The organism is Photorhabdus hindustanensis, assembly GCF_002968995.1.
In the GTDB taxonomy this organism is placed as follows: Bacteria; Pseudomonadota; Gammaproteobacteria; order Enterobacterales; family Enterobacteriaceae; genus Photorhabdus; species Photorhabdus akhurstii.
Genome location: NZ_PUWT01000053.1, coordinates 1 through 55,682, shown reverse-complemented (window position 1 = coordinate 55,682; position 55,682 = coordinate 1). Strand labels below are relative to the sequence as shown.

57 protein-coding genes and 3 pseudogenes are annotated in these 55,682 nt (G+C 42.7%); 33 read left to right on the top strand and 27 right to left on the bottom strand.

Annotated elements, in window-relative coordinates; translation table 11 throughout:
* The 3 genes from C6H66_RS18410 to C6H66_RS18400 all read left to right on the top strand — a co-directional run.
* Positions 1–205, top strand: a 205-nt coding sequence (locus C6H66_RS18410; RefSeq protein WP_146111068.1) for a zinc ribbon domain-containing protein, incomplete at its 5' end; no start/stop codon positions are given.
* A gap of 83 nt (positions 206–288) precedes the next feature.
* Positions 289–531, top strand: a complete 243-nt coding sequence (locus C6H66_RS18405; RefSeq protein ID WP_082300809.1) for a type II toxin-antitoxin system RelE/ParE family toxin — start codon at positions 289–291, stop codon at positions 529–531.
* Positions 532–533: 2 nt separating this feature from the next.
* Positions 534–827 carry a helix-turn-helix domain-containing protein gene (locus tag C6H66_RS18400; RefSeq protein WP_088776123.1) on the top strand — a complete coding sequence of 98 codons (294 nt, stop codon included), beginning with the start codon at positions 534–536 and terminating at the stop codon, positions 825–827.
* Positions 828–951: 124 nt separating this feature from the next.
* Here the strand turns inward: C6H66_RS18400 and abiEi are convergent, their stop codons facing one another.
* The 7 genes from abiEi to C6H66_RS18360 form a co-directional block, all read right to left on the bottom strand.
* Positions 952–1,509 (bottom strand): type IV toxin-antitoxin system AbiEi family antitoxin, encoded by a 558-nt coding sequence (gene abiEi, locus C6H66_RS18395; protein ID WP_046395241.1) that lies wholly within the window; start codon positions 1,507–1,509, stop codon positions 952–954.
* Between the two features lie 260 nt (positions 1,510–1,769).
* A complete protein-coding gene (locus C6H66_RS18390; protein ID WP_248000729.1) occupies positions 1,770–2,435 on the bottom strand; it encodes a Fic family protein in 666 nt (221 codons plus the stop codon).
* A gap of 349 nt (positions 2,436–2,784) precedes the next feature.
* Entirely contained in the window at positions 2,785–3,060 is a 276-nt protein-coding gene (locus C6H66_RS18380; protein WP_105396335.1) for a hypothetical protein, read from the bottom strand.
* Between the two features lie 12 nt (positions 3,061–3,072).
* Positions 3,073–3,990, bottom strand: a complete 918-nt coding sequence (locus C6H66_RS18375) for an aminoglycoside phosphotransferase family protein (RefSeq protein WP_181150240.1) — start codon at positions 3,988–3,990, stop codon at positions 3,073–3,075.
* A gap of 103 nt (positions 3,991–4,093) precedes the next feature.
* Positions 4,094–5,005 (bottom strand): recombination-associated protein RdgC, encoded by a 912-nt coding sequence (gene rdgC, locus C6H66_RS18370; RefSeq protein ID WP_105396333.1) that lies wholly within the window; start codon positions 5,003–5,005, stop codon positions 4,094–4,096.
* A 216-nt stretch (positions 5,006–5,221) separates the two neighbouring features.
* The gene (locus C6H66_RS18365) at positions 5,222–6,478 is read right to left on the bottom strand and encodes an aldehyde dehydrogenase family protein (RefSeq protein ID WP_219847625.1); all 1,257 of its coding nucleotides are present in this window, start codon (positions 6,476–6,478) and stop codon (positions 5,222–5,224) included.
* Entirely contained in the window at positions 6,450–8,117 is a 1,668-nt protein-coding gene (locus C6H66_RS18360) for a hypothetical protein (RefSeq protein ID WP_105396331.1), read from the bottom strand. Before C6H66_RS18360 ends, C6H66_RS18365 begins: the two co-directional genes overlap by 29 nt.
* Positions 8,118–9,781: 1,664 nt before the next feature.
* Here C6H66_RS18360 and C6H66_RS18355 point away from each other — a divergent pair.
* The 20 genes and pseudogenes from C6H66_RS18355 to C6H66_RS18255 all read left to right on the top strand — a co-directional run bounded on the left by C6H66_RS18355 (position 9,782) and on the right by C6H66_RS18255 (position 40,362).
* Positions 9,782–11,737: a bifunctional 2',3'-cyclic-nucleotide 2'-phosphodiesterase/3'-nucleotidase gene (locus C6H66_RS18355; protein WP_105396330.1), complete on the top strand. Its 1,956-nt coding sequence runs from the start codon at positions 9,782–9,784 to the stop codon at positions 11,735–11,737.
* Between the two features lie 87 nt (positions 11,738–11,824).
* Positions 11,825–12,604 carry a ribonuclease T2 family protein gene (locus C6H66_RS18350; RefSeq protein ID WP_105396329.1) on the top strand — a complete coding sequence of 260 codons (780 nt, stop codon included), beginning with the start codon at positions 11,825–11,827 and terminating at the stop codon, positions 12,602–12,604.
* 196 nt (positions 12,605–12,800) lie between these two features.
* Entirely contained in the window at positions 12,801–13,052 is a 252-nt protein-coding gene (locus C6H66_RS18345) for a helix-turn-helix domain-containing protein (RefSeq protein ID WP_046395246.1), read from the top strand.
* 3 nt (positions 13,053–13,055) lie between these two features.
* The gene (locus tag C6H66_RS18340; RefSeq protein ID WP_105396328.1) at positions 13,056–14,354 is read left to right on the top strand and encodes a type II toxin-antitoxin system HipA family toxin; all 1,299 of its coding nucleotides are present in this window, start codon (positions 13,056–13,058) and stop codon (positions 14,352–14,354) included.
* 619 nt (positions 14,355–14,973) lie between these two features.
* Positions 14,974–15,579: a DUF1062 domain-containing protein gene (locus C6H66_RS18330; protein ID WP_036808733.1), complete on the top strand. Its 606-nt coding sequence runs from the start codon at positions 14,974–14,976 to the stop codon at positions 15,577–15,579.
* Between the two features lie 49 nt (positions 15,580–15,628).
* Positions 15,629–17,143, top strand: coding sequence for an MFS transporter (locus C6H66_RS18325; RefSeq protein ID WP_105396339.1), 1,515 nt, complete (start codon positions 15,629–15,631; stop codon positions 17,141–17,143).
* Positions 17,144–17,633: 490 nt separating this feature from the next.
* A pseudogene (locus tag C6H66_RS18320) lies at positions 17,634–18,258 on the top strand (contractile injection system protein, VgrG/Pvc8 family); the annotation flags it as partial.
* Positions 18,259–18,304: 46 nt separating this feature from the next.
* Complete coding sequence (locus C6H66_RS18315) at positions 18,305–19,126, top strand: hypothetical protein (protein WP_248000728.1); 822 nt, start codon at positions 18,305–18,307, stop codon at positions 19,124–19,126.
* A gap of 34 nt (positions 19,127–19,160) precedes the next feature.
* A pseudogene (locus C6H66_RS18310) lies at positions 19,161–19,610 on the top strand (type VI immunity family protein); the annotation flags it as partial.
* Between the two features lie 367 nt (positions 19,611–19,977).
* Positions 19,978–21,348 carry a condensation domain-containing protein gene (locus C6H66_RS18305; RefSeq protein WP_105396326.1) on the top strand — a complete coding sequence of 457 codons (1,371 nt, stop codon included), beginning with the start codon at positions 19,978–19,980 and terminating at the stop codon, positions 21,346–21,348.
* Between the two features lie 141 nt (positions 21,349–21,489).
* Positions 21,490–23,085 carry a beta-ketoacyl reductase gene (locus C6H66_RS18300; protein WP_046395740.1) on the top strand — a complete coding sequence of 532 codons (1,596 nt, stop codon included), beginning with the start codon at positions 21,490–21,492 and terminating at the stop codon, positions 23,083–23,085.
* Positions 23,086–23,199: 114 nt separating this feature from the next.
* On the top strand, positions 23,200–26,526 hold the full coding sequence (locus C6H66_RS18295) for a non-ribosomal peptide synthetase (protein ID WP_105396325.1): 3,327 nt from the start codon (positions 23,200–23,202) through the stop codon (positions 26,524–26,526).
* On the top strand, positions 26,519–30,610 hold the full coding sequence (locus tag C6H66_RS18290) for an SDR family NAD(P)-dependent oxidoreductase (RefSeq protein ID WP_105396324.1): 4,092 nt from the start codon (positions 26,519–26,521) through the stop codon (positions 30,608–30,610). The genes C6H66_RS18295 and C6H66_RS18290 overlap by 8 nt, the downstream gene beginning before the upstream one ends.
* Positions 30,611–30,701: 91 nt before the next feature.
* A complete protein-coding gene (locus C6H66_RS18285; protein ID WP_248000727.1) occupies positions 30,702–32,399 on the top strand; it encodes a beta-ketoacyl synthase N-terminal-like domain-containing protein in 1,698 nt (565 codons plus the stop codon).
* Between the two features lie 50 nt (positions 32,400–32,449).
* On the top strand, positions 32,450–34,219 hold the full coding sequence (locus tag C6H66_RS18280; RefSeq protein ID WP_105396323.1) for an aminotransferase class III-fold pyridoxal phosphate-dependent enzyme: 1,770 nt from the start codon (positions 32,450–32,452) through the stop codon (positions 34,217–34,219).
* 129 nt (positions 34,220–34,348) lie between these two features.
* Positions 34,349–34,834, top strand: a complete 486-nt coding sequence (locus C6H66_RS18275; RefSeq protein WP_046395736.1) for a hypothetical protein — start codon at positions 34,349–34,351, stop codon at positions 34,832–34,834.
* Between the two features lie 98 nt (positions 34,835–34,932).
* Complete coding sequence (locus C6H66_RS18270; RefSeq protein ID WP_105396337.1) at positions 34,933–35,802, top strand: beta/alpha barrel domain-containing protein; 870 nt, start codon at positions 34,933–34,935, stop codon at positions 35,800–35,802.
* A gap of 17 nt (positions 35,803–35,819) precedes the next feature.
* Positions 35,820–36,569: a creatininase family protein gene (locus C6H66_RS18265; RefSeq protein ID WP_046395734.1), complete on the top strand. Its 750-nt coding sequence runs from the start codon at positions 35,820–35,822 to the stop codon at positions 36,567–36,569.
* Positions 36,570–38,327: 1,758 nt separating this feature from the next.
* A pseudogene (locus tag C6H66_RS18260) lies at positions 38,328–38,879 on the top strand (Rpn family recombination-promoting nuclease/putative transposase); the annotation flags it as partial.
* Between the two features lie 217 nt (positions 38,880–39,096).
* Complete coding sequence (locus C6H66_RS18255) at positions 39,097–40,362, top strand: tyrosine-type recombinase/integrase (RefSeq protein ID WP_105396322.1); 1,266 nt, start codon at positions 39,097–39,099, stop codon at positions 40,360–40,362.
* A 135-nt stretch (positions 40,363–40,497) separates the two neighbouring features.
* Here the strand turns inward: C6H66_RS18255 and C6H66_RS18245 are convergent, their stop codons facing one another.
* The 18 genes from C6H66_RS18245 to C6H66_RS18160 form a co-directional block, all read right to left on the bottom strand.
* A complete protein-coding gene (locus C6H66_RS18245) occupies positions 40,498–40,821 on the bottom strand; it encodes a hypothetical protein (protein WP_105396320.1) in 324 nt (107 codons plus the stop codon).
* Positions 40,818–41,051: a hypothetical protein gene (locus C6H66_RS18240; protein WP_105396319.1), complete on the bottom strand. Its 234-nt coding sequence runs from the start codon at positions 41,049–41,051 to the stop codon at positions 40,818–40,820. The genes C6H66_RS18245 and C6H66_RS18240 overlap by 4 nt, the downstream gene beginning before the upstream one ends.
* Complete coding sequence (locus C6H66_RS18235; RefSeq protein WP_248000726.1) at positions 41,014–41,262, bottom strand: hypothetical protein; 249 nt, start codon at positions 41,260–41,262, stop codon at positions 41,014–41,016. The genes C6H66_RS18240 and C6H66_RS18235 overlap by 38 nt, the downstream gene beginning before the upstream one ends.
* A gap of 2 nt (positions 41,263–41,264) precedes the next feature.
* Positions 41,265–41,825 (bottom strand): beta clamp domain-containing protein, encoded by a 561-nt coding sequence (locus C6H66_RS18230; RefSeq protein WP_105396318.1) that lies wholly within the window; start codon positions 41,823–41,825, stop codon positions 41,265–41,267.
* A 110-nt stretch (positions 41,826–41,935) separates the two neighbouring features.
* The gene (locus tag C6H66_RS18225) at positions 41,936–42,535 is read right to left on the bottom strand and encodes a hypothetical protein (RefSeq protein WP_105396317.1); all 600 of its coding nucleotides are present in this window, start codon (positions 42,533–42,535) and stop codon (positions 41,936–41,938) included.
* On the bottom strand, positions 42,535–43,275 hold the full coding sequence (locus tag C6H66_RS18220; RefSeq protein ID WP_181150238.1) for a Rha family transcriptional regulator: 741 nt from the start codon (positions 43,273–43,275) through the stop codon (positions 42,535–42,537). Before C6H66_RS18220 ends, C6H66_RS18225 begins: the two co-directional genes overlap by 1 nt.
* Positions 43,276–43,277: 2 nt before the next feature.
* Positions 43,278–43,565: an ANR family transcriptional regulator gene (locus C6H66_RS18215; RefSeq protein WP_105396315.1), complete on the bottom strand. Its 288-nt coding sequence runs from the start codon at positions 43,563–43,565 to the stop codon at positions 43,278–43,280.
* A gap of 13 nt (positions 43,566–43,578) precedes the next feature.
* Positions 43,579–43,944, bottom strand: a complete 366-nt coding sequence (locus C6H66_RS18210; RefSeq protein ID WP_105396314.1) for a hypothetical protein — start codon at positions 43,942–43,944, stop codon at positions 43,579–43,581.
* A gap of 89 nt (positions 43,945–44,033) precedes the next feature.
* A complete protein-coding gene (locus C6H66_RS18205) occupies positions 44,034–44,435 on the bottom strand; it encodes a hypothetical protein (protein WP_105396313.1) in 402 nt (133 codons plus the stop codon).
* Positions 44,436–44,438: 3 nt separating this feature from the next.
* Entirely contained in the window at positions 44,439–44,870 is a 432-nt protein-coding gene (locus tag C6H66_RS18200; RefSeq protein ID WP_105396312.1) for a hypothetical protein, read from the bottom strand.
* 22 nt (positions 44,871–44,892) lie between these two features.
* Positions 44,893–45,039 (bottom strand): hypothetical protein, encoded by a 147-nt coding sequence (locus tag C6H66_RS26075; RefSeq protein WP_181150237.1) that lies wholly within the window; start codon positions 45,037–45,039, stop codon positions 44,893–44,895.
* 30 nt (positions 45,040–45,069) lie between these two features.
* A complete protein-coding gene (locus C6H66_RS18195) occupies positions 45,070–45,261 on the bottom strand; it encodes a hypothetical protein (RefSeq protein ID WP_105396311.1) in 192 nt (63 codons plus the stop codon).
* A 15-nt stretch (positions 45,262–45,276) separates the two neighbouring features.
* A complete protein-coding gene (locus C6H66_RS18190) occupies positions 45,277–45,711 on the bottom strand; it encodes a hypothetical protein (RefSeq protein ID WP_105396310.1) in 435 nt (144 codons plus the stop codon).
* Complete coding sequence (locus C6H66_RS18185) at positions 45,712–46,122, bottom strand: hypothetical protein (protein WP_105396309.1); 411 nt, start codon at positions 46,120–46,122, stop codon at positions 45,712–45,714.
* Positions 46,122–46,316, bottom strand: coding sequence for a hypothetical protein (locus C6H66_RS18180; RefSeq protein WP_105396308.1), 195 nt, complete (start codon positions 46,314–46,316; stop codon positions 46,122–46,124). The genes C6H66_RS18185 and C6H66_RS18180 overlap by 1 nt, the downstream gene beginning before the upstream one ends.
* On the bottom strand, positions 46,313–46,510 hold the full coding sequence (locus C6H66_RS18175; RefSeq protein WP_105396307.1) for a hypothetical protein: 198 nt from the start codon (positions 46,508–46,510) through the stop codon (positions 46,313–46,315). Before C6H66_RS18175 ends, C6H66_RS18180 begins: the two co-directional genes overlap by 4 nt.
* Positions 46,511–46,785: 275 nt before the next feature.
* The gene (locus C6H66_RS18165) at positions 46,786–46,989 is read right to left on the bottom strand and encodes a hypothetical protein (RefSeq protein ID WP_036807197.1); all 204 of its coding nucleotides are present in this window, start codon (positions 46,987–46,989) and stop codon (positions 46,786–46,788) included.
* A 402-nt stretch (positions 46,990–47,391) separates the two neighbouring features.
* Positions 47,392–47,994, bottom strand: a complete 603-nt coding sequence (locus C6H66_RS18160; RefSeq protein WP_105396305.1) for a helix-turn-helix domain-containing protein — start codon at positions 47,992–47,994, stop codon at positions 47,392–47,394.
* A 126-nt stretch (positions 47,995–48,120) separates the two neighbouring features.
* Here C6H66_RS18160 and C6H66_RS18155 point away from each other — a divergent pair, with 126 nt between their 5' ends.
* From C6H66_RS18155 to C6H66_RS18130, 6 genes are all read left to right on the top strand, one after another.
* Positions 48,121–48,360, top strand: a complete 240-nt coding sequence (locus C6H66_RS18155) for a helix-turn-helix domain-containing protein (protein ID WP_105396304.1) — start codon at positions 48,121–48,123, stop codon at positions 48,358–48,360.
* Positions 48,350–48,643: a hypothetical protein gene (locus C6H66_RS18150; RefSeq protein ID WP_425600145.1), complete on the top strand. Its 294-nt coding sequence runs from the start codon at positions 48,350–48,352 to the stop codon at positions 48,641–48,643. The genes C6H66_RS18155 and C6H66_RS18150 overlap by 11 nt, the downstream gene beginning before the upstream one ends.
* Positions 48,644–48,896: 253 nt before the next feature.
* Positions 48,897–49,196: a hypothetical protein gene (locus C6H66_RS18145; protein ID WP_105396303.1), complete on the top strand. Its 300-nt coding sequence runs from the start codon at positions 48,897–48,899 to the stop codon at positions 49,194–49,196.
* Positions 49,197–49,199: 3 nt separating this feature from the next.
* Positions 49,200–50,744, top strand: coding sequence for a DEAD/DEAH box helicase (locus C6H66_RS18140; protein WP_105396302.1), 1,545 nt, complete (start codon positions 49,200–49,202; stop codon positions 50,742–50,744).
* Positions 50,744–51,718 (top strand): DUF7146 domain-containing protein, encoded by a 975-nt coding sequence (locus C6H66_RS18135; RefSeq protein ID WP_105396301.1) that lies wholly within the window; start codon positions 50,744–50,746, stop codon positions 51,716–51,718. Before C6H66_RS18140 ends, C6H66_RS18135 begins: the two co-directional genes overlap by 1 nt.
* Complete coding sequence (locus C6H66_RS18130; protein WP_105396300.1) at positions 51,718–52,482, top strand: antitermination protein Q; 765 nt, start codon at positions 51,718–51,720, stop codon at positions 52,480–52,482. The genes C6H66_RS18135 and C6H66_RS18130 overlap by 1 nt, the downstream gene beginning before the upstream one ends.
* 178 nt (positions 52,483–52,660) lie before the next feature.
* Here the strand turns inward: C6H66_RS18130 and C6H66_RS18125 are convergent, their stop codons facing one another.
* Both C6H66_RS18125 and C6H66_RS18120 read right to left on the bottom strand, forming a co-directional pair.
* Positions 52,661–53,020 carry a helix-turn-helix domain-containing protein gene (locus C6H66_RS18125; RefSeq protein ID WP_046396441.1) on the bottom strand — a complete coding sequence of 120 codons (360 nt, stop codon included), beginning with the start codon at positions 53,018–53,020 and terminating at the stop codon, positions 52,661–52,663.
* 65 nt (positions 53,021–53,085) lie between these two features.
* On the bottom strand, positions 53,086–53,346 hold the full coding sequence (locus tag C6H66_RS18120; RefSeq protein ID WP_105396299.1) for a type II toxin-antitoxin system RelE family toxin: 261 nt from the start codon (positions 53,344–53,346) through the stop codon (positions 53,086–53,088).
* A 323-nt stretch (positions 53,347–53,669) separates the two neighbouring features.
* Here C6H66_RS18120 and C6H66_RS18115 point away from each other — a divergent pair, with 323 nt between their 5' ends.
* The 4 genes from C6H66_RS18115 to C6H66_RS27315 form a co-directional block, all read left to right on the top strand.
* Positions 53,670–54,710 carry a hypothetical protein gene (locus tag C6H66_RS18115; RefSeq protein WP_105396298.1) on the top strand — a complete coding sequence of 347 codons (1,041 nt, stop codon included), beginning with the start codon at positions 53,670–53,672 and terminating at the stop codon, positions 54,708–54,710.
* Positions 54,710–55,219, top strand: coding sequence for a hypothetical protein (locus tag C6H66_RS18110; protein WP_105396297.1), 510 nt, complete (start codon positions 54,710–54,712; stop codon positions 55,217–55,219). Before C6H66_RS18115 ends, C6H66_RS18110 begins: the two co-directional genes overlap by 1 nt.
* Before the next feature lie 71 nt (positions 55,220–55,290).
* Positions 55,291–55,467, top strand: coding sequence for a hypothetical protein (locus tag C6H66_RS26070; protein WP_181150236.1), 177 nt, complete (start codon positions 55,291–55,293; stop codon positions 55,465–55,467).
* Between the two features lie 109 nt (positions 55,468–55,576).
* A partial coding sequence (locus C6H66_RS27315; protein ID WP_181150235.1) for a phage holin family protein occupies positions 55,577–55,682 on the top strand: 106 nt, incomplete at its 3' end.

Below are 55,682 nucleotides of genomic sequence, written 5' to 3'. Positions count from 1 at the left end.
CCATTGCTGCGGTTACAAAATGCTGGAAATGCCGCTGCGTAAGCGGCTCTGGCAATGCCCTTTCTGTCGAGTCGAACATGACCGCGATATCAATGCGGCGCTCAACATCGAGCGCAAGGGCATAACAGAATTACAGGCGGCGGGACTCGTCGTCTCTGCCCACGGAGGCCAGCGTAAATCCGTCATAAAGACGGTGGCGGCCTGAGAAGTGGGAAGCCTCGCCGTTTTTACGGCGGGGAGCAGTCACGAAGACTTCCTGTAGGGTTACAGGTCGCGCTTGTTGATGCAATGGAGGAACTCGAAAATTCAGGACCGGAGCTCAGGGAACCAAGAGTGAGGGATGTAGGCAATGGACTGAAAGAGTTGAGAGTGAGTGCCCGTGAAGGTATTGCTCGTGGATTTTTCTTCTTTCATACGGGCAGACAAATTTTTGTAGTACATGTTTTGCAGAAAAAGACCCAGAAGACACCTAAAACGTCACTGGAACTGTCCCGGGAACGAATGAAAGTGGTAAAGAGGATGCTGGAATGAAAATGAACAGTGATGATTACGATTTCGTTACGCTGTCTGATGTTAAGGCTGAGCTCCTGGCAACAACTGAAGGGCTGGAGGCATGGGATGATCTTCAGGCTCGCAAGGCTCTTGTCCAGCAACTCAAACTGGCGCGCAAAGCCTGCAAAATGACTCAGGAAGATGTTGCCTGTCGGATGGGAACCCAGAAACAGAATATCAGCCGACTGGAAAGAGGGGAGGTTGATCCTCAGTTGGGAACACTCAATCGTTATGCTGCTGTTTTAGGCGGACGATTTGTTTTTCAGGCCGGTTGAATTCACTCACATGCTGGTAAGAGCAACCTGGTGGTTGCTCTCAGATTATTGACAAAGTGCTGATTTTTTATCCGGTACTTTGTTTTAATGAAGTTCCGTTCGCCAGACAGAGCTTGCCGCCATGTTAAGGACACCGGCTCTCCAAACTTTCCTGCCAGAAACCCTCTCGCTTGACGAGCTGGGTATTGCGACCAACTCGTTTTAAATCACGTAATGCGCATTCAAGTTTGGCGAGTCTCAAAGGGCGGTCTGCTTGTGTGATACTCGCTAAGATATCTTCCTGTTGGCGTTTGGTATGAGTGAATTCGATGGTACCCAGTGGCGTGTGATAAAGACCTTTCCGGCCTGTTGTCATTACGGTGAGCCTATCGATCAGGATCTGTGAAATAACGCCATATTCACTTAGTGCTGATTCAAGGCTAATGTAATTGTATTCACCACGTCGTAGAGCTTTGGCAATATGTTCAATGGCGTAACTATCGTGGCTATGAGCAAAGTTAAACAGATAAACCCCGCGTACAGGTCGTGCAAGCATTGATCCTTTAACCAGACGATTTAAGCACGCTTGAAGTGTTTTGGGGCTATCTTCAGGAAAGATTTTTCTGAGATCGGCAAGGGTGAAGACATATCGTCCTTTTTTGTCCCAGTCAATAAAACGTTTAAGTGCAGTAGCTCTATTCATAAGTGGACAATAACTCTATGTATTTTTGGTTTTGATGCTCACTTGATTATAGTTATTTTAAGTAGACATTAAAGCACTATAATTATGGTGTTAATGTCCACTTAGTAAGTTTGCCAAAATAGTGAAGGGAGTTAGTGTTTCGCTGGTATGGTTGAATTATTTCTTTAATATATTGATATTTAAGTAGATATTATAGTCCAATTTTATTTGTGCAGGTTTTCATCGAAGTCTCCGATAAGGTAGGAATTGGTTATTTTTCACTATTTGTGGTGATTTTTTAAATTTATCCCTTTTGCTGTCAAACGATAGTGCTGTGATGGGCTGCTAGGTTTTTCTGGATGGCTCATTTCAATTAATCCTGCTGCTAGTGCGGGTTGCAAATAGCGCTGTCGGAATGAATTACGATCTTTTAATCCAAGGGCTGATTGCAGTTGCCCACGATTCATTTCTCCTTCCAGTACCATAATCAGTTGTTTAACTTGTTGGGTAGCCTGATGAATGACTTTTTCTCCATCCATTACACCGACGCCGTTGTGTCGATAACTGCCGGCATTATCTAGCAACCCTTTCATCAGAACATAATGGGCTTCCAGTAAGTTTTGCTCTGATGTGAAATACCAATGGTTGAGCTTTTCATAAGCCAAGATAGCGTTACGCGCTTCTTGTATTTCTCTGATAGGTGCAATAACTCGCTTTCCTTCAATAATGGCTGCGATTTGGCTTGCATCAAGTAAATTACCTTCAATTGCTAGTGAGCCGTGAATTGTGCGTATCCGATTGATACGTCTTAATCTCTGGGCTTTTATTTGCTCCTGTTCTGTGTTTAACCGCCCGATATTCTCACTGATTTCAGCAACTAATTGGATCATTTTAGCTGTAATTGAGAAAGGCGGTTGATAGCCTTTTTCATTTATTTTAAAAATCAATTCGTTATATCCAAATCAATAAGTTGATGACAATAGAAACCAATGTAAATGCTTTAAGACTGTTCTGATTGGGTCAATTTGTGGATCATCTACATGTAGCCCTCTTTTTCTAACGGATTGAATTTCACAGCATCTAGTAGATGATCGGGTGAAAAATGTGCGTACACCATTGTTTGCTGAATACTGCTATGCCCTAGAATGTTCTTTAGTGTCAATATTACAGTTACCCAGTTTCATCATTAAGTTGTTTATGTATAGTCATGAGTAATGGAAAGAAGTATAACGCCATCAATGTTGTATCAGTATTCATTGAAAACATTAATGGCGAATTTTTGTTAACAGAGCAACGTTAGCAAACAGGGGTTAATTCTTGGACCTGCTCGGCTTCTTCAATGCATTGTTCAATGTACTCTTGATGTCCGAAATGTGTGTCTGTATGGATGGGTATTTTTTTTAAATGATTTCTAATGGCTGTATCAAACGGAGAAAAATTTTTAATGGAGGATACCGATAGTTCAGACATTAACGCTATTAGGAGCGCTTTATGAATGTTTAGTTGTTCTTGAAGATTTGAAATTTGTTCGTGTAATGACTCAATTTCTTTTCTTTCATACTCGTTTAACATTGTTGCACCTTCTTAGTTATTAAGAGGATTAATAAAAGGCTGATACCAGCTTGGCATACTGAGTTTAAATCCTTGATAATCGAGCCAGATCATATTAATACGGTTAAGGCAATTCTGAATTGCTTCCTCTCCAAATGACTGTGCCCAAAGTAAACTAAAGAAAGTGTTATAGGCGGTATGAAAAGCGATTCTTTTTAAAAATTCTTGGTTTAGTTGGCCTGCAAAATAACCATCCATTTGCCCATGAACAAATGCTGTGCTATGTAATCGGCTAAACACCATCATCTGACTAAAGTCTTTAGCAGGATCGCCAAAACGATAGCGGTTGAAATCAATGATCCATAGTTTATGTTTATTGTCGATTATCATATTCCCAACATGATAATCACCGTGTAAGAACACAGGGGTTATATTATCAAGCAGAGAGAAATTCTCCTTTATGAAATCAATAAAGTCTGCTTCATGAGGGATCTTGATCCCACATTGTTCATACCTAGCCAGTTTTTCCTGGTAAATGTTTTCTGCTTCCTGACGGGGAGAAATAGTTTGAGATGGGATTGTTAATTGATGTATTTTTTGTAAATGTTTCCCTGCTTGTAAACCTGCTTCATATTGCAATTGCTCATTATGTTGTTCCAGCCAATTAATAGCATCCTGTCCTTCGATCCAATGTAGCAAAGAATAAACACTCTGGCCGTTGTTACAAATGCCAAAATTAATGGGTTTAGACATGGGAATATTTTGGCTAAATAGTTGCTGTGTCCAGAAGAATTCTTGTTGTTTCTTGTCTTCTTGGCTGATATCTGCCAAGCGTAATAACAGGTGCTTACCTTGTTTATCAACAATATGGTATTTCTGATCTTTAGACCAGCCGCGATTTTCGGGCGTTATTATCTGCCAGTTTTTGGCCAATGGTATATCAAATATCATATGTGCACTCCACTGTTGTTGATTAAAGTATAAGGTTGAGAAAGACATAACCACGCCGCTCTGAAAAATAGTTCAAAGCGGCAAATAGTATTAAAAATTGAGGTTATTTTTCTGCTTCACCACCCAGCGCTTCAATGGTGCTTTTAATCAGCGCACTCAATTCGCCGGTCATTAGAATAAAGTCAGCATCAAACCGTTGGGCAAAATCTTCCCGATCAATGTCATCATTTTGTTCACGCAGAGTATCACTGAATTTTATGCGCTTGAGAGCGCCATCATCTGACAACATAAATTGAATACGCTCTTCCCAATCGAGCGCTAATTTGGTGACACATTTGCCAGCTTCTATATGAGTAGCGATTTCATCAGAAACCAAATCTTGTTTTTTACAACGGATCACGCCGCCTTCTTCCAAAATAGCTTTTAATTCGGCTTCATCCATTAAAGCAAAACCTGCTGGCAGATCACCGGAACGTACCCATTCTGTCAGGGTTAATTCTATTGGGTCTTTAAATGTCAGGGGAACAACAGGTAAAGAACCCAAGCTTTTTCTCAATAATGCCAAATTATCTTCGGCCCGTTTAGCACTGGCAGCGTCAACAACGATCAGATTGTTGGCGATATCGATCCAAATATAAGTTTGGCTGAATCGGCTAAATGCCCGTGGTAGCAGGGTATGCAATATTTCATCTTTCAGAGAGTCTTTCTCTGTTTTTTTAAGTTTGCGATGCTGTTCTCCTTCCAGTTTTTCAATTTTTGCCTGTAGTGCTTGTTTGATAACAGGTGAAGGCAACATCTTCTCTTCTTTACGGGCGCAAATTAGAATTTGGTTATTTGCGACATGGGTGAAGGCGTCACTGTGTGAACCCATTGGTGGCACCCAACCTGTTTTCGCCATATCTTGACTGCCACATGGGGTGAATGCTAACGGACTCAATTGTTTTTCCAGTTCATCCGCAGAAAGTGATATTTCCCGGTTTAAACGGTAAATCATTAAATTTTTGAACCACAACATAAAATTACCCCATATTTTTGCTCAATGAATCGGTGAGCGTGACTAACATAAGGTAGCATGATAGCGAATCACAGGGATAAGCCCTAGTATCTTGTGTCAATTATCTTGCTTGGCGGTTTCGTGATTGTATTAATCGCTAAGACACGCCGTGCTTACTTGTGGAAAGTACGGCGCGGTCAGGTCATCCGTTGAAATAAGAGGATTCACCGGAGTGGTTTAAATTCCCGCTTGAACGCAGTGACGTTTTTCACCTTTTGGCGTGGGAAGGGGATCAAAGGGTTCAATTAAATAGTGGTATATGTCACGCTGTGGCAATGTACTGCCGCTAATCCGATTTCCTTCATACCAAAGGCATGAAGCCGCCGGCCCTTGACCACCATAGGGAAGATAACCGTGTTCTTCCAGATGTAAGTCAGTATTGCTCAGAATACTATCTGGCAGGTGAAGGCGTTCGCTGAGTTGATGATGGATATAGTCACTGGTACCAAACAAAGATATATACATCGCATTAGCAGAATATAAGGGATCAGAAAAATAATGGATTAAATCTTGATCCTGATAATATCTTTGTAAGAAGAAAACCGGGGCAAAAAATTCTTTATAATTACCTCCTAATGATAATTCTTTCTCGAAAACCGTCGGTTTTATCATGCCATTGATGGGATTAACTTCTCCTCCATAGGTGCAATAGGGTCTATTTACTTTAAATACTGAAGCAATTTTTATACTGTGATCGATATCGCTATTGGGGCCGACGATATTCTTATAGTCACTATAAGGTCCAACTCTATCTTCAATATTCTTCAAGTCAGAGATTAATCGTTGCTTGAATAAATCGTATATATCATTGTGTACTAATATAGCATTTGGACCCGCGCAATCTTGCCCTTGATTGTAAAGAACGACGCGTTTTGTACTTTCAACGGCCAGATTAATGTCTGCATCTTTTGAGATAATAAGGGGATTATGACCGGCGCCATTAAGAATAAATAAGGTGTTTTTTCTAAAATGCTTACGGACTTTGAGTGCATTCTCTGGCGTTCCCGTAAAGATTACCGCATCCGTTATTTTTACTCGTTGACTTAAAAATAACTCCTTATCTTCATAAGAAATAGATAATGTCGGAGAAAATTCGGATAAATTAATAACCCCCTCAAATTTTTTGTAATGTGTATGCATTGCTGTCGGCGGGCGTATGCATACGTTTTCAGCCATAAGTGAAGGGATAAAACCAAAACATACCGAAGCGTAAATGGGTTGATTAAGCGGGAGGAATGATGTCACACCATAAATTTTCTTTTTGAAATACGCTCTGTTGTTTTCAATATTATTCAAGACATCCATTGAACGGAGAATTTCATCTTCAGTGACATTTTTACATTGATAGCCAGAGAGTGCTTCAACTAGCGCCTCGCTATTCTTCTGTAAAGCTGAGGAAAGTTCATCACATTTTTTTTCTGATTTCGGTGAAATTAATTTTACTGTATAACTTAGTCATATATATTTGGTCCTCCTCGATGCTATTGTTTATTAATCTCTCTTTTTGATGTCTATTAATTTCGTTATTAACGATATTCTCCTCATTTTTTGGGGATGGGTTTTTATCTGGGTTTTTATATGGATTGTTAAAATGGGTTAGAATATGCTGCATGCAATTTAAATCTAACCATGTTTTAATTCGTGGGCCTTTGGTATCGCCAAATAATCCTCGATAGAGCAGAGACCATATTTGGGATGGTTCATCATCTGAAAAATGGTCTTCATATGTACTGATTATACGCTGGAAAAGTTGATCTTTAGTGGATATTTCTCCTGTACTTATTAAGTTGGCAATGGCTGAGAAATACTTTTCTTCTTTAATGCTTTGTAATCCTTGATTTCCGTGTTTACATGTCCTGATATAATAATTATAACTTATTTCCAATTCCTGATCTGAAATGGATTCTCCCGGTTTTTTATAGCGATTTAGAAAGTTTTCAGCCGCGAATTTACTCGCCGGTTTTGATGAGTGTAATATTCTTGCTATCTTCGAAAAAGATAATCGTTTTCTATCTTTTTGCGAAATATTAACTTGGTCATTGAGATGTGGCGCTAGCGCGACATAGAACTTAGATGATCTCTGTGGCTCTTTTGAGAGATAAGTGCGAATTGCGTCTCGTGTCAGCAGATGGCGAATATCATCCAAAGAGAAACTATTTCCTTTCGACTTCGATATTTTTTTACCTGAATCGTCAAGAAAAAGTCCATATTTGTAAAAACGTGGAATTGGCTTGTTTAATGCTCCTGCGATCTGACGAACAACAGCGGCAGAAGCCAGCAGATCTTCACCATGCATTTCAAAATGAATGTTTCTGGCAAGGAGGCGCATACCCCAGTCAGCTTTCCACTGGAGTTTAGATCTACCGTTTAGTACCGAAATAGTTTGCTCTTGATCTAATATCTCATTTTTATAGAGTTCCCGAATTTCTACGCCATATTCATAACCGGGTTTATTAATGACTTCATCACCAGGTATGTAATAGGTTATTTCTCCTGACTCAGGGTTCACGCCTGTGACTGTGATATGCTCAAGTACGGCGCCAGTTCTTTCAGAAATGGGCATGATCATGCTGTAGGTTCTTTGTCTTAAAGATCCCGTCGATGCCTTGCATATTTGGTTTAGCACTGAGAAATTTTGCAGGAATAGTTTGATTACGTCATTGTAATCGCCATTTTGATAGGCTAAAGAGTTTCTGATTAGCTGACACTCTATTTCATATTCTGCGGCGAGCTTCATGAGTTGATATTCCGCCATTTCAGAGAATGACGGGAAATTGCCGAAAGGGTCCGGCACCTTGCTTATCGGTTGGCCTAGATAAGGCGTTAATGTTTCAGCATTTGGAATATTCAAAGGCACTTTTCTGAAAGGGTCCAAATCATCTGAAATGAGATAAAAATTAACTGTTCTGCCTGCTTTCTCCAATTCGGTTTTGATGAGATTGGCACGGAGGATTTCACACAGGGTTCCTATGTGTGGCAGCCCTGTTGGTCCAAAACCCGCTTCGATATTGATTGATTCCTTATAGGGGATAGCCTGATTAATTTCTAGGGCTTCCTTGACATACCATTTCATTTGCAGTTACCTCCATCATAATGTTTTGATTATTTTAGGGTTAATGGTGATGAATAAAGACGGTAGAGGTGTTATCAACTTGTCAGGAAATCCTCAGTAATCCTGATGAGAAAAAATGCTTTAAAATGTTAGATTATTTTATATTTTTTGTTTTGATATCAGCGATTAACCTTAAAACTTCTTTAAAATGAATGAACAGTTAACGCTAGCTCTCGCTAATTAACTATTACTATAAACTTATTCTAAGTTCTTTCGGCTCTACTGGAGTGCTGAAATGATAAAGTTTAATGATGTTCTTTATAATGTTAAATAAAATTAATGTAATTGTTGTTTCTGGTCAAGTGGCTAACATAAAATTTTTTACTTTCTCTTCATTGCTGAATTGAGTGAGATGGTGGAGACATTGATAAATGTGTCATGTTGAGTAAAAAAGTCATTTATAGGAATTTTTAGTGTAGACAAATTTATCGATGAAATATAATGTTAAAAATACATTTATATTATTTTTTCTTTTATATCAATATGATAAATAACCTCTATGATTTTTTGTAAATTAAACTTTCAATTTTTTTGTTTGTTTTTAATATTTTTTTTTCTAAATTACAAGTTTAATTAATAAAATGAATTATTTATTTTTAACATATCTGTTATATATGTTTTATATTTATAAAAAATAATAAAATTAATTTTTTAGATTAATTTTTATGTAAAATAAATAATATTGTTTTTAATATTTTATTATTTTATGGTTAAAATGAGTTTATATTAAATCTAATTATTAAAACTTTAATCTGTTAAATAATTTTTTCATAAATAAGATAATTAATAAAATTTAATTAAAAAGATAAAATTACCTGACAATGTGATTATTATCACAAATAATTGTAATTATTTGTGTGTTTAACGATGTAATTGTGCATTTTCTCACGAAAATAACTTTTGTTTTTATTTATTATATACTTGCAATAGATTGCATGGTGAAAAATTACATCGAAATATTGAAATGTTAAAGAAATAACCTTTTTAACTAAAGATTTTCAGTTATTTAGATGTGAATTAACAATTATTTTACAATTAAATGACGTAAGAATTTATACAAGTAGACCTAATATGGATAATAATTAATTTCTTGAAAATATTTTCAATTCGTTAGTAATCTTATTTTATACAGTAATGTTGTGAGTGGTATTTATTAGCCTGAATATTTTACCTCACTAAACAGAATAGAGAGATTTTTGTTCAGAAATAAAGCTAATAATTAAATATGAAGCATTATAGATATTTTATTCTGACTTAATTGAAATGGAACCCTGTTAAAGGGGGCTAAAGAGCAGATTTTATCGTGTTAGCGTTAATAAGGAGGGGAAAGATCCTGGCAGAGTGGTATGCGTGAACCACTCTTTACGTGTTAAAAATGAAAAGACCTTGACTATAAAAAAACAGATTTATCTTGTTGGTTGAGATAAACGTTTGCCAATTTCTCAGTACAATAGCCTGCGTTTGTTCGTTGGAACGGCATATGATGACGTAAATAGCGACAATCCAGCTTATGAAAATAAAAAACGGACGGTTCTGGAAACGAGAACTTGTCTGTACTTATAAGTTGACAGTGATAAGAGAACTGATTTTAGTTTCTCTAAACTAGCCTAAAAAAGAGGTGTGAAATGGTTAACAATGTGTTGAAAGTCTCCACATTAACCTTATTGGTCGCATGTAATGTCCATGCTGCAACAGTTGATTTGCGGGTAATGGAAACATCTGATGTTCACAGTAACCTGATTGACTTTGATTATTTTAAGAATAAGCCTACGGAACAATTTGGTTTGGTACGCACAGCGAGTTTAATTAAAGCAGCTAAAGCGGAAGCTTCCAACACCATCTTGGTCGATAACGGTGACTTGATTCAAGGTAGTCCACTGGCGGATTACGTGGCGGCAAAGGGCCTTAAAAAAGGGGAGTCTCATCCAGCACATCAGTTAATGAATACAATGGGTTATACCGTAGGTAACTTTGGTAACCACGAGTTTAACTTTGGTTTGGATTATCTGAAAAAAGCCATTGCTGGCGCGAAGTTCCCCTATATCAATGCCAACATCATGGATGCGAAAACCGGTAAGAACTATTTCACCCCCTATATTATTGTTGATACGCCGGTGAAAGACCGGGAGGGTAAAAACCATACCATTAAGATCGGCTATATCGGCTTTGTACCGCCACAGATTGTTATCTGGGATAAGGTCAATCTGGATGGAAAAGTTGTCGTTAACGATATTACTGAAACCGCGAAAAAATTTGTTCCTCAAATGAAAAAAGCGGGGGCAGATTTGATTATTGCTATTCCTCACTCCGGTTTTTCCAAGGAGCCTTATAAGGCAATGGCTGAGAATTCGGTTTATTACCTGAGTGAAGTTAAAGGCATTGATGCGATTATGTTTGGTCACTCGCACGGGGTGTTCCCAAGTGAAGAATTTGCAGACATTAAAGGCGTGGATGTTGCCAAAGGTACGGTTAACGGCATTCCGGCCGTTATGCCCGGCCAATGGGGTGATCATTTAGGCGTTGTTGATATGGTTATCGACAACGAGGGCGGGACATGGAAAGTGGCGCAGGCAACAGCGGAAGCGCGCCCGATTTATGACAAAGTGAATAAAAAGGCACTGGTTGAGCGCGATAATGAGTTGGCGCACATTGTCGATCAAGCTCATCAGGGAACACAGAGTTTTGTGGGTAAATTTATTGGTAAAGCTTCCGCCAATATGTATAGCTATTTGGCTTTGATTCAAAGTGACCCGACAGTGCAAATCGTGAATGATGCACAAGCAGATTACGTTCGGCATTTCATTCAGGGTGATCCTGATTTAGCGGATATTCCGGTTCTGGCCGCCGCAGCGCCGTTCAAAGTGGGTGGACGTAAAAATGCGCCGGCAGAGTTTGTTGAAGTTGAAAAAGGTGATTTAACCTTCCGCAATGCAGCAGATTTGTATCTCTATTCCAATACACTGGCTGTTGTGAAGGTCACCGGCGCTGATGTGATTGAATGGCTGGAGTGTTCGGCCGGCATGTATAACCAGATTGATCCAAATTCAACTCAACCACAGTATCTGTTGAACTGGAGCGGCTTCCGTACTTATAACTTCGACATGATCAGTGGTGTGAATTATAAGATTGATCTGACTCAGCCTGCTAAATATGACGTTGATTGCCAGATCATCAATCAAGGGGCGAACCGTATCAAGGAGCTGACTTACCAGGGCAAACCGATCGATCCTCAAGCCAAATTTCTCATTGCTACCAATAACTACCGCGCCTATGGCGGTAAATTTGCCGGCACAGGCGAAGATCACATCGCATTCGCTTCACCGGATGAGAACCGCGCTATTTTGGCGGCTTACATTGTCAAAATGTCTAAACAGAAAGGGATGGTAGAGACTAAAGCCGAGAATAATTGGTCAATTATGCCAATCAAAACTGATAAGCAACTGGATATCCGTTTTGAAACGTCTCCAAGTGAGAAAGCGGCGAAGTTTATCAAAGCATTTTCTCAATACCCGATGAAATATTTGGCAAACGATGATATCGGTTTTGCGGTATATCAAATTGATCTAACTGAAAAAAAATAATTTTAACTGTCCTACGCCTGCCCTGATTTGGGCAGGTTTTTATTTGTTTACCATCAACAGGGGAATAATTTCCCATAAGGAATTAAGATGCGTTTTTTTAATTTATTATCAGCAATATTCGTTTTACTAATTGTTGGCTGTGCGAAGCAACCAGAAGTAACAGAAGTGACTGACTCGTTAGAGTTTCGAGCAACATTGGAAGAGGGTGCATCTTGTATCTTACCTGCTACTCCGCCGAAAGATTATGACTTCGTTGCCAAAAATGACCGTTATGGTCAGAATGCAACCGCATCGACAGATTATTTCAAACTGGCTATTAGTTATTCTCCAGCATTTTGTAAGAGCAAAGAAAAGAATATTAACAAACTGAAAAGTAGTAACAAACTTGCTGAGGCGCAGCGTGAATATGAAAAGTTTGAATTGCAATGCTTCTCCGAAAACAAATTTAGTTGGGTCATTCACGGCTTATGGGCGCAAACCTGCAACGGTAAATCAATGGCGCAGTGCCGTGATTGGTCTGATGTTCGCAAACATCCACGTCTTTGCAAAGGGGATTTGCCACAATTGGATTATCAGGTGATTGAACCTTATCTGTGCGCTTCTCCCGGGGCAGATCTGTTACAAGGTCAGTGGGAAAAACATGGTGTTTGCGCGTTTGCAACGCCAGATCAATTTTTCAGTAAACAGCAGGAGCTGTTCGATGAGTTGGTATTGCCGAGTAATCGTCCATCTAATGAACAATTAATTAAGTTCCTCCAGAAAAATAACCCATCATTGAAGGGAAAAACCATTCAGATCAATAGTGATGAATTTTACATTTGCTACAGCAAAAATTTCGACGTGATTGATTGTCCAAAGCGTGAGTAATGATTGTTCTCCTTTCTATAACGGAAGATCACAGTGATGTGCCTGACCTACGGTAGCGTGGGTCAGGTTTACCTTCTCTTCAAATAGTCGATATATCCCTTTCAGGGGATATTTTTTTCTTATCCTTTATAGGGTATAAACTTGAATTTATCCTCTACAGGATATATTTTGTATTTATCCGTCATAGGGGATAATTATGAAGATCACATCACCAGCAATGCTCGCACTCGCAATGAGAGAGGCCCGCAAAAAAAGCAAATTGACTCAGCGGGAAACGGCTGATCGGGTCGGTATTAAACAGAGCACTGTATCGGGATTCGAGAAGTATCCAGAGGGCAGTAAGATAGAAACCTTGTTCAAGTTACTCTCCGCGTTGGAACTGGAGCTCCATGTATCAGAGCGCGGGAATTCACAAAGAACGAGCACCGGTTGGAAAGAGGAGTGGTAATCGATGAAGGCGTTGACGGTTGCGCTTAATAGTTTTGAGGTAGGAACGCTATTTCGTGATGGCACTGGTGCGATGTCATTTCAGTACAAAGATGAGTGGTTGCTCCTGAATGGCGCTCGTGCCATTTCACTTTCAATCCCTCTTAGCACCCAACGGCATAGAGGCAAAGAGGTATTTAATTTCTTCGATAACTTATTACCAGATTCTGATGCGGTTATTGCCAGGATACAGGCTCGGTTCAAGATACAAAGCAAGCATCCTTTTGATCTATTGGCTAGTGTGGGAAGGGACTGTGTAGGGGCCATTCAGCTTTATCCAGAAGGAGCGGACATCCCTCCCGTCAGTGATATGGTTGGTGAACCGCTCAATGATGATGCTATTATCGAGCTGCTAGAAGGGTATCAAAGCTTCCCGTTGGGAATGACAGAGCGAGATGATTTCAGGATCTCATTAGCCGGAGCTCAAGAAAAAACCGCGCTTCTCTGGCATCAGGAATGCTGGCAACGCCCCCAAGGAAGTACACCCACAAGCCATATCTTCAAACTGCCAATTGGTCGGATAGAGCAAAACAATATTGATCTTAGAGAAAGCTGTGAAAACGAATGGCTTTGCTTAAAGATTGCTAAGGCATTTGGCCTCCCTGTAGCTAATGCCGAATTGGCAACCTTCGGAAAGCTGAAAGTATTGATTGTTGAACGCTTCGATCGCCGATGGTCATCTGATGGGAATTGGCTAATGCGTCTTCCACAGGAAGACCTTTGCCAGGCTTTAGGTATTGCTTCGGCACTCAAATATGAGTCGGATGGTGGACCTGGCATTGCAGACGCCATGAAGCTGTTGCTCGGTTCTCTACAACCAACTCAGGACAGAGAAACGTTCTTCAAGTCTCAGATCCTATTCTGGCTGTTGGCGGCGATTGATGGTCATGGCAAAAATTTCAGTATGTTCATTCAGCCTGAATCAGCGTACAAGATGACACCACTTTACGATGTGTTGTCGGCTTACCCTATTTTTGCGACGAAAGGGATAGCATCGAAGAAGGCCAAAATGGCAATGGCATTACGAGGAAAGAATCGCCAATATAATTGGGCGTATATCCAGCCATGTCATTTTTTATCTACCGCTCAACACGTTGGATTTTCTACTGAGACAGCAGAAAGTCTGATGACACGGATGGGAGAAATGTCAGGAGCTGTAATCGACCAAGTTGCGCGTGAATCACCCAAAGACTTCCCTAGTCACATTAGCGGTCCAATCTTTGAGGGGCTTGATAAGCAGGCTAAAAAACTCCGTGTTGGATAAATCAGTTACTGGAAAGGTGGTGTGCCACTGTAAGATAACGAACAATTTCCCTCTTAGGGGATTGTTTTGAATTTGTATGTAATTCTTACTCTTTCTAGAGGGTGAAATATTAATTTTTTAATTTCTGTTTTTTGGGGTTCCATTCTTTTTCCCTTTCTTGATGTTTTTTTTTATGAAAAAAATAGCGGAACGTATTAATTGAATCCAAGGATATTAAATAGCTCGGCAAAATAGTCTACCTCTTTGAAGGAACTCAATTCGGTTTGAACGGTTTGGGCAATCGTTAAATCAACACATAACACTAACCGGATCGAATTATGCCTATTATGGCGCTGATATCCCGAAATAAACGGCGTCTGATGCAGAAAACCGCCCAGAAAAAATATTGCTTGCAGTCTTATAGCAATTCACGTCAAGCTCTTCTGTCTTCTGTCTTCTGTCTTCTGTCTTCTGTCTTCTGTCTTCTGTCTTCTGTCTTCTGTCCTCTGTTTCTCTGCCCCCTAAGCAACGAATTGATAAAGGGTTTCAAGATCTGATGTTATAGAATATCATCAAAATTAGATCTGAAATTAACCAATTTAGCCGTAACTAACTCAACCAATTTAAACTTGGATCTATCATGACAAATAGAAATGTTATCTGGTTAGTAAGGCCTGTAGGCTATCAGGCCATTTTGAAACGTTGCCCTGGCTGTGAAGTAAAAAAGGAGTTTTATCCAGCCGGCACTTTTAGGGTTAATGCGCAAAAAAAAGTCTTAGATGTGTGGAGTATCTATAAATGCGAAAAGTGTGATTACACTTGGAATATTGATATTTTTTCCAGGATTCATGTCAACAAATTGGAAAGCAATTTGTATGAACGGTTTTTGCATAATGATCAAGATGAAATACGACGGTATGCGTTTGATTATCGCGTATTGGCAAAGAATAGAGCTGAACTCGGCGCGGCTCCTGACTTTATCATCGAAGGTAAAGAGCTTCATGACATTGCTCAAATTCCAGCGGCAGAGATCACAATACAGCTTGAATATCCCATTCCTATCAGATTGATCTCAATCTTGACCAAAAAGCTTGCATTGTCACGTAGTCGAGTGGCTAAACTTGTTGATCAAGGCACTATTCAGGGGGTAACAGAAACGGAATTAAACAAAAAGTTGAAACGCGATATCACTCTTAGCGTTAACGTTAACGATTTATTGCAAGAGTATGAGAGTCATTGTGTCTAGATGACACAGAATTTCCTGGAGATGACGGGTATAAGAATGGATGAATGAAATGAATACAATAAAGAAATGGTGGGTGCTCACTGCTGTTTCAGTCGCGTTATCGCTGGTTGCTATCGATATGACAGTGTTATATACCGCGTTACCGAGTCTGACCTACAGTTTGGGGGCGAATACAACGGAAAAGTTATGGATAGTGAATATCTATCCTCTTATCGTCTCTGGGTTGTTGCTAGGTGCGGGTACCTTGGGAGATCGCATCGGGCATAAACGATTGTTTGTTTACGGTCTCATCATCTTTGGGTTCTCATCCTTGGCGGCGGCCTACTCTTATTCGCCAGAAATGTTGGTAGTTTCTCGAGCGTTATTAGGAGTTGGGGCGGCAATCATGATGCCTGCCACACTGTCGATTATCGCTTTGACATTCGAAGATGAAGATGAGAAATCATTTGCCATTGGGATCTGGACTGCGGTTGCCTCTGGCGGCGCGGCCATAGGCCCCCTGATTGGCGGCTTATTGCTTGAATATTTTTGGTGGGGATCAGTGTTTCTGATCAACGTTCCTTTGGTGATTTTGACACTCATTCTGTCATGGTTGTTTGTCCCAACGGCGAAAACAGATTCGTCTCATCCGTGGGATCTTATTGGCTCATTGCAGATCATGGTTGTCTTGATCAGCTTTGCCTATGCCATCAAGGAATTTGCCAAACGGCAGCCCTCCTATATCGCAATATTGGTCACTTTCACCCTGACGATAGGTTTTCTGGCGTTGTTTATTCGACGGCAAAAACGCAGTGTGTATCCGTTGATTGACTTTGGCCTGTTCAAAAGCCCGGCTTTCTCATCGGCGGTTATCGCCGGGCTGGTGGCTTCCGCCTGTTTGATGGGCCTTAATTTGGTGTTAAGCCAGCGTTTGCAACTGGTATTATCATTAACGCCTTTGCAATCCGGGCTCTATTTTCTGCCATTCTCATTGGGCGCGATTGTTGCAAGCCCGGTGAGTGGTTGGGTTCTTCCTCGTTTAGGGAGTGCGCGATTCCTCATAACCTCGTTGTTGATGTATGCCATTGCCATACTGGCGCTCATGGCGAGTTTTTCAACACCTCTGCCTGTGCAGATAGCTTGCTTTTTTGCGCTCGGTATGTGTCTTGGAGCAACAATGACCGCTGCATCCACGACTATCATGCAGGCTGCACCGCCAAATCGGGCAGGTATGGCGGCGTCCGTTGAAGAAGTTTCTTATGAATTGGGCGGTGGATTGGGCATTGCGATCATGGGTAGCATTATGTCATTCATCTATAGCTATTTCATTGACATTCCAGTGGATTCTCCAGTCTACGATATTGCTAAAGATGGTATTGATGGCGCACTGACTGCGGCAAAAGATATGGCGCCGGATGCCGGGCAAGCTTTGGTCAGCCTCGCTAAGTCAGCGTTCGACGATGCTGTTTTTTCTGTGATGGGCGTTGCGTCCCTGTTTCTCCTGATGATGGCGGCGTTGGTGTGGTTCAATTTCCGCCGCTCCTCATTGAGTGATGCATCTCATGCTGCGGTTCATCATCAGTGAAATAGGTGAGTAGGATTGATTGCATCCATCGTTTCTTAATCAGAAGTTAATGGTTGAATAAGGGAGCCGCATTTTTGCTGGCTCCCTTCCTCATTTAGCTTCATGGATACGCTTGGGTTTTGCCTTGATATTCAATCCTGTGACCCTCTTTTTTTATTCATTCCATACATTGATAGCGATTAATTAGCCATTTCATGTGACATTAATCACATTTTTTTTATATTCATCTGATAAATATCGTGATCTCGTGGTCATATATTTAGAGAGCGAAATGCTCTGTTATTTGTCTCCACTCCATCCTACTCAGCTGGAAGCGGTCTGTTGTTCTCTCTAACGCCGCGTATTAAATGATGGCTGTTTTACGCTGTCATTTTTTTACCGCGGAACAGACCGGCGCTATTTAAAAGAGCCGTATGTCATGGCTCGTTTAATAGCTTCTTGCGTTATCCCCCATCTCAGGATAATGGTTCAGTTATGTCAGGTTTCAAATATGGATGGATTAGTTTTCACCTGCCGAATTGGCATACTGCCCCAAACCACCTTTCAGGTCTCGCAATTTACTTTACAGGAAGCGCTGTCACCGCTTTATCGCCTGAGGTTAAAAGTGGTGAGCTCACGTGATGACATTCCCCTGAATGAACAGCTGGGACTGCGCGTCACTGACACGGGAATACACCACGCAAAAACGCGAATCCGCCTATGATTTTTGGTGTCGGTTGGCGGCGGAAGAGGGCATTATCTTCTGGTTTGAGGAAAAACAGACGTTGTTCTGTGATTGCCGCCTGGGCATGCAGGCGGATATCGAACTGACTTACAATACGCACCCTGAAACGGACGAGACAGACACCACCGCGTACCAGTGGAGTTATGGCGAATACCTGTGCCCGAATGGCACGGTCCAGAAAGACCATAACTTTCTTAACCCTAAATATTCGCTTGAGCATCAGACGCAATCCGACGATAGCGGACACAACTCGGTGTTTGAAAGTTACGGCCGTTTCCAGTGGGACGAGGAAGGAAAACCGTTTACCCAACTGCGGCTGGAACAGTTACGAAACTACAGCAAAGTCGGCACCGCCAAAACCAACTGTATCCGGCTGCGTCCGGGCAAAATACTTTGATGGCTCTGAGCACTCCGATAATCTAAAGATGTTAATTGAGGTGAAATTTCCAGGGGATGATCTCTCTGACGATCAAGAAATAGATTATATCCAGATTGCGACCGAAGACCGCTTTGGGGTGATGCGTATCATCGATAACCGTACAGAAGAGCAAAAACAGTATGATGAAACGTGGCGAAAACTTTATCAGCCCGGTTCTCAACACTATAAAAATCCCATCCCACTGGCCCCGCTGCCGCTCGGTTCGCCGCCTGATGAGGACGCTTTACCCACGCCTCCCGCAGAGGGTGTGCCGGGAACCATTCCGCAGCCGCTGACCAAAAAACTCCCGCTGGTCAGCACCTCCCCGTGGTCGTTTTTACTCAGCTATGAAGATTGGGTAATCCTCGGACAGGAAGTGGCTGGTCTGACTGAAAACGGGTTGAATTATGTCCGCGACAGTACCCGGGAACTCCTTGCTCAGTTTGGAGTCTGGTTCAATCAGGCTGGCAAATGGGTGTGTAACGAGGTTATTGACCCGATAAGCCATCAGGTCAGCTACGCTTTTTCCTGGGTCAGTGAACAAACGGGGAAAATCGTGACTTGGACTGAAAGTGAGATAAAAGCCCGATGGCAGACGGTGCAACAGGGTTCAGATATCACTCTGGAAGAGCTAAAAAACATCAGCTGGATGCAAATATTAAAAGAGGTGGGGGAAGGCATGCTGGAAGTGGTGGTGATTATTGCCGGTGTTGCCGTTGTTATCCTTATCACCCTTGCCGTCGCTGCCGCGCTGATTGCACTGGTGGAAATTTTAGCTGCCGCTGCTGCGGTAAGCGCCGCCGCGTTAGCCGCCGTCCTGACAATATATTGGCGAGTGTGACATTCGCCACCGCCTCATAATTAACGGAGAAAATATGGATACTTCAGATTACTTTGCCCAGTTGAAATCACAACTGGCCGTGTTTACCTTCCTCAATGGCGATGGGCTGACTGTTTCCCGTCTTGGGATTTCTATCACCCTGTTTTTTAAACAAGGCTACACTCAAGAGAAAAAGCAACACATTTTGGCCTGTTACCGGCGCTTTCGCGAAGAATTTAGCACTCACCTGCGTTTTCATACTCATGAATTAAAGGGGTTAAAAAAATATTCCCCGGAAAATATAGCCAAAGTGGAAGAGGCCATTCTTAATCAGAAAAATAATCAGCCCTCTAGTTGGGTAGTCAGTGAGGCTAAAAATATCTATGAAGCTCCCCGCTATCTGATGCATTACCTGGATTCCCGAGAAATTGATGGTGACGATGTTGAAGGTGCAGAACCGAGCACAACCGTCTGGCACTTAATACGAGAAACGGAAAATATAACGGAGTAAATCTAATATCTCCATGCCGAAAGTATCACGTTGATTTTATATAACTATGGCATTCATAAAAGCCGGAAAGTGAAGATATGGTTAAAGCAAAACGTTAACCAGATTACTTATTTAATAGTAATAATGTATTAATTATTTTGGTCCAGCTCAAATATCTGGATTGATTCGTGGAGGTTTCCTTTTTTATTGCTACTTTTAAAATCGTCACTGTATTTTTAGTACCTTAATAAATGACGCAAATTATCATTCCATGCGGGGTAACCGGGCTATCAATTCCCGTTTTTTTACTCTGCATGTTCGCTTTCTCTGGTAGTCAAAAGTAAACGCTGTGTTATTCGACTAGTTTATATGCAGATAGAGTATGGAATCTGCACATTTCGTTTCTGCCCGTCGGGCTTGCAATGGAAAGGTGAATATTATGCGTGTTCAATTAGGGCAATTATATGATTTGCGATATTCGCTGAGAGTTGATCAATTATGTGTCGGTGAAGTATTAATGCCCTTGGAGCGATTGGAACCGGCACACCTCAAGGTAGCGATTGAATATTTATTGAATAAGTATTCTATTCTGAGAGCACGGTTTATCGGTAGCGGGATGGATATGAAGATGGATTTCGTACCGCCTGGCAGTGAATTATTGCGACAGGCTTTTGAAGTCAGAGAGCCAGCCGATAGTCAATGTGATCGCCGACGCTTAATATCAAACTACATTGCTAAGGTTAGGGCTGCCATGAATTTGGCAAATCCGCCGTTATTGCGTTACTGCCTGTTTGATGGCAATTGCGCCCGTGATCAAAGATTGGTATTGATATTCAATCACTTAGTTTGTGACGGTATTTCCAGCCGGATCTTATGGCGAGATCTTTCAAAGGCATACAGAATGTCAGTGAGTGGTCAGCCCCTTGCCCTTGAGAGTGCCACAAATTACGAGCAATTTTGTGCTGAGTTGTATGAACGACATCGGCAAATCGTAAAAGCTGTTATCCCTGATGATGAACAACAAATTGAACAACCTACCCTGAATATTCTCGGTGGGCGAAGTGTTGAGTCACTCCCCATTAGCAGATTGTCTGAGGCCGTCACAGAAATCAGGCAGCTTGATGGCGAAGCTTTAAATAGGATACGCCTTTTGGCTAAACGACATCGCGTCAGTGTTGCGGATTTATTGTTAGGTAGTTGGTTAAAGGCGCTGGCGGCTGTTTTTGGGAAGGGCAGCCTGAATATGCTGTTGTGGGTCAGTCCTCATTTTGTGGGATATTGGGAAACCTCGGTGGCTAATCTTGTCGGGTCAGTATCATTTCCAATCACAGTTAAGTTTAATATTGATCCAGAGCCATCGTTGGATAGCACTCTCCAGCATGCGGTACAAGAGTTCAATAACGCGATGGAAAAAGCGGCGGATTATGCTGCGACTTACTTGGTACCTAATTCCATCTTTGGATGGCCTGAGCTTCCTGCAATTTCTTTCAATTTCGTTGGTGATCAACGACGGTCTCCTAATGTTATTGGCTATGAACTGTCGCCTGAAAAAATACGTATTGGGAAACCCGATGAAGATGCGCAAGAGATACCATTGAGCATGGATATAGAGATCTATGCCGATATGATGGAAGTCACTATTTCTTCCAGGCCAGATTGCCATCTACAGATTTTACCGCCTCGTTTAATGGATCTTTGGTTAGAAATGATTGGAGAACTTGGAATTGAACAGCCGTTTTTCTCTGGTTATTAATAGCATATCTCACCATTTTTTCGCCTTTTATGGGCGTAAAATTTGACGCATAGGGGACGAAAGCCCGATGCGTCTTGATAATGTGCAGCTTAAACGGGCTACACGTCTGATGTTTTGTTTCGTGGTTTGGAGAAGAGTGGCATGCAACTATTCAATCTGGATTGGGTGAAACGTAATATCGTATTGCCCGAAGCTCCGTTATTAACTCAATGTACTGTCATTAGCAGAAACACCGATTTTACTCACCGGGTGAAGGAATTGATTGAGGCGAAAGGAATAGATGTCGTTGATATTGATCTTGGCGCAGATCCCGCCTCCCAAATTGACTCAATAGGGGACACGGACACCCTGATCTATTTAGCTAGCCACGAAGAATTCTTGAACGCTGCGGATATTGTGGCTAATGAATTACGTAAGTTCGAAAGTTTACGCCTTATTGCTAATAAAGTTGCTGAGCGCCATCACGATGCAAAACCGCGGCTTTGGGTCCTTACCCAAGGTGTGCAGGGGTCTGGCGAGCAATTTAATACGGTAGGTTTGTCTGGTAGTAGTTTATGGGGATTAGGCCGGGTCATTGCGAAAGAGTATCCCTCTGTTGACGTTGGCTTGATTGATTTGCCGGTTAAACAGGTTGGGAACGAAGAGATAACATTGGTTCTTGCCATCATGGCAAATCAGCATCAACAGAGAGAGTTTCTCATTCATGATCAATGTATTTGGCAGCGTCAGGTTGGACCATTAGCGGTTAGCCAAGAAAAGACGGAGATAAAACAGAATGCAAACTATCTCGTCATCGGCGGGTTTGGCGATACCGGGCGTATGCTGGCTGAAAGCCTGTTTGCGGCTGGAGCAAGGCACGTCACGTTGATGGGGCACTCCGCTCCGCCAGCTAATTTAATTACTGAGTCTGAACAGCGAAAAGCACAGGGTTGCAATCTCCGTTTGTTCCAAGGTGATGTAGCCGATATTGAGGACGTCAAAGCGGTGTTGCGGCGTATCGATAGAACGGGGCATCCTTTACGGGGGATCTATCATTTGGCAAGCGTTGTTGAAGGCGCTCTGCTTACCACGTTAAACAGCCGTTCGGTTGAAAAAGTTTTCCGCCAGAAAATAGCGGGAAGCTGGAACCTACATCTGGCAACTCAAGAGTTAAGTCTGGATAGATTCATTACATTTTCTTCACTGTCAGAGATTATTGGCGTTGCAGGTCAGGGGGCATGTACTGCCGCGAACGCATTCGTGGATGCCTTGATGAGATATCGGGTCTCGACTGGATTATCAGGAGCGGCGATCGCATGGGAGCCTGGGGATGATATTAAAAGTGTCATAGATACCGTCATCAGAGCGGAGATTGCTCATTATGCCGGGCTGATTGTTGGAAACTTTAGTCAGATTGCGCTGGAGCGGCTGATTTACCAGCAAGAGCCGGTGAATGATATAGAGCCTGCTTTCGGTTCTACGCAAAGTGATAATGCTATGGTCACGCCTGAAAAACCTTCCCATGAAGAGCAACGTCAGGCGATGACTGAAATAGTGATAGAAGAGCTGAAAAAATTGGTTGCAGGAGGAAACGTTACTGCTGACACGAAGTTGAGCGAGATTGATATGGACTCCATGTCGGCGGTGACGATTGCTCAGCGGTTGCGTGAGATCATTGGGAAATTAGTCCCCATGTCCGTCTTTTTTGACGACTGTAGCATTTCTGAGCTGGTTGAAAAGTTGAAACGCTATTTCTGACGAGCCGTTGACTGATGAAGTAACACCAAGCACAAACTTTGCCCTCTTCGTAACGAGGCTGGTTTAGCCAGAGGGTGGGGATACTGTTTAAGTATTTATGGAGCTTGACACGTTATGTATAAAGATTGCCCACAGACTGGTGATGAAGAATTGCTGTCCATGCAGCAAAAAGCTTTATGGTTCATTGACAATTATACCCCTGGCGATTCCAAATATAATATTTCCATGGCATTCCGTATTCACGGATCGTTTCAAATCGATGCTTTTCGCTATGCGGTCAACCGGCTTGTTTCCAAGAATGCCACCCTGAGAAGCACTTTCGTTAATGTAAATGGCGAGCCAAGGTTGGTCATTAACGAACACTTGCCGCCGACATTGGAGGTTTTCGACGCAACGAACTTGAGTCAGGAGGCGCTTGAAGATGCAGTTCAGAACTTTCATTCCATCCCGTTTCAGTTAGAAAAAGCGTCGTGTCTGCGTTTTGGTATCTACGTCGTCAGTGCGGAAGAGTACGTTTTACATATGTGTGTTCACCATATTGTGTCGGATTTTACTTCAATGGGGCTGATGTGGGATCAGCTTGAACACTATTATCTGGCTGAACTTGGTGAAGATGATGATTCTTGGTTGCCGCCCGCCGAGGATTTCAAGGATTATGCTGTCAAAGAACAAGAGTATTACCAAAGTGAAGCGGCGGAAGAATCGAAAGCTTATTGGAGTGAATGCTTAAAGCAGCCGCCAGCCGTGTTGCAATGGGATAGTTTTTGGCGCAAAGGCCCTAATGACCAGTCATCCATTCTGTTTAGCATTGGTGAAGAAACAACCCAAAAAATCAAGCGGCTTGCATCAAAAATAGGTGGATCAGTCTTTACGGTCATGTTGGCCGCATGGAGCGCTTACATTGCCAGAGAGACAAAATCTGCTGATATCGTTATGGGGGTGCCGGTATCGATGCGTCACTCGGTTCATCAGCACATTGTCGGCTGTTTGTTTAATACATTGCCCATACGTTTATCCGTCGAGCAGACATTTCACCACTTCCTATTGGCGGCGAAGGAGCGATTGTTATCCGCCCTTGATAATCGAAATTTTTGTCTCAGCCAAATAGTCGAACACTTGGCTGTGGAACGATATGATGATCGTAACCCATTGTTTCAGGTTGCGGTGAATATGTTAGGACAGGTGGGGCAATCGCGTTGGATGATGCTGGAGATGGCTGACGATTCTGTTCAGGCATCATGGGCGGGACGGACTATTTCCCCATTCAGGGTTTGTCAGCAAGAAGGCTTGCTTGATATTGAACTGTTGTTTTTAGATGCCGGTTCCCATTTAAGATGTGAGTTTAAAGCGGATAAACATTTCTTCTCGCATTTAGGTCTTCGGATATTTGCAGAGCGCTTCGAGCAAGTGCTTGAGATGCTGATAGCAGATCCTGATGAAGAGATGAATACTGTGTTGGCGCCAGAATCAGAGGATTACAATCTGCCATCAGGCCCGATTAATTCTGGCGTTCTTCCAGAAGTATCAGACCAAACCCTCGTTTCACTTTTTGATCAACGGATGACGCAACAAGCAGAGTCGGTAGCGATTCGTTATGGCGCCGATACATTAACTTATTCGGATTTGCAGCGTTGGTCGCTGGAGGTCGCGGTTCAGCTTAGACAAAATGGGGTTGTGCCCGGCGATCGCGTCGGGATTGCATTGTTGCCTTCATCGGAAGCGGTGGTGGCGATGCTTGCTATTATGCGTGCGGGCGCGGGATACGTACCGTTAGATCCCAGGTTGCCGCAGAACCGTCTGGCGCAGATTGTCGAACAATCAGAGATGAAGGTTATCATTGTTAACGCTGATGTTGACCCGGATAACTGGTGTACAGCTAAACTGATGACCATTGCAGCTACTGAATCTTCCGTTGCGGCAGGGCGTGTTGATCTCAGTTCATTTGATCATTCGACATTTGATCACGGTACGCCTTCTTCGATCGCATACAGTGTCTTCACTTCAGGTTCCACCGGAATTCCCAAAGGCATTGATGTTGAACACAACAGTGTTGTTTCCTGTTTTAACGCGATGGACGAATATTTGGCTCCCGCGCCAGGCGAAGTGTGGACGTGGTTCCATGCCGCCAGCTTTGACTTATCGGTGTGGGAGATTTGGGGCGCTCTGTGTTCCGGTGGGATTTTAGTCATTGTGCCCGATAATATACGTAATCAACCTGACAAGTTGCTGGATCTGATCGCGGCAGAGCAGGTAACGATTATCACCCAGACGCCATCCAGTTTGAAAAGCCTGTTATCTGAGTTTCAGGCTCGGCCAAGGGCTTATGCGATAAAGCATTGGGTCATTTGTGGGGAAGCGTTGCTCAGTGCCACGATTCGGCCCTATTTGGATGGGAGGTGGACATTGTGGAATATGTATGGTCCGGCGGAGGCAACAATTTACACCACCGTGGAGAAAGTAACGGCGGAGCTGACTGACTACAATGTGATCCCCATTGGCAAACCGTTAAACTTCGCAACGGTCTATCTTTTAAATCCTGCGGGGCAAACACCCTCGATAGGTGAGGTTGGCGAAATTTACATTGGCGGTCGTGGCATTGCCCGTGGTTATGTTGGTCTTGAACAGTTAACTGATCAACGTTTCATTGCCGATCCCTATATTCATCATGGACGTATCTATAAAACCGGTGATTTAGCCTATTGGGATGGAGAACGAATCCATTTTTGCGGTCGCGTGGATGACCAGGTAAAAGTTTCGGGTTATCGAATTGAGATTGCTGAGATTGAGGATTGTCTTAATCGCCATCATGCTATTGCGGACGTTGCCGTTATTATTGAATCTCACGCAGGGCTTGATCGTTTAGTCGCAATATTCGTCCCTGTCAGTAAGGATAACCTTCCCGAAGAGTCCGCTATTCGTGAGCATCTCAAGGCTTATCTCCCCATTTACATGTTGCCTGGCAGGATTATGTTGGCTGATGAATTGCCGCGTAATGCTCACAACAAAATCGACAGAAAAGCATTAAGTGGCTTGATTAAAGCGGGACAATTGATCGATATCAGTTCGTTGAGACCGGCGCCTGTGTTACCTGCTGATTCGATTTTCGCTGAAATTTCGAGAATTTGGTGTGAAGTGTTGGGAAGATCAACCGTCGGGCTGGATGACGCATTTTTTAATATTGGCGGCACTTCATTGGCACTGACGAAAATCCATGCACAGCTTGTTCAATTACCGGGATGTGGCGCTTTAGCGCTTGCAGATTTATTCCGTTTTCCAACCATTCGAAAGTTAGCTAATTATTTTTTAAGCCCTCTGCAATCGGTGACACCGGTAGAAGTTGCGGATAAATCAACCCAAACGCGACGTCAGAAAACGTTGAATGCAAGAAAAGCGTTGAAGGAAAAACAAACTCACTCGCTGAAAGGGGAACAAGATGTCTGATAATGCGATTGCCATCATTGGCGTAACCTGTCGGTTACCGGTGGCGAATAGCTTAAATGCGCTATGGGAGAATCTTGTCGCTGGCCGGATACTTGCTAAAAGATATAGTCAGGAAGAGCTGATTCGCCGTGGGGTAGCACGGCATATATTCACGGCAAAAAATTATGTTCCTGTCGATTCGTGTTTACCGGATATTGATCTATTCGACCCGGATTTCTTTTCAATCAGCCAGCGAGAAGCTGAATTGCTCGATCCTCAACATCGAATGCTGCTTGAATGTGCATGGGAACTGGCCGAAGCGACGGGTTATGGTAATCCTTTCCGACGCCCGCGTATCGGGGTTTTTACCGGGAGTTCGATGAATACCTATTTGCCTAATGTCATTAAGTCTGAGTGTGATTTGGTTTCAATAATGGGGACCGAGCTTATGCTGACTAATGATAAGGATTATCTCCCGGCACGGATTTCATACAAACTCGGTTTTAACGGGCCGAGTGTGGCTGTCTCGACCGGCTGTTCGACATCACTGACAGCGGTACATATGGCGATACAAAGTCTCTTACTTGGTGAGTGCGAGATTGCTTTCGCCGGTGGTGTTTCTGTGTATGCCTATTCTCGACCGGGTTATTTTTACCAGAGCGATATGATCTTCTCGGAAGATGGCTATTGTAGACCGTTCGATGAGAAGGCATCAGGGACTTTCTTTGGTGATGGAGCGGGGCTGGTGGCGCTACGGCCATTGGATGAAGCCATTAGCAATGGGGATACCATCCATGCGGTGATCCTTGGTTCAGCGGCGAATAATGATGGTTCATCGCGGGCGGGTTTTGCGGCGCCGGGGGTGGATGGGCAACGAAAACTCATTTTGGATGCTCAGGCGCTGGCGGGTGTTGGGCCGGATGAGTTAGGTATGATCGAGGCGCATGGTACCGCAACGCAGCTTGGGGATTCGGTGGAATATGCCGCGCTTTGTCAAGCTTTCCGCCAGAATACGGATCGTGAAAGATTCTGTGCGTTGGGATCGATCAAGGCTAACGTAGGTCATTTAGCCGCGGCGGCGGGAGTTGCCGGATTAGCCAAAACGATAATGGCGCTCAAGACCGGCGCCATTGCCCCACATCCGACTTTCAACAGGGCTAGCTCTGCTATGAATCTTGAGCAAAGTCCCTTCATTATCAACACGATTCCCATTAATTGGCCGGTGAAAGGGCCACGGCGGGCAGGGGTTAGCTCTTTTGGCGCCGGTGGTAGTAATGTTCACATGATTTTGGAACAAGCGCCGGTACGAAGGGCAGGCCAAAATAACGTTGGCTGGCGAGCTATTCCGTTAGGGGGACGCAGTGCCGATGCCTTGAACACATTGAGCGCCGATTTGGCAAAAATGTTGGAGGCTGAACCAGATACGCATATTGATGAAGTGGCTTTTACTTATGCGGAAGGGCGTGCCGCTCAGCCATACCGAGCCTGTTTGTATGCTAAAGATGTAAAAATGTTGATTGATGGTATTAAAAATGCCGATTTTACCGTCACAGCACAAATCTCTGAACCACAACGCTTGGTGGTGGCGCTTGGTCCGGCTATTCGATCCGCTTTATCAATGCAGATACCTGGCTATTGGCAAGAAGTGGATAGGTTGCTGTCTGAATTGCCGACAGATGTTTCCTGTGACATCAGTAAAATCGATATCACTGAAATGACAGTAAGTGATGGCAATAAGGGAAAAATTGCTAATCTTGTGGCGATAATCGCGGCGATCAATTGTTGGCGGAAGATGATTTCGACGCCAATATTCATCATATCCGATAGTCGTTACGACCTTGCGGTTGCTTGCTCGTTAGGCATGCTGACACTGCCTGAAATCGTTGATAAGTTGCTAGAAAACGCGACATCACATTTCGTTGAACGTGCTATCGCTTTGCCCGGAAGTTTTTGGTCTAAACATCACGGCATGATTGATGGCAATAATGTGAAGGCCATCTTAATTAATGGAGCCTCTTCGAGCTTACAGCAACAGAATGAGATCATATCAGCAAATGACGTGATATTAGCATTGGACCATTCGCCTGATAGTTTCTCTGAAATCGTGGCAAACCCTGAAAATATTATTCGTTTGGATACGGCCCATGAAGAGTACGACTCGGCTTTAGTCAAACTGGTCGGCAAGCTTTGGCAACGTGGTGTGGTGATAGATTGGTCTATATTGCGAGGCGGAGAAGTTGTTCAACGTATTCCACTACCGGTTCAACCTTTGCAACGTCGGCGCTGCTGGTACACAGATTCAACATTACCCGAGTACAAACCAGAGCCTGATGGTCGATCTATAGCAAGTTCTGAAACTGCCGACGAGTCAATCGGCGTTTATGTTGAACGCTGGAAACGAACACAGCGCCTGTCGCCGGTATCATCATCGGCGACTAAGCATAACTGGCTGATTTTCTACGATAACAGCGGTAAAGAAGTTTGTCCGATCGCCGATGTGTTGCGTGAACGGGGGCAAAACGTATTTGAAATGCACGAAAATTGCGTCGTTTCTTTCCATAAAATAGCTTGCGATGAAACTGCGTTCGATGAAACAGCATGTATCGTCAACGTTGGCGCTCCCGCCAATGTTCAGCGTTTGATGTTAAGGTTGAAGGAGCAACAAGCGCCCACGCCCGATCATATTCTCTTCATTTTGGGCGATATCACGTCAGCGGATAACATGCCGGTAGCGAAAAATCGACTCCCATTTACACTATTTAATTGGGTGAAAGCGTTTTCCCAACTGGGAAATAAAACCATGTCGTTAACATTGATCGGACCCGGTTTTGTTGACGTGATGGGCAGCGAACCACGGAGTGTTGAGCGGACTACAGCGCTAGCATCCATTCCGGCGATCAGCCAGGAATTGCCCGGCATGATCGTAAAAGTTATCGACACACCCGCCAAAGAACTTAGCTCTCTGAATGATGCTCAACATATCGTGGCTGAACTTTTCACTGCTCATGATCAGAATGTGGTTGCTCTGCGTCAGGGTTGGCGTTGGGAACGCTATTTTGACGTTGTAAACCCGGCAGTTAGCGAAAATCTTTCATCTGGCATGATCTGTTTAGTGACCGGAGGATTAGGAACGGTTGGTTTTGGTATTGCACAATATCTGGTCATTAAGTTTAACGCGAAACTTATCCTGCTCGGCCAGACACCCAGAGATCTTACTCAATCTGATACGTTGCAGAGCCAACGGGTAGCGCAATTGCGCAATATGGGGGCGGATTTTGCCGTGATTACCGCCGATGTGACAGATAAAGCCGGTGTGCTAGCGGAGCTTTCCCGTGTGGAATCCAGACTGGGGGCTGCGAATTGCTTTGTCCATGCAGCCGGGCTTTCTGGTCAGGCAACGATCCAGTGGCTACAAAATTCTGACCATCATGATTGGGAAAAGTTGATGCAGCCAAAGTTAAAAGGGGCGGCTGTTTTGCATGAAATATTTGCCGATCGTCCTCTGAGGTTTGGTTGTTTTGTCTCATCTCTGTCAGTGTTCGCGGGGGGATTGGGGCTTGCGCCTTATGCCGCGGCGAACGAAGCTTGTGCCGCGTTTGCTTCAACTCATCACTTGGATAAACCCTATTTTTCCATTGATTGGGATGGATGGGAAGGCTGGGATGAGTCAAATAGCTTCAAATACAGCGTAAATCGCACTCGCCCGTTACATCATGCCGATGTCGTTAATGCATTGGATATTATTTTCTCCACATGCCATGCAGAGCCGCGTTTTGCCGTCTCCACCGTACCTTTGAATGAGCGGTTGCATGATGTTGTGGAAAATTCATTGCCGGCGGATACGGCGCAGCCTGCAATGGCATCTCCCTCGGCATCAAATAAATCCATTATCGATGAGATGGCAGCCATTTGGCGTGATGTACTGCGCTGCCCTGTTGATCATGAATCGAACTTTTTCGATTTAGGGGGAGATTCACTGGTCGGGGCTGAGTTGGTGAGACTAGTTAAGGCTCATTTTAATGTTGCGGTATCTATGGTTGATCTTTTCGAATCGAGCACAGTGGCGTCTCTTACGATGCAAGTCGAGAAAAAACGATGCAAATAGAAAAAAAGCGCAATCAAAGCAGGGTGCTCTAGTGCAAATCATGCTCTAGCGCGGATCGGCAAGACCAACGTGTTCGGGAAAGGGAATTAGCATGAAATCAAAAACACAAATGCATTATTCAACAGATATTGCGGTTACCAGCATAGCTGGACGTTTTCCTAATGCAGATTCGAGTCAAGATCTTTGGAAGGCGATCTTAGGTAAACGAGAACTGATTTCGAGTTATACCAATGAAGAACTTCATCATCGGGGCGTTAATACTGATGAATGGGGATTGCATTACGTTCCGCGTGGTGGGTACCTCCAAGATCCAGAGGCATTTGATTACAGCTATTTTCAAATAATGCCGAGAGAAGTTTCTAAAATGGACCCTCAACAACGGATTTGTCTGGAGGTTTGCCATGAGGCGCTTGAACTTAGCGGTTATTCCAGCGGGGCAGACGCAGGGATCTGTTCAGTGTTTGTCGGCTCTCGCCGGAGTACCTGGCAGGCTGCACCGACGCTGAACCATTCTCCTGCTGACGCCATGCTGTTATTTGGCGGAAGTTCTGTCGATGCTTTGGCAACACGTGTTGCGTATAAGCTCAACTGCTTAGGGCCTGCTGTCAGTGTAGGCACTTTCTGTTCAGGTTCGCTGGTTGCTGTGCACATGGCTTGCAACAGCTTGTTGCTAGGTGAAAGTGACATGGCGCTGGCAGGGGGTGTTTGCGTCAGGTATCCGGCTCATGTTGGCTATATTTACCATGCAGGGGGAATATTGTCCCCGACGGGACGAGTTCGCGCATTCGACGAGAAAGCTGACGGTACGATTTTCTCTGATGCCGCCGCATTCGTAGTATTACGCCGTCTGGAGGATGCTCTGCTTAATGGCGAGCCGATTTTAGCGGTTATCAAGGGATCGGCCATCAACAACGATGGGGCGGTCAAAGCGGGTTATAGCGCTCCGGGTGTTTCAGGTCAGGAGCAGGTGATCCGTCGTGCGCTTGCCGCGGCTGATGTTCGAGCTGATCAAATTGGTTTAATTGAAGCGCATGGGACTGGCACACCTGTTGGTGATGGGATTGAATTACGGGCGCTAGGACGAGTATTTGCCGATGTATCTGCCAGATTCTGTGCTTTAGGCTCGATTAAATCCAATCTTGGTCATGCTGATTGTGCATCAGGTATCGCCGGGCTGATAAAAGCCATCTATGCTGTCAACTTAGGCATTATTCCGCCGTCAATGAATTGTGAATCTCCTTGTGCTGAACTGCGGGACCCTGAATCCCCGTTTTATGTGCCGACTGAATCCAGAGATTGGAATAACGATAAGGCGGCGAGAATTGCCGGTGTTAGCTCATTTGGGATCGGCGGCACAAATGTTCATGTTGTCGTTGCCGAACCACCGGCGACAAAGCCTGACACACCTTCCTCGGCGGCGGCACATCTGATTCCACTGAGTGCACGTACCGAGACAGCGTTAGCGCAAAAAATTTTGGATTTAATGAAATATTTTGAACAGTATCCAGCCGTGAATATTGCTGATGTGGCATTTACCTTGCAGCGTGGCCGACGACATTTACCCATACGCAAGGCGATTGTCGCACGTGATATCCATGAGCTGATATCGGGCCTGCTAGATAAATCCGTGGTGGTAGCCCCTCAATTGAGTGAACTGCAAGAGATGTATATTTCGCCTGCCTCTGTCTGGCAGGCCGGGGAAAGTATCAATTGGGATATTTTTTACCAGACCGAACATCGTAAACGGCTCCCGCTTCCAACTTATCCATTTGAAAGAACGGCAATCTGAGCTGTAAAACGGGTAGAGATCGTCTTCATTTTGAGGAAAGTGAGGTTGATATGAGTAATATTGAAATTATTCAGAGAGAAATAATCTCTATTTTTGCAGAAACATTTGGTTTACCGAAGGAAGAGATAAAACTGGAAATACCGTTAGTTGAATTGGGGGCGGAGTCACTCCTGTTATTTGAAGCATTGGAACCAATTCATAAACGATTTGGTATAAAACTTTCAGTACGACAATTTTTCGCAGAATTACAAACGGTTCGTCAACTTAGTGAATATATTTTGCTGGCGGATAAAAATAATGTTGTGGTGGATAAAAACAGGATTGCGGAAGATAACCATGCAGTAATTCAGCCTCAACCTGTCTTGGCTGATCAAGAAAAAAGAGTTGCTCAATCCGATACGCCAAATATTCCACCGGCTAACAAGGAACGCTTTTTTCAATGGATGTCGAGAAGTGCGCTACCGATTGAATCTGAGGAGAGAAAAAAATATCTGGCTTCATTTATATCTAAATATAACGAGCGAACGATTAAATCAAAAACGCATTCGGTAGCGGTACGTAAAAATATTGCAGACAGCCGTTCTGGGATTGGCTTTAAACCCTCCATAAAAGAGCTGCTTTACCCGATTGTCTGCACCAAGTTTGCTGGGCCTATCGTCCAGGATATTGATGGCAATGATTACATCGATATGACGATGGGGTTTGGTGCGCATCTGTTTGGTCATAGCCCACCCTTTGTAGTTAAAGCGCTTACTCAGCAAATAGACAACGGTTTTGGTTTGGGAACCCGGCATGAGATAGGCTTAGAAGTGGCTGAACTGATCAAAGAGATTACTGGCATGGATCGCGTTGCTTTTGTCAATAGTGGAACGGAAGCGGTAATGAATGCGGTTCGGGCAGCTCGGGCGCTTACTCGTCGTAATCATATTGTCCTTTTTTCTAGCAGTTACCACGGACATTGGGATGCGGTACTGGCGAGAGCCAGTGAATATGATGAAGTTAATACGACAAAACCTGTTTCAGTAGGCATACCTGAAAATATGGTTGCGGATGTTTCGGTGTTTGAGTTTGGTTCCAATGAAGCCATTGAATTTCTCAAAACGAATAGCACCGATATCGCTGCGGTGCTGGTAGAGCCGGTGCCGACTCGTGACCCAGGACTAAGCAATCCAGATTACTTGCGGCGTTTGCGTCTGGCGACCAGAGAGTTAGATATTCTGCTGATATTTGACGAAATTGTGACAGGTTTCAGAACCCATCCAGCGGGTATCCAGGGATTATTCGGCATTGAGGCGGATATTGTGACCTATGGCAAAACGATAGGTGGTGGAATGCCATTGGGCGTCATTACCGGTAGGAAGAATATGCTTGATTCGATTGACGGCGGAAACTGGAACTTCAACGATGACAGCTTCCCCGCAGCGGAGCCGACATTCTTTGGCGGGACCTATTTTCAACATCCGCTTTGCATGGCTGCCGCGAAAGCCACTTTGCTGGAGATCAAAAGGAGAGGGGAATCTTTTACCAAGGCATTGACTCGACGTACTGAATGGTTTGTTTCACGTTTGAACCAACTGTTCTTAAATCGTCGGGTTCCCATCGAAGCAAGATCGTTTTCCTCATTTTTTAGATTAATTCATCGCGACAACATGGATTTGCTTTACTACAACCTGTTGATGAGAGGGGTTTATATCTGGGAATGGCGTTGCTGGTTTATCTCCGATGCACATGATGACACTCATCTGGAAAAAGTTTATTTGGCATTTGTGGATAGCTTGGATGAACTTGAGGAAAACAACCTGCTTCCTCGATATAGCTAGATCAAACTAGATTATTGTGAGCGATAACTTATTGAACTATTAAGCATCCTATCCTCTGGCTGTGCTGATTTCGGTGCTTTGAAACGACGGCTCATAGTCTGTTGGGTAAATAAAATTAAGGAGAGCGTTATGCCGTTGGCAAACAAAAGCGTTTTCATTGGTGGGCCGATTCAATCCGCAATTTACGATGGTGGTTTTCATGAAGAGTTAAGAATGACCATCCAATTGGCGGTTAAGACGGTAGAGACACTGAATGGCAAGGTATTTTCGGCACATTTAACTGAGAAATTTGGTATTGATACCCCCAATTATACGCCGGAGATGGTATCGAAACGGGATTTCCAATGGATGCAGCAGTGTGATTTTTTCATGCCCATTCTCCCGGTTCATCAGGATGATGAATTATTACGTACTGACGGTACGCATATTGAGCTTGGTTGGGCTTCTGCCCTGAAACGGCCTGTCTTGTTGATCACTAAACTACCGATAGTGCGTGGCGGTAGCCATTTATTAAAAGGATTGGAGCATATTTGCAATTTGTCGAAATTGGACATTCAAGATTTTCGTCATAATCCGCGGCAAATTGGCGAGATTTTCAGGAGTTTTGCAGTTTAGTCGCTATGGAGCGCCTTTTGGAGATATACCGCCTTTCTATTGAATTGAAAGGCGGGTTAATAGCAAGTTTGTTTGAATGGGTAATTTGTGGAGTTACGATGGAAAATCAAGTTATTGAACCGATTTATGATGTTTTAGGAATGAAGATAAAAAACCCAATTATTGTTGGGTCGGGCCTGCTTTCTGATCAAGCTAAAAATATTCGCCAGTTCATCGCTCACGGCGCAGGGGCGGTCGTGACAAAAACGATTTATCCGCGCTCAGAAAAATTGCATACAGAAAAGACCTACTTGTTCAGTACAGGGATGTTGAACAATACGACATATTCGAAGAAAACCGTTGAATATTGGTTAACGCTTCTCCGTGAATTTAAGGAAGAACAACTTCCGGTGATAGTTTCTATTCATGCTGAATCACCTGCGGCGTTAGGTGAATTGGCTGTTCGAATCTCGGAAGTGACCGATGCCCCTTTGGAGTTGGGTATTTCATGCTTGCATGCGGACGACTTCACGGAAGATACACCGGAACGCGTATTCAACTACACCAAAGCGGTGAAGGAGCGAACGGATACCCCTTTTGCGGTCAAACTCTCGCTTAGCGATAATTTGTATGGGCGTGTTCAGGCTGCGGTAGAAGGTGGCGCTGATGCGATAACCTTGAGCGATACCATTTCGGGAATTGCATTCGACACCGCGAATGGCGAAGCGCTGCTTAATGGGGTTTGCGGATACTCTGGGCCGGGGATCAAACCAATGGTGCTTGCCGCTATTTATAACTTGCGTAAGCGAGGGGTGACGATTCCGATACTTGGGTCGGGAGGCGTACAGGATGGTAATGATGTTCATGAATACCTAATGGCAGGGGCGAATACGGTACAGGTTTATACCGCGCTTCATCGGCATATGTATAAAACATTGCAGCGCATTGTTAATGAATATACGCAAGCCATAACGTCAGAAAAAGTATGAGAAAAAGGGATAACATCATGAATAATAATAAAATTAGAGAATTTGCGGAACTGACCAGTGAGCAGGTTTTAACCGCGGTTGAAGGTAAAACATTGATATGGCCGATTGGCGGGATTGAGCAGCATGGTCCTCATCTGCCATTGAATGTGGATTCAGTGATCCCAGAAGCCTTTGCTCGCGTGTTGGCGGAGGATATTAATGGCTTCACCTTGCCGGTACAGCCGGTGTCTGCCAGATCATTGCCACAGAGTGGTGGGGGACTTGAATTTCCTGGCACGATTTATCTGGATGGATCAACATTTACCGCTTATATCAGCCGAACAATTAAAAGCTTGTGTTCATTGCCCTTTAAACAACTGGTGATCATTAATGGTCATTTTGAAAATGAAGGATTTATTTTCGAAGCGGTAGACGCATTACGAGCGGAGGGGCATTTTAACGATCGTTCCGTTATCGTATTTAGCTGGTGGAGTTTGGTATCTGATGATTGGACTCGTGAACATTTAGTTGATTTTCCCGGTTGGCACGCTGAGCATGCAGGGTTAACAGAAACGAGTTTAATGTTGCATTTACGTCCTGATTTAGTGAGAGCGGAGCGACCTGACCACGATAAACCGCCACGTGCCGGGATCTATCAAGTACCGATTAAAAAAGAGTTTTCAACGAGAGGCGTTCTTTCTAAAACATCCGGCTCAAGTGCGGAGATAGGCGAACTCATTTTCGAGCATGTCAGACAGCAAATACTGGAACTGGTTACTGCGGATTAATCAGTCTTAATATCGCTGCGTCTTTTCTATTTTGCCCTGGCTACTGGGGAAAAGTTTATTGCTTTTATATTATCAAATGCGCCTTAAAACCTTGTCTTTCAGGGGAAGGTTATAAGGCGCAGTTTTTTGTCTATCAGTATGGTTTTAACATCGGGAAAAAAGTGGCAAGCGTATTATGAAAAAACAGGTAAAAACTTTTATCATCAAAGATAAAAAGAAGTGGTTAATGTTCTTTTTCAGCGGATAAAAAATTCGATGCTATATTGGCATTGGAAGAGAAAACATCATGAAAAACAGGTTTTAAGTTTATTTTACATGGTTTTAAGAAGTTTACTGAAAATCAGAGATAATCGTTAAAGAAAGCGGATAAGATTTTAGATTAACCAGATTAACAGCATTAAAAATGATTAAAGAAATATGCTTTGATTTTAATGCCATTAACACACCATTTACTCTCTATGTTTTTAAAGTATATAAAAGAAACATAGAGTTATTAAAATAAAAGTGAAAAAACCTAAGTGTCAGTTTAATGGAAAGTATCAATTTAATGAAAATGGCATCGTTAAATACGAGGTGGAAAATAGAATTATTTACCTGTTACAGGCTCTGTTTATCATCTTTTTAACAGGGTTAACCTTATCTTTTTACTTGCATTTTCCCACCTTGACAATTGTCAGATGCTTTTTATCGGTGATTAGTTAGCTGAGGGTTGAAAAAATAGGTGCATTCATTAATGCCAGATTTTTTAAAAATACAGAGTGGCTAAAAACAGTCGACTCCCTTTCATATTTAATACATTTATCGGCAATGTTATCCTCCGATTATTTTACGTTTACCTAATCTGATACAACTATTCAAAAGTGATAATTCGGAGCGATTAAAGCTATAAAAATGACGTAATGAAAAATAGGTAAACGGTTAATTTAGTAGGATTCAAAATCTGAAAAAAACATAAAGGGATATCCTTATATCATCAAGCCATTTACTGGCTGATTTATCAAAAAATAAAGGGCGGGGCTTATTAAAACTACTCAAGATTGTCGATAAAACAGAATCAGTATTAATGCACGTTGGGAAATAATGGATAAAAAAGAATGGGTAATAAACCAGATAAGTGATTATTATGATCGGTAAAGATAGAGAGCGGGTATGATTAAACTTAACATAAATCAGACGTAGAAAGTGGTAAAAATACCATTTAAAATTTTATACCGCTTAAAATCCAATGTTAAAACAATGTGTTCTAATAACAGTTTAAACCCTGCCAATCATAAAGCCATCAGTGAAAAAACTTGACTCTATTAATGCTTATGTAATCAGGGGGAATAAATAATAATATGAATAAATTAATCAGATAATCTGTTTTCTTAAAGGAGCTGGATTTAATAACGTTTTCAATTGGAAAATAAACTTGTTTATAAAATAATTAAATAATTTATTATGGTAAATAGGTATAAAACCCCCCCAAGAAAATGATTTAAGGGAATACGAGTATGTTTACTTCCGGATTAACGATGTTGCACTTATTATGTGAATCTACCAATAACTTTCATTGAGTAGTTGTTGTAAATATAATGTTTCCTCGTTTTTTCTTTGCTGGTATTTGATTCTTTAGGCTCTTCTATTAATGCATTCGGTAAAGACTTGTCTGAGAAAATCTGGGAAAATGTTTTTTGTAACTTGGTTGCGAGTTTTCCAGAGATATTATAGCTTTTACAATAAGTGGCGATGACTAATAGATAAATAGAGAAACAGATTGTGGCAAAGAAAGAAAAACGGCCTCACCATGATGTATTATTCAAATATTTTTTAACGCAGCCTGAAACGGCCAGGGAGTTCTTATCCTTTTATCTGCCCGAAGAGGTCCAGTCGTTGTGTGATTTAGCCACATTGAAACTGGAACCCGGCAGTTTTGTGGATCTGCATTTACGTCAACTGCACAGTGATGTGCTGTACTCGGTTGAAACGGCTCGGGGACAAGGCTATATCTATTGCCTGATTGAACATCAGTCCACCCCTGACCCATTGATGGCCTGGCGGCTGATGTATTATGCCATGTCAGCTATGTCGGCTCACCTGAAAAAAGGCCATACTGAACTCCCTTTGGTCGCGCCTCTGCTGTTTTATCATGGTGAGGTTCGACCGTATCCTTACTCAAACCGGTGGCTGGATTGTTTTACGTTCCCCGAACAGGCTGCCCGCTTATACCGCCAGGCGTTTCCGTTGGTGGACGTCAGTGTGCTCAGCGATGAAGAGATCCTGACGCATAAAGGGGTTGCCCTGATGGAGCTGGTGCAAAAACACATCCGCTGACGAAATGCGTCTGTGAAATCACTATTCAACATTAATGATCATCTCTAGTCATGAAAATTAAGTTAATTAATTGATTTTAAATTGAAAATTGCTTTTCATGGATTCGTCTTAATCAGTGGTAATCATGAATATTCATCAAGTGTCATGAAAATTATGTACATTCTGGTGTACATAAACTACATTAAGAGCTGTATTATTTTTTGAGAAAATTAATATGGCTATTACTGATTCATGGCTGCGTTCAATCAGCGGCAAACCCCAAGAAAAAATGATTACTAAGTCCGATAGAGATGGCTTGTCTGTTCGTGTTACCCCGAAAGGTAAGGTTATATTTCAGTTTAGATACCGATGGGGTGGGAAAGGAGATCGAATTGATATTGGTACTTATCCAGCAACGAGCTTAAAAGATGCTCGTGACTCGGTGATTTCTTATCGCGGAGAACTGGAGCAACATCGTAATCCTAAAATAGTTAAACGAGTGCGAAAAGAATCGGCATTGAGCGCGGTCACTGTGGAAAAGCTTATTCGGGAGTGGTGGAAAACGACAATGCAAGGTTCAAAGGTTAACGCCGATCAAATATTGCGTTCTTTCGAAATTCATGTTTTCCCCAAAATTGGTAAACTGCCTCATGATGAGGTAACACTGCATGTCTGGCTTACTTTAATCGAAGAAGTCTCAAAACGTTTTCCATCAATCGGAGAGCGGATATTGACATATTCTAAAACTGCGCATAGATGGGCCGTTCGAAGAGGAATGACCCATACTACTCCTTTGTCTGATGTAGTATCTAATGATTTGAAAGGGAAGGAGCCTAATACTGACATTGATGTTGATATCGATACTGACACGGGAGAAAGGGCATTAAGTGAAGATGAGCTGGTGGTTCTTTTCCATATTATTGATGCCCCTAAATATAATCCACGGAACGCATTAATAATAAAATTATGTCTGTTATTTGGGTGTCGCATTGGTGAGTTATTAAAGGCAAAAGTTAGTGATTTTGATTGTGAAAAAAATATTTGGACAGTTCCCCCTGCAAATCATAAAACAGGGAGAAAATCCAAAAAACCTCTTATCAGACCGATTATTTCAGAAGCTAAAAAATTAATTGAACAGGCAAAAAAATTAAATCACGGGAGTGAATATTTGTTTACTGTATTTGATGGAAAACCCTTCAATAAAGGATCACATGCTAACATCATTGATGTTCTCAATAAAAAGATGGCTCCTCACTTTGATCCTTATACATCTTGGTCAATCCACGACTTACGCAGAACCATGCGCACCGGGGTTTCTGAATTAATACCGCCTCACGTTGCTGAAACGATGATCGGTCATAAACTGCCGGGGGTTTGGCAGGTGTACGATAAGCACACCTACCTAAACGAACAGCGAGAGGCATATGAGCGCTGGTGGGCGAAGCTGACTAAAATTGTTTCCCGTTCTCCCAGTCAAGAATATCCTGCCACAAAAAATTAAGCTGGTCGGATTTAAACTTGGGCTTCGGGAAGCCCTCCCTTTTTTGCTTCCCGTTGCTCACCCACAATCTTATCGTGTGTGGTTTTACGCCATACCGCTCAGCAAGTTCTTTTGTTTTGACATAGAGCTGTTGAGTCATTTTTCACTTCCTCTCTGATAACCATTCTCCAAAATTATCTTTGCTACTGTTGCCGGAGTTGCTTTATCACTCCAGGTAAGATCATCAATCAGAAAGTTCAGTTCGGCAACAAGTACGGATTCTAAATCTTTGGGCCAGTACTCATATATATAATCGCTATAATAAGAGTTCTCGATGACCTTAAGTGTCAGTAATACCATCTCCTCTGGTGTCCTGTCAGCTTTTCTGTAACCGGCGTTCCAAACCGCATCGGTGATATCAGATGGATCACCCCATGCTGAGGCTATTACTTGGGTTAAGTGGAATGAGTTATTGATCATTGTTTTTTTCCTCGCTTATTGCGCCCTTTGCCTTTCCTCACGGGCGTTAACTTCACATTTACTACCTGTGGCGCTGGTGGTAAAGGAGGGCATTTGCCCTCATGGATATAAAAATTACGTTTCATGCGGTGGATGATCCGCTGTGTATAGCCCCTGCCATCGTCGATATGGAATGTCGTCCTGATCAGTTCATCATCGGTATCTGCTATCTGGCTGTGCTCTTCCGTCACTGTTCGCTCTCCCTGCAAATGATTTTGTATGCCCGCAATACGTGCGTTGTTTTGCCGGTGATAGTAGTTTTCCTAATAGAAAGCCAGTAGACCAAGCGCGAACGGGTACCATTAACAAGGCGGCATCGATACAACGGTTGTGTTTGCGGCGTTCAGTGATGAAACTGGCAACGACGATTTGCTCAGTATGGTCAAAGTATTCGATTCTCATGATTACCAGCTCTTCATTTCCCGTGTTATTAATTCGAAAACATCCTCTGCGCAGGGCATGACTATAAACACAGGGTTGCCGTAATACTTGTTCGTTATAGGGCAGAACCGAAAGCGGCAAGCTGTCTTCATACCGGATGGCTCCATAATCACTACCCCTAACCCGTCAAACATCCGAGAGGGGTAGGACAGATATTCGGTACGAAAGAACGGCATAACATCCTGTTTCTCTGTTGGGATGATTTTGTCAAAATCAGGAAACCGACCATTCAGTATTTTCAGATTATTAAAGCCAAACAGGCGACCATCTTCATCGTAGTGAAATGCCTTGCTGCCTCCTTCTAAGTCTATTTTTGTATTTTCAGCGGCTTCTGGAATATCGCCATCAAATCGAATAATTAGGTCAATATCAGTGTCAACGTTGTGCTCCATACGAACAGCAACATGACTATTGGTTGCCTCAATATACTTAGGTGATATATGTACCCCTGTTAATTGAGGATGCTTGTTCACCTTAGCCACACAAACCAAAGCGGCTCGCAGTAAACTAGAATCAATAATCATTATTTTTTTCCTTGTAAATTTTCAGTACCGAACAATTTTTTAATATCTGCGGCGTAGGTGTTTGCCAGCGCATTAAGATGAAAGTTTTTCGTTATCATTTGAGCCTCCTGTCAGTGAATAACCGGCATGGTGTTAAACTCGCCAGCCTTTGCCACTTTGATTAATTCATCGTGCAAGAGAGAAAGCCCTTCGCGCCCTTTCTCAGATAGCCGATTGCCGATCTCTGGCTGCATATTGATAAAAGTCATGTACATTCTGACCGCCATATCCGCCCCGTCTTCGCTACCGGCCTTCTCAAAGGCGATCCCCTCAATATGGGTTGCTAACATCATGCGTTCTGCTAATGGGTATATCGTGATTGCTGCTGTTCCATTATCGTAGAGGGCTGCGGTATCAGTGCCTCCCTTGTCGTTATCGACTTCAAGGGTGCCGTTTCTGTCTATTTGCTCTTGCACAAACGAGGCTGACACAATCCACCGCCAAAACATCAACCGTTGTTCACTGGTTGGCGCATAGAAGCCTGCTTTCCAGCCATGAAAAATAGCCGCTATCAATTCAAAGCCCAGTAATAAATCATGGTCATACTGACCAGCGTCCAGTGATACTACCGCCTCCTCATAACTTATGACTTTTGAGTTCGCGGCCTCAGTGATGACAAAGACGCCATACTTGCCGTAATCAAATGCTGGCTTAGTGTGATGTTTGCTCATTACTTACCCTCCCAACCGATAACCTGAAATAAGCCCATTTTTGGGTGATGCCATTTGGATTTGCGTTGTTCAGCCTCGCTCATCATCAGATGGAAAGCGCTCATAAAGTCCTCTTTAAATACGATTTTCATCGGGCGAGGCTGGCCGTCTGGCGTCATGATGGTGATGCTGTCCGTTGGTACGTTGTAGACTTCTGCCAGCGTCCGGCACTTAGCATCAGTCAAACCACATTTGACACGGAGGAGGGAGTAACCCACCCATCCGGTAGGGATTGCACCTTGTTTGATTTGCTCAATGGTTTCAGAAACCTCTTCAACTTTTTCTTCAACCTGATTAAGGCGGCGCTCTTGCTCTACTTGTGCTAAAGCGTAGGCAAGGTTAAGTTCAGCCTGAGATTTTGGTTTTGTGGTGCCAGACTCCAGAGTAAACCAACGGTCAATGATGGCGGCACGACGTCTTACGTCATATCCGGTGATCAGGATTTCGGTATTCCGGCGATCAAGGAGAATTTCACTGATAAAACCCCTCTCATCAATAGCAACAGTAATCCCGGCAGCAAACATAACCTGTTGATTTCTATGATTCCTCAAAAATGAGGAATCAAATTCAACGCTATAGACGGCTTTCAGAACTTCCCGGATGTCACGAATAACGTTATCGTGGCGCTTATCTGTTAATTCAGCGATTTCACGACTGCCCATCATGGTTGGTTGATTGCTGGTGGTAGTTATATTGGTCATTTTCATACCTCTTTTTCTTTATCAATGTGGACCTTTAGAGCATCAGCGAGTTGTTTCGCTTCTCTCTCTTTTTTGCGACGCTGCTTATAATCTTCCTGCCATTGTTCATGGCGTCCTTGCAATGAATGACGTTTTAAATTCAGTTCAACACGATATTCAGCCCATTCACGGTTAATTTGGTGCTTGGCATGTTCAGCGACTTTATTCCAGAGAGCCGCCGCAATTTCGTATTTTTCTTCACGCTCACTCTGAATAGCTCTTTGTGAGAAATTAAAATGGGTAATATTCACTGTGAGTCCTTATTTACTGAAAGGTATATTCTGGTGAAAATCCGCCGTGTTTAGCTCTTTCTGCAATTAAATTAATAAGAGCGCACATAAAGTCATTTCCCTCACCCGTTAATTTATCGCCGTGTTTTGACAGGTAACTGCTATAGCTGTCTAAAATATATTTATCAGCTTCATCTCGCTTGTATTCGTTATAAGCAGGCACTTCGAAAAATACATGCAAAGCTTTTCTTAATATCTCTTCTGATAATTCAACAGTACACATAGAGCCATCGTGAAGACTAACAGCAATACAATGGCTACTGGTTTTCTCTGTCATTGCATCGAGTTTTGCAGCTATTAAGCGATTTCTGTATCGTTCAATTAATGTTTGATTACTCATAGATACCCCTTTGCTTAGGCTGAGACAATCCTCAGCCATTAAGCTGTAATTAAAGTCCAATAAGTTATTGAGTTAATTAGAGTCTATATTTAAAACTCACCCTTATTTATTTTAATTAATGCATCAAAATGTTGCTGAGCGGCTTCTTTAGTTAAATGAATAACACCGAGTTTAAGATAATAAGTGTCCATGTTATCATTTTTCCATATGAGATTTCTTATTACACTTAAATCAACTACGAAATACTCATCATTGTATTTTAATTTATAATCAACAGGCTTCGGAAAACTCACTTTGCCGACCGTTATCATTTCGGGCTTGCGGCGATATTTAAATTCCGGGTTCCATCCCGGATTGTGTGGACATTGCTCCCAGCCGATTACCTCAATATGAAGCCGTTCCCACAACTTCCAAGGTTCATCAGTTTTCATTGCATCTTGTGCGTATTGCAACATTAACTCAGCGTGTACGTGTTTTTTATTTTCTGACATTGTTTAGTCCTCTATTTCTTCCCGCGCTTTCATCATTGCATCTGCCATTCTGTAATATAGAGAAGCAATATTGTTTAGAGTATCGTCTGTTGTGCTGAGTGTAAGTATGCCAGTATCATTCCCTTGACAAGCCCAATCGCCCTGCATGGCTTTAGCTGCAAAATAATCCCGTAATGTCATATCTGGTTTTTTTGGAATTATTTCACCTGTTAATCCCAATGACTCAACTAAATTTTTCACATTACTTATTCCTCCCGGAGTAATCGTTCCTTTATATTGAACTTTATTTGCCGTGGGATAAAAAATTACTTTCCCTTGTTTTGTTTGTACTGTTATAGTTCCGCAATCATCAATAGTGTGATTAATGCCGATTTCGTTAAGCTGATTAGATGATTCGGAAACTAATTTTTGTTTTTTCTCACTTAATATTTTCATAGCAATGAATCCTGCCAGTTAATTAAAAATCAATCCATTGACGGGCGTTATTTCTATTTCTCCACGCGAGTTCAACATACATTTTTCGCATTTCAGAACCGCGCCGATAGATTTTAGCTTCGGATAAATAGCGAGATTGTTCAGCTTTACATTCAATTGCAAATTTCATTTTTGATTTCATTTTTGATTCTCTATGTAATTAAGTACGTTTAACTTCCACAACCTCAGCATCAACTGTTTCAATAATGGTTTTGCTATCTGGCATACAAACCCGGCGTATCCCTTGGGCAGCTTTTTCAGCTCCCCGATATGTTTTGTATCTGTTGCGGAAGGTTTCTTTTGTTACCCGTCCTGTGCGATAGTTTTTGGTTGTGATGATTATCTTAAACATGGTTAATCTCATTAGCTACTTGGTGATGTTGATAAACTCTTTTCTTAATCGCTCATATTCACCGAAAGCGTAAATATATTTTTTGCGTAGTTCATCCATTTCTTTTCGACGCTTAAGCAGCAATCTTATTCGCCGTACCGCTCTCTTTTGGCATGAAATATACTCAGGTAGTAATTCTCCTATTGTCCAGTTCACTACATTGTTTTCACCAATTATTGGCTGGGCCGGGTAATTGGTTGCGCGTCCGGCCCGGCTAAATACTTTCTGCGTCATAATATGCGCCAATTTATTAATAGCATTACTACGACTCCAGCGCTTATAAGAACGGCCATGACGACTAACAACATAGACGGGTAATGTATGTATGCTGAATGCATCATCAATACCGCTACCACTAATAATCCCATCAGAATAAAAACGGGAATAATCAATTTTTTCTAGTTTCATCATTTAAGCTCCTTCCAGTATTCTTATTTCTTGTGCAATATCGCTTGCCAGACTGGAAGCGAGATTTGTTAATGTTGCTGTGTCTGTATCGGCCTCACTGGTAACAGCTTTACTAACAGGGATCATTAATGCCTCAAGATGTTCAGATTTATCTAATAGACCTTTAAATCTTATCTTGCTGATATGAATTTCATTATTTTCTATTTCAGGTTTCTTTTGGTCTCTAATGTTTTCTGTCTGACCGTCCAGTTTATCCAGCTTTTTTTTCACTTCGAAAACTAAACCCTGTACTACGCCGATGAAATAAGATTCATCACAGTCTTTTCTAAATGATTCTTGCCATATACAGAGAAGCGCATCTATCTGCATGACCTTTAAAACCATATCGGAAATATCATCAGCTAAATCACTCATCATTTCCCCCTTGATGCTTTACTGGCAATTATTTGGATAATTTCTAAAAGCTCAAGCCCGATTTCACTCAGCTCATCATCAGCAAGTAAATAACCGGCCGCTGATGCCAAAGCTTCTATTTTTCCGAGTGCATCATCTGCCGCCAAATTAATGTAAGAAAGATTGCGCAACTCTTCTGTGGTTTTGCTATTCATTCTTCACCCCTATTAGCTAAAGCCGCCTCAAGGGAACGATAAACCTCCGAATTGATATCACAAGCAAGTGCAACCAGATCGGCTAGAGTGTTTGAACACTCTTCTTTAGCAGCCATATTCATAATGATTTCATAGAGCGATATAGCCAAACCTGAGCGATATTTTGCATCGTCTAAATTAATTGATTTACGCATCGCACACCTCGTTATTATTAATTTGACCCATCCATATAATTGAGTATCCAACTAATAATTCTGACAGTTCATTTTTGGCTTGCTGGTAACTTCTGGCGACACACCTAACTTTAACTAATAATTTGCACTTAAAGTCAGAATGTTTTGTGACTGCAAAAATAAAAGTCTTTGTGGTATTATCTGTTTTGAACATAGTAATCATGCCTCAAAGTGTTTATTTTGTTCAGGCTCTGGTGTTTGATTGGCGTCGGTACCAGAGCCACTTTTAAATCAGTTCAATCCAAATTAAGTTTGTCTGTTCCCAGTGCGGACTCAAGGGAGCAATTGACTTCATAGTTAATATCACACACAAGAGCAATTAGTTCGCACAACTCGCCTGAACATTTTTCTTTGTCAGCCATACTCGTAATGACTTCATAGAGTGAACAGGCTAAACCTGAGCGGTATTTTGCATCGTCTAAAGTAATTGGTTTACGCATTATGTACCTCCATGTTGTAGCGTTTTATTGCTGAAAAAATAAAAGTCTTCTTGAACATAATAATCATACCTCGGTGTGTTTATTGTTGTTCCTGCTCATTCAACTACTTCTGTTTCTTCTGGTGATTAAATCTATCACCTTGGTGGTATTTAATCTATCACTATAGTTCTAAACATTCTAGACCTATAGTGATAAAAAGTTATTTTTTATTTTATAATATTGAAATAAAAGAAATTTTTTTTAAAAAACAAAAAATGTTTTTTTTATCTTGATAATTGTAATGATTTAGTTAAAAATTAAGATACTGTACGTCTAAACAGTATCTTAAGGGGAAGGAATGCCAGACCTATTGCGAACGCACCCAGGGATTTATGCTACAACAATCGAAATTGAACGGGGTTATTATCGTCTTCGTTTCATATCGCGGAACAGGTATACAATAACACCCACTAATTCAACGTCAGGACTGATAGGAGTTAATGGTACCCTAGCGTCATCAACCGATAGAAAGCCGAAAGCACCACCTTGTACAAAACGATATACAGAGTAGTTTTCTCCTATGCGCGCATATACCAAATCATTGTTAGCTGCTTTTTCTGATCTATCGATTACAATTAAAGAACCTTCTGGAGCTTCTGCGCAGCCAGTATTTTGGGTAATTCTATACGCTCTGTATGCGTCAGATGATTCAAAGAATCCCGGAATCATGATTGTATCCCCTGTATCATTATCGGCATCATAGATTTTTACAGGGAATGATTTGGTGCACTTTACCACAACTGATGTGGGTGAGTTATCTGGGTGCATGGGACCACTGCCATCACTAAGCCATTCTGGGCGCACACCGAGAACTCTAGCCAACTCAACAACTTTAGTAGTGCTTTGCGCCTTTCCTGTGGTTAATTTCCATATCATGGACTGAGCCATGTCTACTTCTTTGGCAAGAGAAGACTGTGTGAAGTCTTTCTTTCTCATTGCCTCTTTTAGTCTTTTAGCGAATGTCATACTCACCTCTTCAATAAGTTTTGTTAATTCTATCTCTAAAGTGATATCTTTGCAAAAACACTATAGTGATTGATTTATCTTTTTGGTGATATTAATATCACTATGGAGTTAACAAGAGGATGGAGTATGAAAAATCTTGCGGTAGAAAAGGCTATAAAAATTGTGGGTAATCAAACGATACTTGCCAATGCATTAGGGTGTAGACAGTCATTAGTTAGCGCTTGGTTGCATGGGAAGAAGCGCGTTTCTGTCTCATCTGTTCCTGACATTGTGGACCTTACAAAAGGCGAAGTTCAGCCTCACGAATTACGCCCAGATCTTCCAAAGGTGTTCCCACCACCGGAAATTATTAACCATGTTCCCTAATTCCTACGCTCAGGTATCAATGCCGTCGTATTTTTACCCGGATGACGGCAAATGGATACAGGAGATGTTACTGAGTCTTGATCCGGCGACACGGGCAAAAATCACAGTGAAGTATGCCGAGGTTTATCAGACGGCTTGGGATGAGGAACCGGTTTCATATCGGAAAGACAATGCAGCGAGGCGGTCAGCAAATATCCGGCTCAGGGAATTTGTCAGGAAGTATGCAAGGGCAAGTCAGGGTTACACCGAGGAGCCGCAGTTAGTGAAGGAGAAAAGAACTTGAAAGGTTACTTGGATGTTTGGACGTCTAGATGTTTGGATGGTTTGGGGAAGAGGGGAAAACTTTCTAGGGGGGTAAGGGGGGTGATCTTTGAAAGGGGTGTTAGGGAAGGCACAGCCAAGGAAAAACAACTCAGATCTTATAGAAGATCACTATAGGGGTATAAAAGCCGAAATACGTCTAGACGTCTAAATGGCTGAATTGATATCCGTCAGGGCTGTGTTCCTGGCAAAGTGAAATAACAGAGGGCAGTGTAATGGAAAACAGCGAAAAACTTATTTTGGAATTGGAGAGGTTCCTTAAAGGGTGTCCCGGTCTAACCCAATGGGAATATGACTTTATCAACGGACTTAGCCGTTATTTTCGGCGTGGAAAATATCTAACAGGTAGACAGAAGAATATAGCCCGTAGCTTGATAAAAAAATATTCAGAAGGGAGCAAGAAGCCGGTGGAGACTTTAGCGAGACATGCACCGGTTCTTGCAGGCACGACTCAGAGTTCAGTACCTGCGGGCGATTATGTCACTGAATCCGCCTTAAGGGAATGGGGGAAGTAAAGCATGCTGACGATAACCCCAAATACAACCCAGAGCCGTGCGTTGTTCATGTTGCGCCAGAACTGGAAACAATACGGTTCATTCATGGTATACGCGCCTACCGGGAGCGGTAAAACAGGCTTATCAGCATTCATCACAGCCGGTTGCATCTCTCGTGGTATGCGGGTGATGTTTGTCGCACCTTACCTAACCTTGGTTCGCCAGACTGCCACCCGGTTCATTCAGTACGGACTGCCAGAAGAAAAAATTGGCTACGTGTGGCGGGATTACCAGCCTAACGACCCAAACCGGCTGATCCAAATTGCCTCGGCTGACACGCTGATCCGCCGTGACTTCCCGGACAACATCGATCTGTTGATCATTGACGAGGCCCATTTGCGCCGTAAAAAGCTGCTTGAAGTCATTCAATATCTGACAGAAAACACTGACGTAAAGGTTATCGGCCTGTCAGGAACGCCGTTTTCTCCGTTTCTGGGAAACTACTATCAGCAACTTTTAAAGCCCACCACGATGAAGGAGCTTATCGCTAAAGGCGAGCTTAGCACCTATGAATTTTACGCCCCCACCAAGCCGGACCTGAAAGGCGTAAAGGTTACCTCCAGTGATGACTTTGGGCAGGATTACAAAGAGGACCAGCTAGCCGAAATTATGGGGGATTCAACGCTGGTGGGCGATATCGTCAGGAACTGGCTGGAGAATGGTAACGATGAACCAACGATCTGCTTTTGCGTCAACGTGGCCCACGCCAATTTTATTACAGTTGAATTTAACAAAGCCGGTGTCAATGCTGAGGTCATCATTGCTGAAACACCCCCGGAAGAAAGGCAGATCATCATCCATCGGTTTGAGCAGGGTGTAACAAAAATATTAGTTAGTGTCGGCACGCTGATTGCGGGGTTCGATAGTGATGTCCGGTGCATCATTTACGCCCGGCCTACCAAATCAGAGATCCGCTGGACTCAAAGTCTTGGTCGCGGGCTTCGTACTGCCCCCGGCAAAGAAACCTGCATGATATTCGATCACAGTGGAAGTGTTCACCGACTCGGCTATCCCGATGATATTGAGTATGACGCATTGCCCTCTAAAAGCGACGGCATGAAAGACAGTTCCCGCAGCATTGACAGCGACAAAGCGGAAAGACTCCCGAAGGAGTGCCCCAGTTGCCACTTTATGAAGCCAGTAGGCGTTTATGTCTGCCCGAAATGCGGATTTAAACCTTTAAGCGGCGAAGATGTGGAAGTGGATCGTTCTCGCGGGCTGAAAAAACTTAACGGTAAGGACCGAGTCTATAGCAAGGCAGAGCGTCAAAGCTGGTGGTCACAAATCAAATATTACCAGCGCCAGCGAGCCAACCAAGGGAAGCCCATTAGTGATGGTTGGTGTGCCCATACCTTCAGAAGCAAATTTGGTGAGTTCCCCAATGGCTTAAATGACCATCCGGTCGAGATCACCCCGGAGGTCAATAATTTTATCAAATGGAAACTGATTTCGTGGATAAAAAGCCAGGAGAAAAAACAACTCAGTTCAGCCACGCAGGGAGATAACTGATGAAAACAACAGATGCAGTAACTGGACAGTGGGCTAAAGTTTTTGAGTATTACGGCTTGCCACCCATTACAGGGAAAAAGCACTACAAAGGGAAGTGTCCGATATGCAGTCAAAAGGGTAAATATCGTTGTGATGATCGGGATGGACGGGGAACCTTTATTTGTGTCTGCAATACCGGCGATGGCTGGAAATTACTTGCGCTGACTCAAAAGAAAGACTTTAAAACGCAGGCGAAAGAAGTTGATGAAATTATTGGCAATACGTATGCCTATCAGCCTGAAAGCGCTCAATCTTCTGTCAATAAAGATGACCGGTCATTACTTCGTGACAAGGTGATTAGGAAGTATTCCACACTGGTGAACCTGCGCGGAACGTCAGCCGAAAGTTATTTACGCAACCGGGGGATTAACTGTTTACCCGTCGAGCAAGTCAGGTATTGCAATCATCAGCCCGTGGGAACGAAAGCTTTTCAGGCCATGTATTCTCTGGCTACGGACGATAAAGGTGCGCTTTGTTACTTGCACAGGACGTTATTAGAGGGTGACAAAAAAGCCAATATGGATATCGCCAAGCAGATCTATTCCCTCCAGTCTGATGATTATTTAAAGCACACTGGCTCTGTTGCTATTCGCATGTTTCCAGTTTCATCAACTTTGGGGATCTCAGAGGGCATAGAAACAGCACTGTCCTGCAAACAGATATACGGTTGCAACACCTGGCCAACTATGAATGCGGGATTTATGGGGAAGTTCCGGGTACCGAGCGGGGTTAAGCACTTAATTATTTTCGCTGATATGGACCTGCATTCAGCGACCGGGCACGCGGCCGCGTTTGAGTGCGCCAGAGGCAATCTCATTGCCAAAAACGATTTAGAAACGGTCAGTATTCGCTGGCCCGATCACGGTGATTTCAATGACGTACTTGTTAACGGTGATGAAGTACGTGAGCTATCTTTTAAGAAGTGGGTGGAATAATGAAACTCGAATCAGCATTAAAACATTTCAGCCCGAAAGGACTGGTCGTCAATAGTTCACCGAAATGTACATCAACAGACCGGATCACCGGTACTGATGTGATGGCGGCATTAGGCATGGCCGAATCTAAGGCTGCATTTGGAATGGCGGCGTTCTTGGGTAAACACGGCGTCAGCAATGAAGATACCATACGGACCGTTGAGCAACTGACTTTGTATGCCAAACGTCAGGTACCCAAACTTATTACCAAAGCGGGTGGGCGCCAGTTAGGAAAATGCCTGGTGATATTGGCAAAAATGGCCTTTGAAGAATATTCCCGGTCAGCCGCTACAACCACCTCATGTGCTCACTGCAATGGGCGAGGGCTAACATCAGTTCGGCGCGATGTGATTAAATACGCAGGGTATAAGGATGTGATAGAGCAGCGGGTAGAAACTGAATGGGTGGATGAACTTTGCTCTCCCTGTAATGGCAAAGGGATTGTATCAAGCCGTTGTCGCTGCAATGGTGCCGGGAAAGTTGTTGACCGCGAAGCAACGAAAGCTACAGGTGCGCCAGTGATTAAAATCTGCGAGCGTTGTTCTGGCCGTGGTTATAGTCGGGTACCGTCCTCAGTAGCATATACAGCAATTAAGGCTCTCCTGCCAGAGCTAACACAATCAAGCTGGTCGCGTAACTGGAAGCCATTCTATGAAAAGCTGGTGGCGAAATGCGATATTGAGGAAAGCAGAGCAGCATCTGAATTTAGTAAGGTAACGCGATAAAAAAGAGAGGGCTTGCGTTTTGCATAGACTTGGCGTAATCTCTCCAGATAGTGGGGAATTGTAGCTATGCTCACTAAAGAATATTCAGACCCGCCGATGAGCGGGTTTTTCTATTTCTACCAGTAGCAAGCTCAAGGTTTACAGCCAAAGTAAACGACCCCTGAGCGGGGCCGTTGGATTATGGAATTAGCTGTTCTGGAGTACAGTTGTATAGTGCGGCCAGTTTTTCTCGTGTGCGCTTCTGTGGTCGATCTGATGCCTCCCACTGAGACACGGTTGATTGAGCTGTGTTGAGTTTTTCAGCTACCTCATGCTGAGACAGCCCACGATAGATGCGCCAGGCTGCCAGAATAGAAACATCCTGATCAACCATAATGGACACGACGCCGTTAGGCACGGTCACATCATCATATTTTGACGGAGTGTATGGCACATCCTCCCAATCTTCCTTTGTGCTGAGAAGTTTTTCGTATTCAGCTACTGGCAGGACAACATATTGAGGTTTTCCTGCTTCATCATTTATGTATTGCATTTTCATGTATTCATCCGGGTGGCCAAGAGTCGCGGTGAATTTAATAATGAGGAAATGGCGGGTTACCCCGCCTAGTACGTTGTCGATGTTCTCCGTTTGACTGCCATTATCGAGCAGATAACCGGCTCGCCGTCAGTGATTTCGAAGATTATCCTGTATTCACCAACCCGTAGTCTGTATTGGTTATCAAGGTCATGAAGTTTCTTGATGTCCAACATGACTGCGGGGAAAGTTTCAAGCTGGTTAACCTTCTCATTGATAGCTTTCCGGTATCTGGTATCGATTGAAAGCAACTGTTTTCGTGCTTTCCTCGTCCATTGAACCGTAACCATCGTTTCCTCATTTGTTAAAGAGCCTATCCGCTTGGGATGATTAGATAATACGATTTTAATCGTATTCTGTCAATAAAATACGATTAAAATACGATATTGTTTTCAGGGCTGCGCATAGCGTGGCCTTTTTACTTATGCAATGCTGATTACCCGGAACTGAATCCGGGCTTGTTCAAAGGCACGCTTATGTGTGGATTCTTGCATTGATAGGTAAAATCTTCTTTTCAGTCGGCTCTACAGATGATACTGTTTAAAAACACAGTAACAAAGATGTACGAAAAACATTAAATTAAACTTTTTACAACTGCTAAGGGTTTAATTTGATGGCAAGCGAAGAAGTAGTTTTTACTTTCTATAGAGTCCGTCAGTGTGGTTATTATAAATCTGGTGAACAAATACCTGCTTTTGGTGGTTTAGTTAAACTACTTGAGGATGTATGTGAATGGGCTGATGGTAAAACTCTTAGAGAAACAAGTACATTTGAAGCCAATGAGAAAAGATTGCCATGTTATCTGTTGAATGCAAAAAGATTTGGTAGCGATTGGTTACTAACTATATGGAACGAAATTCCCAGCAATGGGCAAAAAGTACCTTCTATTCACGGGGATTCACAGTTTGGCAAAGACCCAAATGTTATTATGAATTCTATAGAAGAAGGCAGTATACCCGGATACGCTACTTACTTTTGGTTTTTAACAGAAAAAAATGTATTTGCAACAATAAGGCTGCGTAATCGTTTAACATCGCAAAAATCCTTGCGGCATTATTTATATAGTTTTATGAAGCAATCAAGCAGTTATGTTGTTTCAGAAACAGTTGAAAATGAAAATGGTGAAACCGGCGTGTTAATTCATGGCTACAGGCTAGATCCATCAGATGAGAATGAAAAGTTAGTTCATTACTTTCCAAGATTTGATACCAAGCTCATAAGAAATCCTGGAGAGCATGATATTATTCGTCAGAATGCCGATAGAATAAGAAAAATAGAGAGAGTTATAGAGCTAAACCTTTCAACACCAGAAGATTTAGGTCTTTGGCAGCAAATGCTTGTTAAAATTAACTTAAGACGTAAGCGGGAAGGCGCGCTTACCACTAAAGTTAGATATGTTTTATCACCACATGTTTCTTTGAGTGATATTAACAATATGATAAGGGATTGGGAAAAGCATCAATCAGAGAATAGTGACTATGGTTTTATTTTCGAAGGTGATCCTAATAAAACGCATTGGTTAAGTAATTCTCTTGCTAGGGCAGAATATAATTTAGAAGTTGAAAGGGATAATGACGAGTTAGTTAATGTAGATTTGCTTCTGAATGAATTGACTGGAAAAAGAAGCATTATATTAAATAGCGCAGGTGTCTAATGAAAAAGATAATGGCATGGGGTGGAGTGATAACCATAATAGTTTTTTCTGCTTGGTTTGGTCGCCATGTGCCATTTTCTAAACAATGGCCTTTATTTGAAGCATTAAGAGCTACAGCAGCAATTATCTTTGCTGTTGTTGGTGCTTGGTTTGCCATCATTTATCCTGAGAGATTAAAGAAAGCATTTCGAGGTGGTATAGATGGTGATACCGCCGTAGGTATCCATAGATTATTTACTCCTATTGTACATTCAACAGCTATATTATCAGTGGTATTGTTAGTTGGTATTGCCGTTCCTCTATTGAAGCAATTTAATATTTTTATGGAATATAAAACTATTCTCAGGGGAATTTCCTATGGATTATTAGTCTCTCTCACTTTATGGCAGTTGGTTACGGTAGTATATAGCTTACTGGGACCGGACATGGTTAAAAGCTATACATTAAAACAAGAAAAATCACAAAAAGCTGCAAACTCCATTCTTCATCCCAAAATAAAGAAAAAATAGTTTCAATGTGCTTAATAGATATTTAATTCATATAGTGAGGGCACATAACATCTTGTAAGGAAACCATTGGCATGAATAACTTAACTCCGGTAATTAATGAAATTAATATTGCGCTCCAGCATTCAAAGCGTCCTGAGATTGCGCTGTTCCGTTATTATCAGACAGCCTCAGAGGCTATGAAGAGTACCATCGTATTATCAATGATAGGGAAGCTTATAGAGCAGCAAAAGCGACTAAACAAAATATAAGATACGCATGGAATTTACCATTTATCACTACGCATAGGCCATGATTATTCACGGCCTTTTTCTTTTCACACCCGTTTAACGGGGTCTTAATCCCCAACGGGGGTGGAATATGAAGATGAAAAATAATCCTGATTTATGGGCCGAATTGATAGAAGGCTTAAAACATTCGTGGCCGCAAGTATCTGGCACGGCAGCCGCAATATTGATTTGTTGGG

Bases quoted from the DNA above. Each gene is read 5' to 3' on its own strand.
- C6H66_RS18295 (WP_105396325.1), top strand. From the start codon at position 23,200: ATGTATAAAGATTGCCCACAGACTGGTGATGAAGAATTGCTGTCCATG.
- C6H66_RS18360 (WP_105396331.1), bottom strand. From the start codon at position 8,117: ATGAAATGGTATGTCAAGGAAGCCCTAGAAATTAATCAGGCTATCCCC.
- C6H66_RS18165 (WP_036807197.1), bottom strand. From the start codon at position 46,989: ATGCGTAAACCAATTACTTTAGACGATGCAAAATACCGCTCAGGTTTA.
- C6H66_RS26070 (WP_181150236.1), top strand. From the start codon at position 55,291: ATGAATAACTTAACTCCGGTAATTAATGAAATTAATATTGCGCTCCAG.
- C6H66_RS18340 (WP_105396328.1), top strand. From the start codon at position 13,056: ATGAAGGCGTTGACGGTTGCGCTTAATAGTTTTGAGGTAGGAACGCTA.
- C6H66_RS18355 (WP_105396330.1), top strand. From the start codon at position 9,782: ATGGTTAACAATGTGTTGAAAGTCTCCACATTAACCTTATTGGTCGCA.
- C6H66_RS18220 (WP_181150238.1), bottom strand. From the start codon at position 43,275: ATGACCAATATAACTACCACCAGCAATCAACCAACCATGATGGGCAGT.
- C6H66_RS18175 (WP_105396307.1), bottom strand. From the start codon at position 46,510: ATGCGTAAATCAATTAATTTAGACGATGCAAAATATCGCTCAGGTTTG.
- C6H66_RS18280 (WP_105396323.1), top strand. From the start codon at position 32,450: ATGAGTAATATTGAAATTATTCAGAGAGAAATAATCTCTATTTTTGCA.
- C6H66_RS18375 (WP_181150240.1), bottom strand. From the start codon at position 3,990: ATGATATTTGATATACCATTGGCCAAAAACTGGCAGATAATAACGCCC.
- C6H66_RS18325 (WP_105396339.1), top strand. From the start codon at position 15,629: ATGAATACAATAAAGAAATGGTGGGTGCTCACTGCTGTTTCAGTCGCG.
- C6H66_RS18230 (WP_105396318.1), bottom strand. From the start codon at position 41,825: ATGATTATTGATTCTAGTTTACTGCGAGCCGCTTTGGTTTGTGTGGCT.
- C6H66_RS18330 (WP_036808733.1), top strand. From the start codon at position 14,974: ATGACAAATAGAAATGTTATCTGGTTAGTAAGGCCTGTAGGCTATCAG.
- C6H66_RS18300 (WP_046395740.1), top strand. From the start codon at position 21,490: ATGCAACTATTCAATCTGGATTGGGTGAAACGTAATATCGTATTGCCC.
- C6H66_RS18155 (WP_105396304.1), top strand. From the start codon at position 48,121: ATGAAAAATCTTGCGGTAGAAAAGGCTATAAAAATTGTGGGTAATCAA.
- C6H66_RS18285 (WP_248000727.1), top strand. From the start codon at position 30,702: ATGAAATCAAAAACACAAATGCATTATTCAACAGATATTGCGGTTACC.
- C6H66_RS18405 (WP_082300809.1), top strand. From the start codon at position 289: ATGGAGGAACTCGAAAATTCAGGACCGGAGCTCAGGGAACCAAGAGTG.
- C6H66_RS18400 (WP_088776123.1), top strand. From the start codon at position 534: ATGAACAGTGATGATTACGATTTCGTTACGCTGTCTGATGTTAAGGCT.
- C6H66_RS18290 (WP_105396324.1), top strand. From the start codon at position 26,519: ATGTCTGATAATGCGATTGCCATCATTGGCGTAACCTGTCGGTTACCG.
- C6H66_RS18275 (WP_046395736.1), top strand. From the start codon at position 34,349: ATGCCGTTGGCAAACAAAAGCGTTTTCATTGGTGGGCCGATTCAATCC.
- C6H66_RS18305 (WP_105396326.1), top strand. From the start codon at position 19,978: ATGGAATCTGCACATTTCGTTTCTGCCCGTCGGGCTTGCAATGGAAAG.
- C6H66_RS18195 (WP_105396311.1), bottom strand. From the start codon at position 45,261: ATGTTTAAGATAATCATCACAACCAAAAACTATCGCACAGGACGGGTA.
- C6H66_RS18245 (WP_105396320.1), bottom strand. From the start codon at position 40,821: ATGATCAATAACTCATTCCACTTAACCCAAGTAATAGCCTCAGCATGG.
- C6H66_RS18160 (WP_105396305.1), bottom strand. From the start codon at position 47,994: ATGACATTCGCTAAAAGACTAAAAGAGGCAATGAGAAAGAAAGACTTC.
- C6H66_RS18110 (WP_105396297.1), top strand. From the start codon at position 54,710: ATGAAAAAGATAATGGCATGGGGTGGAGTGATAACCATAATAGTTTTT.
- C6H66_RS18120 (WP_105396299.1), bottom strand. From the start codon at position 53,346: ATGGTTACGGTTCAATGGACGAGGAAAGCACGAAAACAGTTGCTTTCA.
- rdgC (WP_105396333.1), bottom strand. From the start codon at position 5,005: ATGTTGTGGTTCAAAAATTTAATGATTTACCGTTTAAACCGGGAAATA.
- C6H66_RS18350 (WP_105396329.1), top strand. From the start codon at position 11,825: ATGCGTTTTTTTAATTTATTATCAGCAATATTCGTTTTACTAATTGTT.
- C6H66_RS18345 (WP_046395246.1), top strand. From the start codon at position 12,801: ATGAAGATCACATCACCAGCAATGCTCGCACTCGCAATGAGAGAGGCC.
- C6H66_RS18180 (WP_105396308.1), bottom strand. From the start codon at position 46,316: ATGAATAGCAAAACCACAGAAGAGTTGCGCAATCTTTCTTACATTAAT.
- C6H66_RS18115 (WP_105396298.1), top strand. From the start codon at position 53,670: ATGGCAAGCGAAGAAGTAGTTTTTACTTTCTATAGAGTCCGTCAGTGT.
- C6H66_RS18200 (WP_105396312.1), bottom strand. From the start codon at position 44,870: ATGAAAATATTAAGTGAGAAAAAACAAAAATTAGTTTCCGAATCATCT.
- C6H66_RS18135 (WP_105396301.1), top strand. From the start codon at position 50,744: ATGAAAACAACAGATGCAGTAACTGGACAGTGGGCTAAAGTTTTTGAG.
- C6H66_RS18210 (WP_105396314.1), bottom strand. From the start codon at position 43,944: ATGAGTAATCAAACATTAATTGAACGATACAGAAATCGCTTAATAGCT.
- C6H66_RS18265 (WP_046395734.1), top strand. From the start codon at position 35,820: ATGAATAATAATAAAATTAGAGAATTTGCGGAACTGACCAGTGAGCAG.
- C6H66_RS18225 (WP_105396317.1), bottom strand. From the start codon at position 42,535: ATGAGCAAACATCACACTAAGCCAGCATTTGATTACGGCAAGTATGGC.
- abiEi (WP_046395241.1), bottom strand. From the start codon at position 1,509: ATGAATAGAGCTACTGCACTTAAACGTTTTATTGACTGGGACAAAAAA.
- C6H66_RS18235 (WP_248000726.1), bottom strand. From the start codon at position 41,262: ATGAGAATCGAATACTTTGACCATACTGAGCAAATCGTCGTTGCCAGT.
- C6H66_RS18380 (WP_105396335.1), bottom strand. From the start codon at position 3,060: ATGTTAAACGAGTATGAAAGAAAAGAAATTGAGTCATTACACGAACAA.
- C6H66_RS18185 (WP_105396309.1), bottom strand. From the start codon at position 46,122: ATGAGTGATTTAGCTGATGATATTTCCGATATGGTTTTAAAGGTCATG.
- C6H66_RS18255 (WP_105396322.1), top strand. From the start codon at position 39,097: ATGGCTATTACTGATTCATGGCTGCGTTCAATCAGCGGCAAACCCCAA.
- C6H66_RS26075 (WP_181150237.1), bottom strand. From the start codon at position 45,039: ATGAAATTTGCAATTGAATGTAAAGCTGAACAATCTCGCTATTTATCC.
- C6H66_RS18130 (WP_105396300.1), top strand. From the start codon at position 51,718: ATGAAACTCGAATCAGCATTAAAACATTTCAGCCCGAAAGGACTGGTC.
- C6H66_RS18205 (WP_105396313.1), bottom strand. From the start codon at position 44,435: ATGTCAGAAAATAAAAAACACGTACACGCTGAGTTAATGTTGCAATAC.
- C6H66_RS18150 (WP_425600145.1), top strand. From the start codon at position 48,350: ATGTTCCCTAATTCCTACGCTCAGGTATCAATGCCGTCGTATTTTTAC.
- C6H66_RS18190 (WP_105396310.1), bottom strand. From the start codon at position 45,711: ATGATGAAACTAGAAAAAATTGATTATTCCCGTTTTTATTCTGATGGG.
- C6H66_RS18140 (WP_105396302.1), top strand. From the start codon at position 49,200: ATGCTGACGATAACCCCAAATACAACCCAGAGCCGTGCGTTGTTCATG.
- C6H66_RS18270 (WP_105396337.1), top strand. From the start codon at position 34,933: ATGGAAAATCAAGTTATTGAACCGATTTATGATGTTTTAGGAATGAAG.
- C6H66_RS18125 (WP_046396441.1), bottom strand. From the start codon at position 53,020: ATGAAAATGCAATACATAAATGATGAAGCAGGAAAACCTCAATATGTT.
- C6H66_RS18145 (WP_105396303.1), top strand. From the start codon at position 48,897: ATGGAAAACAGCGAAAAACTTATTTTGGAATTGGAGAGGTTCCTTAAA.